Annotated in this window: 50 protein-coding genes, 1 tRNA gene and 1 riboswitch (1 of these 52 running past the window's edge); of the genes, 9 read left to right on the plus strand and 42 right to left on the minus strand. The window is 43.2% G+C overall.

Going from position 1 to position 57,671, the window contains the following annotated elements:
- Nucleotides 1-350: 350 nt before the first annotated feature.
- From BUB92_RS03995 to BUB92_RS04030, 8 genes are all read right to left on the minus strand, one after another.
- Nucleotides 351-428, minus strand: a tRNA-Pro gene (locus tag BUB92_RS03995).
- 45 nt (nucleotides 429-473) lie between these two features.
- Nucleotides 474-1,691, minus strand: coding sequence for an aspartate kinase (locus BUB92_RS04000; protein ID WP_073090413.1), 1,218 nt, complete (start codon nucleotides 1,689-1,691; stop codon nucleotides 474-476).
- A gap of 33 nt (nucleotides 1,692-1,724) precedes the next feature.
- Nucleotides 1,725-2,627, minus strand: a complete 903-nt coding sequence (gene thrB / locus BUB92_RS04005) for a homoserine kinase (RefSeq protein ID WP_073090416.1) — start codon at nucleotides 2,625-2,627, stop codon at nucleotides 1,725-1,727.
- Nucleotides 2,628-2,639: 12 nt separating this feature from the next.
- Entirely contained in the window at nucleotides 2,640-3,929 is a 1,290-nt protein-coding gene (locus tag BUB92_RS04010; protein ID WP_073090419.1) for a homoserine dehydrogenase, read from the minus strand.
- A gap of 15 nt (nucleotides 3,930-3,944) precedes the next feature.
- On the minus strand, nucleotides 3,945-4,397 hold the full coding sequence (locus BUB92_RS04015) for an ACT domain-containing protein (protein ID WP_073090422.1): 453 nt from the start codon (nucleotides 4,395-4,397) through the stop codon (nucleotides 3,945-3,947).
- 297 nt (nucleotides 4,398-4,694) lie between these two features.
- Nucleotides 4,695-6,071 (minus strand): TrpB-like pyridoxal phosphate-dependent enzyme, encoded by a 1,377-nt coding sequence (locus BUB92_RS04020; RefSeq protein ID WP_073090425.1) that lies wholly within the window; start codon nucleotides 6,069-6,071, stop codon nucleotides 4,695-4,697.
- A gap of 115 nt (nucleotides 6,072-6,186) precedes the next feature.
- A complete protein-coding gene (gene vapC / locus BUB92_RS04025; RefSeq protein ID WP_073090428.1) occupies nucleotides 6,187-6,585 on the minus strand; it encodes a type II toxin-antitoxin system VapC family toxin in 399 nt (132 codons plus the stop codon).
- On the minus strand, nucleotides 6,582-6,782 hold the full coding sequence (locus tag BUB92_RS04030; protein ID WP_073090431.1) for a type II toxin-antitoxin system VapB family antitoxin: 201 nt from the start codon (nucleotides 6,780-6,782) through the stop codon (nucleotides 6,582-6,584). The genes vapC and BUB92_RS04030 overlap by 4 nt, the downstream gene beginning before the upstream one ends.
- 115 nt (nucleotides 6,783-6,897) lie before the next feature.
- A riboswitch (TPP riboswitch) is annotated at nucleotides 6,898-7,008 on the plus strand.
- A gap of 60 nt (nucleotides 7,009-7,068) precedes the next feature.
- Between BUB92_RS04030 and BUB92_RS04035 the strand changes: the two genes are divergently transcribed.
- Genes BUB92_RS04035 through BUB92_RS04050 form a run of 4 tightly spaced genes read left to right on the plus strand, consistent with a single transcriptional unit; the run spans nucleotide 7,069 to nucleotide 9,831 of the window.
- Nucleotides 7,069-7,359: a thiamine-binding protein gene (locus tag BUB92_RS04035; protein ID WP_073090434.1), complete on the plus strand. Its 291-nt coding sequence runs from the start codon at nucleotides 7,069-7,071 to the stop codon at nucleotides 7,357-7,359.
- Nucleotides 7,331-8,101, plus strand: a complete 771-nt coding sequence (locus tag BUB92_RS04040) for an ABC transporter permease (protein ID WP_073090437.1) — start codon at nucleotides 7,331-7,333, stop codon at nucleotides 8,099-8,101. Before BUB92_RS04035 ends, BUB92_RS04040 begins: the two co-directional genes overlap by 29 nt.
- A gap of 17 nt (nucleotides 8,102-8,118) precedes the next feature.
- Nucleotides 8,119-9,099: an ABC transporter substrate-binding protein gene (locus BUB92_RS04045; RefSeq protein WP_073090440.1), complete on the plus strand. Its 981-nt coding sequence runs from the start codon at nucleotides 8,119-8,121 to the stop codon at nucleotides 9,097-9,099.
- Nucleotides 9,100-9,114: 15 nt separating this feature from the next.
- Nucleotides 9,115-9,831 carry an ABC transporter ATP-binding protein gene (locus tag BUB92_RS04050; RefSeq protein WP_073090442.1) on the plus strand — a complete coding sequence of 239 codons (717 nt, stop codon included), beginning with the start codon at nucleotides 9,115-9,117 and terminating at the stop codon, nucleotides 9,829-9,831.
- A 20-nt stretch (nucleotides 9,832-9,851) separates the two neighbouring features.
- Here BUB92_RS04050 and BUB92_RS04055 read toward each other — a convergent pair whose 3' ends face one another.
- The 13 genes from BUB92_RS04055 to BUB92_RS04115 all read right to left on the minus strand — a co-directional run bounded on the left by BUB92_RS04055 (nucleotide 9,852) and on the right by BUB92_RS04115 (nucleotide 25,277).
- Nucleotides 9,852-10,847: an acyl-CoA dehydratase activase gene (locus BUB92_RS04055; protein ID WP_073090445.1), complete on the minus strand. Its 996-nt coding sequence runs from the start codon at nucleotides 10,845-10,847 to the stop codon at nucleotides 9,852-9,854.
- A 25-nt stretch (nucleotides 10,848-10,872) separates the two neighbouring features.
- On the minus strand, nucleotides 10,873-11,979 hold the full coding sequence (locus BUB92_RS04060; RefSeq protein WP_073090448.1) for a 2-hydroxyacyl-CoA dehydratase: 1,107 nt from the start codon (nucleotides 11,977-11,979) through the stop codon (nucleotides 10,873-10,875).
- A complete protein-coding gene (locus tag BUB92_RS04065; protein ID WP_084728323.1) occupies nucleotides 11,951-12,937 on the minus strand; it encodes an acyl-CoA dehydratase activase-related protein in 987 nt (328 codons plus the stop codon). Before BUB92_RS04065 ends, BUB92_RS04060 begins: the two co-directional genes overlap by 29 nt.
- A 3-nt stretch (nucleotides 12,938-12,940) precedes the next feature.
- The gene (locus BUB92_RS04070) at nucleotides 12,941-14,440 is read right to left on the minus strand and encodes a spore germination protein (RefSeq protein ID WP_073090454.1); all 1,500 of its coding nucleotides are present in this window, start codon (nucleotides 14,438-14,440) and stop codon (nucleotides 12,941-12,943) included.
- Nucleotides 14,441-14,455: 15 nt separating this feature from the next.
- The gene (gene spoVAE, locus BUB92_RS04075; RefSeq protein WP_073090458.1) at nucleotides 14,456-14,815 is read right to left on the minus strand and encodes a stage V sporulation protein AE; all 360 of its coding nucleotides are present in this window, start codon (nucleotides 14,813-14,815) and stop codon (nucleotides 14,456-14,458) included.
- 15 nt (nucleotides 14,816-14,830) lie between these two features.
- A complete protein-coding gene (gene spoVAD / locus BUB92_RS04080) occupies nucleotides 14,831-15,841 on the minus strand; it encodes a stage V sporulation protein AD (RefSeq protein ID WP_073090461.1) in 1,011 nt (336 codons plus the stop codon).
- Nucleotides 15,842-15,864: 23 nt separating this feature from the next.
- Entirely contained in the window at nucleotides 15,865-16,329 is a 465-nt protein-coding gene (gene spoVAC / locus BUB92_RS04085; protein WP_073090464.1) for a stage V sporulation protein AC, read from the minus strand.
- 202 nt (nucleotides 16,330-16,531) lie between these two features.
- On the minus strand, nucleotides 16,532-17,224 hold the full coding sequence (locus tag BUB92_RS04090; protein ID WP_073090467.1) for a DUF554 domain-containing protein: 693 nt from the start codon (nucleotides 17,222-17,224) through the stop codon (nucleotides 16,532-16,534).
- 38 nt (nucleotides 17,225-17,262) lie between these two features.
- On the minus strand, nucleotides 17,263-19,245 hold the full coding sequence (gene ligA / locus BUB92_RS04095; protein WP_073090470.1) for an NAD-dependent DNA ligase LigA: 1,983 nt from the start codon (nucleotides 19,243-19,245) through the stop codon (nucleotides 17,263-17,265).
- A 22-nt stretch (nucleotides 19,246-19,267) separates the two neighbouring features.
- Nucleotides 19,268-21,361, minus strand: coding sequence for an ATP-dependent helicase (locus BUB92_RS04100; RefSeq protein WP_073090473.1), 2,094 nt, complete (start codon nucleotides 21,359-21,361; stop codon nucleotides 19,268-19,270).
- A gap of 64 nt (nucleotides 21,362-21,425) precedes the next feature.
- On the minus strand, nucleotides 21,426-21,869 hold the full coding sequence (locus tag BUB92_RS04105) for a nucleoside recognition domain-containing protein (RefSeq protein WP_084728324.1): 444 nt from the start codon (nucleotides 21,867-21,869) through the stop codon (nucleotides 21,426-21,428).
- 12 nt (nucleotides 21,870-21,881) lie between these two features.
- Nucleotides 21,882-22,298, minus strand: a complete 417-nt coding sequence (locus BUB92_RS04110) for a nucleoside recognition domain-containing protein (protein WP_073090476.1) — start codon at nucleotides 22,296-22,298, stop codon at nucleotides 21,882-21,884.
- A gap of 174 nt (nucleotides 22,299-22,472) precedes the next feature.
- Nucleotides 22,473-25,277 carry a PAS domain S-box protein gene (locus BUB92_RS04115; RefSeq protein WP_073090479.1) on the minus strand — a complete coding sequence of 935 codons (2,805 nt, stop codon included), beginning with the start codon at nucleotides 25,275-25,277 and terminating at the stop codon, nucleotides 22,473-22,475.
- A 191-nt stretch (nucleotides 25,278-25,468) separates the two neighbouring features.
- On the opposite strand from BUB92_RS04115, the gene BUB92_RS04120 reads away from it, so the two are divergent.
- The 3 genes from BUB92_RS04120 to BUB92_RS11695 are packed head-to-tail and all read left to right on the plus strand — an operon-like array spanning nucleotide 25,469 to nucleotide 26,958.
- A complete protein-coding gene (locus BUB92_RS04120; protein WP_073090482.1) occupies nucleotides 25,469-25,894 on the plus strand; it encodes a Smr/MutS family protein in 426 nt (141 codons plus the stop codon).
- A gap of 28 nt (nucleotides 25,895-25,922) precedes the next feature.
- Nucleotides 25,923-26,801: an MBL fold metallo-hydrolase gene (locus BUB92_RS04125; RefSeq protein WP_073090557.1), complete on the plus strand. Its 879-nt coding sequence runs from the start codon at nucleotides 25,923-25,925 to the stop codon at nucleotides 26,799-26,801.
- A 13-nt stretch (nucleotides 26,802-26,814) separates the two neighbouring features.
- Nucleotides 26,815-26,958, plus strand: coding sequence for a hypothetical protein (locus tag BUB92_RS11695; protein WP_200774199.1), 144 nt, complete (start codon nucleotides 26,815-26,817; stop codon nucleotides 26,956-26,958).
- Here the strand turns inward: BUB92_RS11695 and trpA are convergent.
- The 16 genes from trpA to BUB92_RS04205 all read right to left on the minus strand — a co-directional run bounded on the left by trpA (nucleotide 26,936) and on the right by BUB92_RS04205 (nucleotide 49,018).
- Nucleotides 26,936-27,727, minus strand: coding sequence for a tryptophan synthase subunit alpha (trpA, locus tag BUB92_RS04130; protein ID WP_073090484.1), 792 nt, complete (start codon nucleotides 27,725-27,727; stop codon nucleotides 26,936-26,938). The genes BUB92_RS11695 and trpA overlap by 23 nt on opposite strands.
- A 2-nt stretch (nucleotides 27,728-27,729) precedes the next feature.
- Nucleotides 27,730-28,911 (minus strand): tryptophan synthase subunit beta, encoded by a 1,182-nt coding sequence (gene trpB, locus BUB92_RS04135; protein WP_073090486.1) that lies wholly within the window; start codon nucleotides 28,909-28,911, stop codon nucleotides 27,730-27,732.
- On the minus strand, nucleotides 28,901-29,521 hold the full coding sequence (locus BUB92_RS04140) for a phosphoribosylanthranilate isomerase (RefSeq protein ID WP_073090489.1): 621 nt from the start codon (nucleotides 29,519-29,521) through the stop codon (nucleotides 28,901-28,903). Before BUB92_RS04140 ends, trpB begins: the two co-directional genes overlap by 11 nt.
- 12 nt (nucleotides 29,522-29,533) lie before the next feature.
- Nucleotides 29,534-30,313 (minus strand): indole-3-glycerol phosphate synthase TrpC, encoded by a 780-nt coding sequence (gene trpC, locus BUB92_RS04145; protein ID WP_073090491.1) that lies wholly within the window; start codon nucleotides 30,311-30,313, stop codon nucleotides 29,534-29,536.
- Nucleotides 30,307-31,353 (minus strand): anthranilate phosphoribosyltransferase, encoded by a 1,047-nt coding sequence (gene trpD / locus BUB92_RS04150; protein ID WP_242938999.1) that lies wholly within the window; start codon nucleotides 31,351-31,353, stop codon nucleotides 30,307-30,309. The genes trpC and trpD overlap by 7 nt, the downstream gene beginning before the upstream one ends.
- Before the next feature lie 23 nt (nucleotides 31,354-31,376).
- Nucleotides 31,377-31,964 (minus strand): anthranilate synthase component II, encoded by a 588-nt coding sequence (locus tag BUB92_RS04155; RefSeq protein WP_073090497.1) that lies wholly within the window; start codon nucleotides 31,962-31,964, stop codon nucleotides 31,377-31,379.
- The gene (locus BUB92_RS04160) at nucleotides 31,945-33,483 is read right to left on the minus strand and encodes an anthranilate synthase component I family protein (RefSeq protein ID WP_084728327.1); all 1,539 of its coding nucleotides are present in this window, start codon (nucleotides 33,481-33,483) and stop codon (nucleotides 31,945-31,947) included. Before BUB92_RS04160 ends, BUB92_RS04155 begins: the two co-directional genes overlap by 20 nt.
- Before the next feature lie 83 nt (nucleotides 33,484-33,566).
- A complete protein-coding gene (locus BUB92_RS04165) occupies nucleotides 33,567-35,003 on the minus strand; it encodes an Rne/Rng family ribonuclease (RefSeq protein ID WP_073090500.1) in 1,437 nt (478 codons plus the stop codon).
- Nucleotide 35,004: 1 nt separating this feature from the next.
- The gene (locus BUB92_RS04170) at nucleotides 35,005-35,682 is read right to left on the minus strand and encodes a TIGR03936 family radical SAM-associated protein (RefSeq protein ID WP_073090501.1); all 678 of its coding nucleotides are present in this window, start codon (nucleotides 35,680-35,682) and stop codon (nucleotides 35,005-35,007) included.
- Nucleotides 35,666-37,519: a TIGR03960 family B12-binding radical SAM protein gene (locus tag BUB92_RS04175; RefSeq protein WP_073090503.1), complete on the minus strand. Its 1,854-nt coding sequence runs from the start codon at nucleotides 37,517-37,519 to the stop codon at nucleotides 35,666-35,668. The genes BUB92_RS04170 and BUB92_RS04175 overlap by 17 nt, the downstream gene beginning before the upstream one ends.
- A gap of 126 nt (nucleotides 37,520-37,645) precedes the next feature.
- Nucleotides 37,646-40,267, minus strand: a complete 2,622-nt coding sequence (locus BUB92_RS04180) for an FAD-dependent oxidoreductase (protein ID WP_073090505.1) — start codon at nucleotides 40,265-40,267, stop codon at nucleotides 37,646-37,648.
- Between the two features lie 129 nt (nucleotides 40,268-40,396).
- Nucleotides 40,397-41,302 carry a diaminopimelate dehydrogenase gene (locus BUB92_RS04185; protein WP_073090506.1) on the minus strand — a complete coding sequence of 302 codons (906 nt, stop codon included), beginning with the start codon at nucleotides 41,300-41,302 and terminating at the stop codon, nucleotides 40,397-40,399.
- A 272-nt stretch (nucleotides 41,303-41,574) separates the two neighbouring features.
- A complete protein-coding gene (locus BUB92_RS04190) occupies nucleotides 41,575-43,407 on the minus strand; it encodes an acyl-CoA dehydrogenase family protein (RefSeq protein ID WP_073090509.1) in 1,833 nt (610 codons plus the stop codon).
- Nucleotides 43,408-43,699: 292 nt separating this feature from the next.
- The gene (locus BUB92_RS04195) at nucleotides 43,700-45,589 is read right to left on the minus strand and encodes an acyl-CoA dehydrogenase family protein (protein ID WP_073090512.1); all 1,890 of its coding nucleotides are present in this window, start codon (nucleotides 45,587-45,589) and stop codon (nucleotides 43,700-43,702) included.
- A 362-nt stretch (nucleotides 45,590-45,951) separates the two neighbouring features.
- Complete coding sequence (locus tag BUB92_RS04200) at nucleotides 45,952-47,790, minus strand: acyl-CoA dehydrogenase family protein (RefSeq protein WP_073090515.1); 1,839 nt, start codon at nucleotides 47,788-47,790, stop codon at nucleotides 45,952-45,954.
- A gap of 271 nt (nucleotides 47,791-48,061) precedes the next feature.
- Nucleotides 48,062-49,018: a stalk domain-containing protein gene (locus tag BUB92_RS04205; RefSeq protein ID WP_073090518.1), complete on the minus strand. Its 957-nt coding sequence runs from the start codon at nucleotides 49,016-49,018 to the stop codon at nucleotides 48,062-48,064.
- 319 nt (nucleotides 49,019-49,337) lie between these two features.
- On the opposite strand from BUB92_RS04205, the gene BUB92_RS04210 reads away from it, so the two are divergent.
- Nucleotides 49,338-51,416 (plus strand): response regulator, encoded by a 2,079-nt coding sequence (locus tag BUB92_RS04210; protein ID WP_073090521.1) that lies wholly within the window; start codon nucleotides 49,338-49,340, stop codon nucleotides 51,414-51,416.
- A 136-nt stretch (nucleotides 51,417-51,552) separates the two neighbouring features.
- The gene (locus tag BUB92_RS04215; RefSeq protein ID WP_073090523.1) at nucleotides 51,553-52,383 is read left to right on the plus strand and encodes a DegV family protein; all 831 of its coding nucleotides are present in this window, start codon (nucleotides 51,553-51,555) and stop codon (nucleotides 52,381-52,383) included.
- Nucleotides 52,384-52,426: 43 nt separating this feature from the next.
- On the opposite strand, the gene metF is transcribed toward BUB92_RS04215, so the two are convergent.
- The 5 genes from metF to nifV form a co-directional block, all read right to left on the minus strand.
- Nucleotides 52,427-53,296 (minus strand): methylenetetrahydrofolate reductase [NAD(P)H], encoded by an 870-nt coding sequence (gene metF / locus BUB92_RS04220; protein WP_073090525.1) that lies wholly within the window; start codon nucleotides 53,294-53,296, stop codon nucleotides 52,427-52,429.
- Nucleotides 53,297-53,389: 93 nt separating this feature from the next.
- On the minus strand, nucleotides 53,390-54,655 hold the full coding sequence (icd, locus tag BUB92_RS04225) for an NADP-dependent isocitrate dehydrogenase (protein ID WP_073090528.1): 1,266 nt from the start codon (nucleotides 54,653-54,655) through the stop codon (nucleotides 53,390-53,392).
- Nucleotides 54,656-54,754: 99 nt separating this feature from the next.
- Complete coding sequence (locus BUB92_RS04230) at nucleotides 54,755-55,255, minus strand: 3-isopropylmalate dehydratase small subunit (protein WP_073090530.1); 501 nt, start codon at nucleotides 55,253-55,255, stop codon at nucleotides 54,755-54,757.
- Between the two features lie 19 nt (nucleotides 55,256-55,274).
- The gene (locus BUB92_RS04235) at nucleotides 55,275-56,528 is read right to left on the minus strand and encodes a 3-isopropylmalate dehydratase large subunit (protein ID WP_073090533.1); all 1,254 of its coding nucleotides are present in this window, start codon (nucleotides 56,526-56,528) and stop codon (nucleotides 55,275-55,277) included.
- A gap of 3 nt (nucleotides 56,529-56,531) precedes the next feature.
- Nucleotides 56,532-57,671, minus strand: the 3' portion of a protein-coding gene (nifV, locus tag BUB92_RS04240; protein WP_242939000.1) for a homocitrate synthase. It continues 30 nt past the right edge of the window; the window shows 1,140 of its 1,170 coding nt (coding positions 31-1,170); its start codon lies off the right edge, out of view — the gene reads right to left on this strand; the stop codon is at nucleotides 56,532-56,534.

Genomic DNA, 57,671 nt, shown 5'->3' on the forward strand with positions numbered 1-57,671 from the left:
CGCAATGCTTATGGTTATAGGAATTTTTCCAGATTTCGTAATCGTATACTGCATTGCTGTTCATAAAAAGAATTATGCCTCTACCTATAGAGAGGAAAACCAGCTAATTAAGCCTGGGCTCTGTTTTTAAGTGGGTTAAAGGTTTTATTTTCCTGTTTCAAAACCAGGCCGCAAAAATATAGTATCCATTGCTTACTTTCGGGAAAGCATTTTACAAAGTGTTCACTAATTGTATTTACAACATGGCAGATAGTACAAAAAAGGTAGCAGGTATTTGACCACTAACACCTGCTACCCCAACTATTGACAAAAAACCTAAAAAAGTTAAGGCTTTTAAATATTCATTTACATGGTCGGAGTGACTGGACTTGAACCAGCGGCCTCTTGCACCCCAAGCAAGCGCTCTAGCCAAACTGAGCTACACCCCGACGCAAGGATTATTTTATATCATAAACCTCATTTCGTCAAGGCATTTAAGCCTTATCCAGCTCAAATTTTTTGTGCAGGGCTCTTACTGCCTTTTCCAGCTCTTTTTCATCTATAACACAGGATACTTTTATTTCGGAAGTGCTTATCATGTGAATATTTATATTTTCTTCGGCTAAAGCTTCAAACATAGCTGCAGCTACCCCGGGATTGGTCTGCATGCCTGCTCCTACAATAGAAACTTTGGCTACCTCATCGGTATAGGAATAGCCCGAAGCTGATATTTCCTGGACTACTTTTTCTACTACCGGTATAGCTTTTTTAAGGTCATCCTGTTCGATGGTAAAAGCTATGTCATTGCGGTTATCTCGCATAGCACTCTGAATTATCATATCTACATTTATATTTTCCCTCGCCAGAGCTTTAAATATCTTCATGGCTATGCCGGGAACATCAGGCACATCAAAAAGAGCAAAACGAACACAGTTCTTATCTCCTGCCACTCCACTTACAATTCTCTGTTTTTCCATATTGCTTACCTCCGTTACCAAAGTTCCAGGTTTATTCTCAAAACTGCTTAACACTTCAATATCGACACCATAAAGCATGGCAAACTCAACCGACCTTGACTGCAGCACCCCTGCTCCCAGACTTGCCATTTCCAGCATTTCCTCATAAGAAATCTGGTCAAGTTTACGGGCCTGAGGAACGATCCGGGGGTCAGCCGTATAAACTCCATCTACATCAGTAAAAATAAGACAACGGTCAGCTTGCAAAGCAGCAGCAATGGCTACTGCCGTGGTATCAGATCCTCCCCGGCCTAAAGTAGTTATATCACCTTCCGGGGATATTCCCTGAAAACCTGCCACGACAACTATACGCCCTTTCGCCAGTTCTTCCTTTATCCTGGTCGTATCGATCCCGCTTATCCTTGCTTTGCTGTGTTTGTCATCACTTTTGATACCTGCCTGCCAGCCGGTAAGAGATATCGCATCACAGCCTAAATTCTGAAGGGTTAAAGCTACCAGAGCAGCTGACTGCTGTTCTCCCGTTGCGAGAAGCATATCCATTTCGCGCGGGGATAGATTATCCCCGGTAAGCCTTGCCAGATCAATAAGTTCATCAGTAGTATCTCCCATAGCCGAGACTACCGCCACCACATCGTGGCCCTGATTTTTCATATCTTTAAGCCGCATAGCCACATTTTTTATGCGTTCCAGAGTTCCTACCGAAGTTCCACCAAACTTAGTAACTAATAAGGCCAAAGTTTCCCACTCCTTGTTCGAAGAATATTACTATCAGAAGTTCATGCAGGTTACTCCTCTTTCATGCACCTTGAGATAGAATACATCACTATTAACCCCGTGTAAACCCCAAACCTCTTTAATTTTTTCCCCAATCAGGTATTCATCCCTATCAGCCAGAGCTATTAGCGAAGGCCCGGCTCCACTTAAAGCCACCCCTAAGGCTCCGTTTTTTTTAGCCTCTCTTACCACTTCATCAAAACCGGGTATAAACTTTTTTCGCGCCTCTTGAAAAACCTTATCATTCATAGCTTTATCTAAAAAACGGAAATCACCGGTAGAAAAACTGGCCAGTAAAAAACATGCCCTTTGCAGGCTGCCTATAACCTCCTCTAAATCTATCCGGGAAGGTAAGACCCTTCGCGCCTTAGGGGTAGGAAGGGTAAAATCTGGTACAGCCACAATAACCTTCAACTTATGGGGAAAAGGTAGCTTTTGATAATAAACTTCTCCCTCTTCCAGCATAACTGCAGTCAAACCACCCACCATAGCAGGAACAACATTGTCGGCATGTCCTTCCATGGCCACTGCCATCTTCATCAGTTCTTTCTCATCCAGCCTGTCTTTAAGCAAGGCATTAGCGGTATAAAGTCCAGCTACAATAGCTGCTGCACTGCTACCCAAACCTTTTCCTAAAGGGATATTATTTTCTATATAAACATCAACCGGAGGCATAATTTCTCCTGCTTTCCGGAAAACCTCCTGCATCGCCCTAATAACCAGGTTAGATGCAGGATCTTTTTCCATTTCTAAGGCTCCCCGACCTTTAAAACAAACCTTTCCCTCGCCATCACCAAGCTCAGCCCGCACAACCAGCAGCAAATCTAAAGCCAAACCTAAACTATCAAACCCGGAACCCAGGTTAGCAGTAGTAGCCGGTACTTTTACCTCAATCATAAATCCTCCTTCTTACTCCTTATCTATTCCTTCCAGCCTTATGACATTTCCTATATCTTTTACCGTAGGCAGTTCCTTTATCTCCTGTAAAGATTTGCGCAAATCTTTTTCTTTAACCTCATGGGTGATAAGTATCAGTTCTGCCATCTCTCCTCCTTCTTTCTGGACTACGGCCGCAATACTCACATTATTATTGCCAAATATGCCTGCTATTCCCGCCAAAACACCCGGACGGTCCACTACGGACATACGGATATAAAAACGGGATTTGGTATCTTCGATTTTTAAGACCTTTTTTTCGGTGTAGCAGGTGCAGCCCAGACGCGAATTGCAGCCGGAGCGCATATTGCGCACTATTTCAATTATATCCCCCACCACCGCACTGGCTGTAGGCATTTGTCCTGCTCCCCGCCCGTAATGCATTACATCTCCTACCGCATCGCCTTTTACAAAAACAGCATTAAACACATCATTTACACCTGCTAAAGGATGATCAGCAGGAATAAAAGCAGGATTTACCCTTACCTCCACCTGCCCCTCCTCATCCTCTTTGGCAATAGCTAGAAGTTTTATTACATAACCTAATTCCGCAGCATATTTTATATCGGTAGGAGTAATACGGGTTATGCCTTCTACATAAACATCATCCAGGGTAATCCTGCTGTTAAAAGCAATAGAAGATAAAATAGCAATCTTCCTTGCCGCATCCAGCCCTTCCACATCAGAAGTAGGATCAGCTTCCGCATACCCCAATTCCTGGGCTTCTTTTAAAACCTGTTCATAATTTAAGCCTTCCCGGCTCATCTTGGTAAGCATGTAATTGGTGGTACCATTTAATATGCCTATAACTTCTTTTATGCGGTTGGCAGCCAGTGATTGCTTTAATGGATATATAACAGGAATTCCGCCTCCGACACTGGCTTCATAATAAAAATCAACCCGGTTAGCCTCTGCCGCTTCCAATATTTCCCTTCCCTTTACCGCGATAAGATCCTTATTGGCAGATACCACATGTTTTCCCTGGCTAATAGCTTCCAGTACATAGCTGCACGCAGGCTCTACTCCCCCTATCAGCTCTACTACAATATCTATCTCCTCATCTTTTAATATCTCTTCCACATCCGCGGCAATCTTTGCGGAAGCTATACCTAACCTGCGACATTTTTCTACATCACGGTCTAAAACCTTGTGCAGAACAATTTCTTCTCCAGCCCTTTGAGCAATAATATCCCGGTTTTGTTCCAAAAGCTTTACTACCCCAGAACCTACAGTTCCACAGCCTAAAAGCCCAACTTTAACCATGTCCAAACCTCCTATTCAACTTTTTCCTACTATCTCAGCTCTTATGACCCCTTCTAATTTATTAAGAGCCAGCAAAAATTCATCAACTGATACCGTCATTTCTTCAATACTTAAAGATAAAGTAACATAAGCTACTCCATGTAAAGGAAGACTTTGGTTTATAGTAAGCACATTAGCCTTGAGGGAAGCCACCAGGTTTAATACCCGTGATAATACTCCCGAAACATGATTTAAAAGTAGAGAAACATTTATAATATGCAGATTGGCAGCATCAAAAAAAGGCCAGACTCCGTCTTTATACTTATAATAAGTGCTGCGGGCTAAGCCCAGCTTATTTACCGCTTCTAGTACATTAGAAGCTTCTCCTTTAGCCAATAATTCTTTAACGCGGGCTGTTTTTATAATCGACTCAGGAAGTATATCTTCTCTTACCAGGTAGTAATTATAATTTTTTCTATCCTCTGACATATAAAACCTCACTGTCCATGACATATAGACCTTTTTCTTCTGGAAGCGAACACAAATCATTATAGCATCTATGATATGCAAATACAATAAAAAAGTAAACCCCGATAGAAGAAAGATTTTCAGTATTATTCATCTATATCCCCTGTATCTGTATCCTTCTGCAGACCAAAAGAGATATTTGATGCCGCCAAATGTTTAATATAAAACCTTACCATTCGTAATAGTTTTTAAATTTAGAACCGTCCCCAAATTAAAAAAGCAGCATCTCCTGGATAAAAGATGCTGCTTTTCTTAAGCTTATCTATATTCTTCCGGCACCTGGGGCAGGTCTTTGAGGCTCTCCCTAAGTTCAGCATCGGAAAACTCTATATCTGCTGTCTCTCCTGCCAGGTATTTATCATAAGAATACAGGTCAAGATAACCATGTCCGCTTAAATTAAATACGATACACCGGGAAACCCCTTCTTCCTTCGCCCGCAAAGCTTCATCTACCGCTACCCTTACGGCGTGAGCTGATTCCGGAGCCGGCACGATCCCTTCATGCCGGGCAAAGAGCAAAGCTGCTTCAAATGTCGGGTTCTGTTTCACCGCTACCGCCTCTAAAAGCCCATCATGATAAAGCTGGCTTACTAAAGGTGATTCCCCATGATACCTTAAGCCTCCAGCATGAATGCCAGAAGGAGTAAAGTTATGGCCCAAAGTATACATCTTGGTAACCGGCACCAAACCGGCTGCATCACCATAATCATAAGCAAAAACGCCTTTGGTTAAAGTCGGACAGGCAGCTGGCTCGACTGCTACCAGTCGCACTTTTTTCCCCGCCAGCTTATCCGGTATAAAAGGAAAGGCAATACCGGCAAAATTACTGCCTCCGCCGCAGCATCCGATAACTACATCCGGATATTCGTCTACCATTTCCAGCTGCATCTTAACTTCCTGCCCTATTACTGTCTGATGTAAACATACATGATTTAACACACTGCCCAGCGAATAATTGGTATCATCTCTCTTTAAGGCCTCTTCTACCGCTTCACTTATAGCAATGGCTAAAGTACCAGGACTATCAGGGTTTTTAGCCAGCACATCACGTCCGCTCTGGGTAAGTTCACTCGGGCTTGGCACACACCTGCCGCCGTAAACTTCCATAATCGAACGGCGGTAAGGTTTCTGATAATAGCTTACCTTTACCATATATATCATGGCTTCCAGCCCGAACAATTTACAGGCTAAAGCCAGAGCTGTCCCCCATTGTCCGGCACCGGTTTCGGTAGTTATCCTTTTAATCCCCTGTTTTTTATTGTAATAGACCTGGGCTAAAGCAGAATTAAGCTTATGGCTGCCTACCGGACTTACCCCTTCATACTTGTAGTAAATGCGCGCCGGGGTATCCAGAGCTTTTTCCAAACTTCTTGCCCGGTACAAAGGAGACGGACGGTATTTTTTATAAAGTTCCCTTACTTCTTCCGGAATTTCGATATACCTTTCCGTGGAAACCTCCTGCATGATAAGTTCCCGGGCAAAAATAGGCTCTAGATCAGATGGCGTAAGCGGTTTTAAAGTCTTCGGATTCAATCCGGGGGCTAAAGGATTAGGCATATCAGCCTGCACATTGTACCAGAATTTGGGAAGTTTCTCCTCAGGCAGGATAATCTTGGTGAGCTCTTCTCTACTCATCTTAGCTTCTCTCCTCTCATCAAAATAATATGACATGAGATAGATTAAGTTTAGCATGAAAAGATAAAGTTTTACAACACCTAATATTTTGTTCTTTTGCAGAAGAACAACAAAATCAATACTCCTTTAATCTGCTCTCAATCCCGGCCAGCAGTGAAAAATCCCGGTCATCATGCAACAAATAGAGATTATTTTCCATAGCCGTTTGGGCTATAAGTAAATCTATAGTACTGCGAACAGTAACTCCCTTTTTTCGACACTTCACATATAATAGGGCTGCTTCTTCATAAGATCTTATTCCCTGTTTTAATTCATAAAATCTTTGCGTTTCCAGGTATTTTTTAAGCAGATTAAACTCTTTTTCGGTTTTCGCTCCCTGCAGTATTTCCTGGTAAATAAAGCTGTTAATTCCAAAAGGGATGTTATTTTCTATTATGGCCACCAATTTTTCCACTTTTTCATTTTCTATACCTTTCAAAAAAGCTATTAAAACCGACGTATCTACCAAAATCATCTGCCTTCCCTCATCTTTTTATAATCATATTTTTCAGTAAACTCTATTTTTCCTTTTATTTCCAGTAAATTTTTTCTTTTTCTATTCTCTACCAGCTCTCTTAAAGCTAAATCCACAACATCTTTTTTCGTCTTTAACCCTGTAAGCTCTAAGGCCTCGTTAATAAGGTTTTCATCAATAACGATGTTGGTTCGCATATCATACACCTCCTAATGTGTATTATAATACACACAAATTATCCCGGCAATCATTAATCCCTCAATAAAAATCCCTGTTGACCTTCCCCTTTATAAAAGCTATAATATCCCCAAACTTAATATTAAGGGGAGCTGGACCTTTCCGGCTGAGAGTGGGCGAAAAGGAGCCCTGACCCTGGAACCTGATCTGGGTAATGCCAGCGTAGGGAAAATGGTGCTAGAAGCTGCTTGGTACCCTTTTGGCTGGTAGAAGCAGCTTATTTTATTTTTAAAAGGAGGTGTAAAAATGGCCGAAGCCCATTTAAGCCTTAAAATCCTGCCCGTAGTAGAAGAAAAGAGGCTCTATGAAATGGTAGACAAAGTAATCGAACTTATAATAAACTCGGGTTTAAAATATGTTGTCGGCCCTTCGGAAACCACCATCGAAGGAGACCTTGACACCCTGCTGGAACTGGTCAAAAAAGCTAACCAGGTATGCATAGAAAACGGGGTGCCCCGGGTAGTATCAGTAATAACCATAGACTACAAGCCAGACGGAGTGACAATCGATGAGAAAATCAGCAAATACCGCTCATAAGTTAGCCCCCATCATAACCTTTCTCCTGCTTCTCCTGCTGTGGGAAGCGGGGGTCAGAGTTTATCAGATAAAGCCCTGGATACTCCCAGGACCTCTGGCGGTAGCTAACGCGCTTGTAAAAGAAACCCCTTTACTCCTTACCCATACCGCAGCTACCCTGCTGGAGGCTTTGAGCGGTTTTTTTATAGCGATAGTGCTGGCCTTGCTTCTAGGTATAATTCTTAATTCCAGCCAGCTCCTGCATAAAGCCATATATCCTCTGCTCATAATATCGCAAACTATCCCGCTAATCGTCCTGGCTGTACTCTTTACCATATGGTTTGGCTGGGGAATAACCCCCAAGATAATAATAGTAGTGCTGGTGTGCTTTTTCCCTATTACTATCAACTTAATGGAAGGTATAAACTCGGTAGACCCGGATCAGATAAACCTTTTTCGCTCTATGGGAGCAAGCAATTTTACTATTTTTCGCATGGTAAAGTTTCCTTCTGCCCTCCCTGCCTTTTTCTCCGGCTTAAGGATTGCGGCCACTTACAGTATAATGGCAGCTGTTATCGGCGAATGGCTGGGAGCTCAAAAAGGGCTGGGCTATTTTATGACCTTAAAACAGAAAAGCTTTGCTATAGATGAAGTTCTGGCAGCAGTAATCATCATCTGTCTTTTAAGCTTTCTCCTGGTTAAGATCGTTGACCTGGCAGAATATTTCCTGCTCCCCTGGAACCGCATAGAAGAAATATCCTAAAGCAAGGAGGAATCAAAATGCGCTCTAGAATAGCTTTAATATTAATATTTACGCTCATAATAGGGCTTTTGCCCGGTTGCGGACAAAAAGCGGAAAACAGGGAACTTACCCCGGTTACAGTCATACTGGACTGGTTTCCCAATACCAACCACACCGGCCTCTATGTAGCTAAAGAAAAAGGATTTTATGAAGAAGAAGGCCTGGAGGTAAAAATAGTAAACCCGGGTGAAGGCGGAACTGCTCAGCTTATAGCTGCCGGCAAGGGAGATTTCGGCATAAGCTATCAGGAAGAAGTAACCTATGCGCGTGCCGAAGACATTCCCGTAGTAGCAATTGCTGCAGTTATACAGCATAATACTTCCGGTTTTGCCTCTCCAGCAGACAGAAATATTAAAAACCCTAAAGATTTCGAGGGCAAAACCTACGGGGGCTGGGGTTCACCTATGGAAAATGCCATGCTAAAAGCCCTGATGGACAAATACGGAGCCGACTTTAGTAAAGTGAACATAATAAACATAGGAACTGCCGACTTCTTTACCAGCCTGGAAAAAGACATCGACTTTGCCTGGATATATTACGGCTGGACCGGAATCGAAGCCGAGCTTAAAAATATTCCTTTAAATTTTATAAAGCTCCGTGACGAGCATGAAGCATTAGATTTCTATACCCCGGTTATTATAACCAGTGAAGAAAAAATAAAAAATAACCCGGAACTAGTTAAAAAATTTATGCGGGCAACCGCTAGAGGATACCAGTTCTCTATCGAAAATCCAGAACAAGCAGCTGCTATACTTCTTAAAGCAGCCCCGGAGCTTAATTCGCAATTAGTAAAGAAAAGCCAGCAATACCTGGCCGCAGAATACCAGGCCGACGCCCCCCGCTGGGGAGAGATGAAAAAGGAAGTATGGCAAAAATTTGCCGATTTTATGTATCAAAACGGGCTTATTAAGAAAAACATAGATCCCGCTAAAGCTTTTACCAACGAATTCTTGCCCTAAAAAAGGAGTCCTGACATGACTAAATTAGAAGCCTTAAACATCTGCAAGACCCTGGATGGGCTTTATACACTGGATAATATATCCCTGTATCTTAAAGAACAGGAACTGGTGGTAATTGTAGGTCCCAGCGGCTGCGGCAAAAGCACCCTTTTTCATATCATATCCGGTCTTATAAACCCGGATACAGGAAGGATAATCATTGACGGCAGAGATCACACCGGGCAAACAGGAAGGGTAGGCTACATGCAGCAAAAAGACCTTCTTCTGCCTTTTCGTACTGTCCTGGATAATATCGCCCTTCCTCTGGTATTAAAAGGAGAAAGCTGGCAGGAAGCGCGCAAAAAAGCAAAATCTTATCTTTCCCAGTTCGGGCTGGAGGGGTTCGCCGACTATTATCCCCGTCAGCTTTCCGGGGGTATGAAACAGAGAGCAGCCCTGCTAAGGACTTATCTTTTTGCCAGTGATATTCTGCTCTTGGACGAACCCTTTGCGGCTCTAGACGCCATAACCAGACATAAAATGCAAAAGTGGCTGTTAAGCTTGCGTAACCAGTATAATCCAAGCATCCTTTTCATAACTCATGATATCGAAGAAGCGTTGCTCCTTGCCGACCGCATCTATGTATTTTCTCCTCTCCCCGGTAGGGTAGTCGGGGAATTTGCGGTTAAAAACCTGACTGATGAAGAAAAAAGCCTATGCAAAAAACAGATCATGCAGCTCCTTAATATGTAAAATGCGGATTTTCCCGCATTTTACACCACTTTCAAATTCTCCCGGCTTCCCCTGCCCAGCGAACTTTCCCACCTTAAGCAGCGATCACCCCAGTAAGCTAAAGGAGTATCATCTCTTTTTATACACACTACTTCGCAGAGATTGGCACATCCATTACATGTAAAGCTCTGGGAAACAAAATCCCCGGTAAGGATAAAATCATCACCTTTAAAAAGGCTCCTTCGCCCGTAACCTTCCACATATTCCTTGGCCAGGATAGCTGCTCCTATAGCTCCCATAACATTATAATGTTCAGGTACTATTACCCGGCAGCCCAGAAACTTCTCAAAAGCTTTCCGCAAACCTATATTGGCAGCCACCCCGCCCTGGAAAACAACCGGCTCAGCTATCCTTTTTCCTTTAGCTACATTGTTCATATAGTTTCTAACCAGAGCTTCACAAAGCCCCATCAATATGTCTTCTACCGGATACCCCATCTGCTGTTTATGAATCATATCTGATTCGGCAAACACTCCACAGCGTCCGGCTATACGCACCGGCTGAGAAGAAGCAACCGCTTTCCTGCCAAAATCCTCTATAGGTATATTGAGCCTGGCTGCCTGCTGGTCAAGAAAAGAACCGGTTCCGGCTGCACATACCGTATTCATAGCAAAATCAGTTACAATGCCATTTTCCATTATGATTATCTTGGAATCCTGCCCTCCGATTTCGATTATCGTCCTGACATCAGGATAAAGATAAGAAGCAGCTACGGCATGAGCAGTAATTTCATTTTTTACTATATCGGCTCCTAACAATATACTGGCTAAATGCCGCCCGCTTCCCGTAGTTCCTACCCCTCTTATATCAATCTTACCTTCTATCCCCTCTTTTATCTTCATATAACCTTCCCTTATTGCTTTAACCGGATTACCCTGGGTACGCAGATAAATTTTTTCTCTAACTTTTCCCCTTTGATCTACTAGAACAAAATTGCTGCTCACTGACCCTATATCTACACCTAAATAACAAATCAAAAATACCGCACCCCTTTGCTGTTTTTTAAATTATTCTCTCCTTAACCATTTTTCTTTCCCTCTGTTTTTGCCTTTTCAGCATATCAACAAAAGCTTCCAGCCGGGTAGCTATACCCGCATCGGCAGCATGTTCATCGAAATATAATGTCATACAGGGAATACCCTCCCTGGCTTTTACTTCATGCAAGATAGACTGGGCTACAATTTCCGGCATACAGGTCAAAGGCCCTATCTGAATAACCCCATCATAACCTTTGCGGGCAAAATCTACGGCTGAACCTACTGATTCCTGCCCATGCCCTCCCACCCAGTATTTAAGGTAAGGATAGGCACATTTTATAATATGTTTATGATCAGATTTAAGCAGCATCCCCCCTAAAAGATGGTCATTAACCCAGCTGCTGGCATATATGTTGCGGGTAACCTCAACATTCAGCCTCCCCAGATGGCTTACGATATTATAATTAGAAGCCGGCTCTAAAACCGTATATATTTCCCCTAAAAGCCCTATTTTCAGTATTTCTTCATCATGTCTCTCCAGCCTTTCCAGTTCCGCCATATATTCCGGCCAGGCCTTATCGACTTCTTCCTTATTATTAGCCCGGTCCAGAGCCTCCAAACATCGGGTATAGAGCTTTTCCGCCTCCTCTTTATCTTTAACCCGGGGTAAAAAATATTCCCGCTTCCTTTCCACAATTTCCACCGTTCTCAGCTTATGCCAGGCAAATTTAACCGCCCTTACTGCTTCTATAAACGAAACATTTTCGGCCAGAGCCCTAAGCTGGGAAAAAAGCTCCGACAACTTAAAATCAGGTGCTTCCAGAATAACCATCTTAAAATCATAACCTAAATCTCTTAATATCTCCCTTTCCACCTGGGCATAATAGCCAAAACGGCAAGGTCCCCATCCTCCTGCCATCACAATAGTATCTGCACCCCGGTCAAGGGCTTCTATAAAATTGCCCACATTTATCTTAAGCGGCATACAGGCAAACTCAGGTGCATACTTAACTCCCAGGGCAATTGTATTCCTGGTAATAGGGGGAGGAGGCACCACCTCCAGCTTAAGTCCTTTAAGGAGTGCCTTTATGGCTATACCTGTATTACCCATAGCAGGGTAAGTAACCTTCATCCCTTTTCTTCCTCCTTGCCAGCATATCGCAAAACGCTTCTAAACGCGTAATTATTCCGCCTTCTCCGGTATGCTCATCTAGGGTTAAAAGCATAAAAGGTTTTTTTACCTTGCGTTCAATCACTTCACCGATGAGCGAATCAGGCCCACAACCAAAACATGCCACATATATAATCCCGTCAATATCTGGAGATTTATCCATATATAAAGCACTGCCTACCATTTTGCGTCCTAAAGTCCAGAAAACCCTTTTAGGAAGGGTAGAAGCTTCCTTCTCTATCCCTTCTGTCGGCAGATGCTCAGATAGATAAACCTTCACTCCCATACCCCGCAATTTTTTTATAACTGACATGCTTATAAAATCGTCATATAGAGAATATCCATGTCCCAAAACTCCTATATGAAGGGGAGTATCTAAGGGCAGAGAAATTTCTTCCCCTTGCCACACTTTTATAGCTTCATCCCTGGTGTATCCCTGTCTGGCGATCATGCGATAGGAAAAATATTCCTCAAGCGCATAGTTATAAGCCTTCTTGATCTGACGGTAGTTAACATTTAAAATCTTTCCCAGTCTTGCAAGTTCCTTTTGCCAGCCTTTATCCCCCCGGCTCAGATCAACGGTTATATCAATAACCTCCGGCAAATCTTTTATACCTGCCCTTATCATATCAGGAAGTCCCATGAATTTAGGGCATATATAGCTTTTAGGCTCTATGCTTACCAGCCGGGGTAAAAATATATAATCAACCCCTTTTCCTTTAAGCTCATTTACATGTCCGTAATACACCTTTATAGGAAAACAGGCTTCATCCACAGCCAGAGTTACTCCATCGTCTACTATCTTCTTGTTGGTAGGAGATGACCTGACCACCACTAACCCCAGAAAACGGAAAAAAGCTTCCCATAGAGGATAATAATAGTAATAAAACAAACCTTGCGGAATACCTACCTTTTTCATCATCTACCTCCTTCGTTTAAAAGCAGGTTCAGGCTGCCTGCGCACATCCTTTGTCTTTAAAACTTCCGGCCTTATATCCTGCATGGAAATAGGTGAACGTATCAATATGCTTTTTAAGGCCCGGTAATTAAAAGGTATCAAGGGCCATAAATAGGGAACATTAAAAGACCTGGTCAAAACTAAAAGCAAAAATACTAAACCTGCTGTAACCAGAAGACCCGGCAGTTTAAAAAATCCTACCCCCAAAAGCATAAACAGACGGGCCAGTCGGTTGGCCTGAGCCAGCTCATAGCTGGGGGTAGAAAAAGTTCCTACAGCCACAATAGCCGTATATATAATTACCTCCGGCACCAAAAGCCCAATCTGTACTGCAATATCGCCAATAAGAAGAGCAGCTATTACCCCTAAAGCTGTAGCCAGAGGGGAAGGAGTATGGATAGCCGCCATGCGCATAAGGTCAAGAGCCAGCTCCCCAATAAGAAACTGTATAAATATGGGTATTTCCCCTACTTTTTTGGGGCCTATAAAGTCAAGGGCTTCCGGCAAAAGCTCAGGAGAAAGGGCAAAAAGAAGCCATAAAGGGGTTATAATAACCGAAGCTATTATAGCTAAAAACCTTACCAGCCTTACATAAACACCTATGGCCGGGTTTTGCCTGTATTCCTCCACATGCTGTATATGATGAAAAAAAGTAGCCGGCAAAATCATAACACTGGGTGAAGTATCTACCAAAACCAGGATATGTCCTTCAAAAAGATGAGCAGCCGCCACATCAGGCCTTTCGGTATATCTTACCCTGGGAAACGGGTTCCATACACTTCCCGGAACTATAAGCTCTTCCAAAGCCTTTTCCGCCATAGGGATAGCATCTATCTCAATCTCTTCAATCCTTTTAATAACTTCCTCTACCAATTCAGGATTAGCTACATCTTCCAGATATGATATACATATATCGGTCTTAGACCTGCGCCCCACATTAACCAGTTTATTTCTGAGCCTGGGATCCCTTACCCTCCGCCTTATAAGGGCTGTATTAAAAACAATAGTCTCGGTAAAACCATCCCGGGAACCGCGCACTACCCTCTCAATATCAGGTTCTTCCGGATTTCGCGCCGGGTAAGTCCTGGCATCTATAATCAGGGCTTCTTCCAGCCCATCAACCAGGAGGATAATAGAACCGGAAAGAACCATTAAAAGAAGCTCATCAACTTTATTTTCTTTATCCATTTCAATATAAGGAATATAAGTCTCTATCTTAGCCAAAAAATCATCCTGCCACATTTCCTGTTCATATTCGAGAATGGACAGGCTCTGCATTATCTCGGTCAAGGCTTCATCTTTGACAAAACCGTCAATCGCTATAAAGGCACCCATGCGGCAGGCTATTTTAAAACGGCGGATAATTACATCAAAACTTTCATCTGCTCCCAATTCCTTGCGGAAAAACTCCAGGTTTTTATCCAGATCTTTGCCTATATAAAGATGTTGCTCCTTCTTAAACATAAGCGAACTCCCTTTCTACCCTTTGGGATTAAATATGACAGCAGCAATATAGCCAAAGATAACCGCTGCGGTTATACCCGCCGCTGCCGCTTCTATGCCGCCACTAAAAGCACCTAAAAGGCCTTTTTGCTCCACCGCTTTTAATGTGCCTTGAGTTAAAAGGTGTCCAAAACCCGAAAGAGGTATAGTAGCTCCTGCTCCTCCTATCTCTACCAGCGGCTGATAAAGCCCTAAACCACTTAAAATAGCCCCTGAAGTTATGTACCCTACCAGAATATGTCCCGGCGTAATCTGGGCTTTGGTCAAATCCATAACCAGCTGGCCGATAAGGCATAAAATGCCGCCTACGATAAAAGCACTATACCAGGGTACCATCTTCTCTTACCTCCTCTAATTCATCTCCACCGCTACCGCATGGGCTACACAGGGAATACTTTCTCCCTGAAACATGGAAGTAGGACTCATCAAAGCTCCCGTAGCCACCAGAAGTAATTTCTTTAAACTTCCTTCCTGCATCTTTTTAAGCAGAGGACCGCAGAGCATGCAGGCAGCACAGCCACATCCGCTTCCTCCGGCATTAACATCCTGGTTTTCATCATAGAGCAGTACCCCACAGTCATTATAAAAAGGCTTAGGAACTATTCCCTTTACTACAAAAAGCTCTTCCGCAATAGCTTTCCCTATCTTACCTAAATCACCGGTAAGGATAAGATCATAATAATCCGGGCTTCTTTTAAGATCATCCAGATGTGCCTTTATAGTATCTACAGCTGCAGGCGCCATCGCACTTCCCATATTGGACATGTCCTTCTGCCCCATATCAACAACCTTGCCTACCGTAGCCGCTGTTATACGAGGACCTGAGCCCTCAGATTGCAAAACTACAGCTCCAGCAGCAGTTGCTGTCCACTGCGTAGTAACCGTAGGCTGCACCCCTTGTTCCGTAGGAAAGCGAAACTGCCTTTCTGCCGTATGATGGTGACTGGAAGTAGCTGCCACTACTTTGCTGAAAAAACCGCCATCAACCAGCATAGCACCTAAAAGCAGGGATTCGGCCATAGTTGAACAGGCTCCGTAAAGCCCTAATAAAGGAAGGCTTAAATCGCGAGCCGCATAGTTGGCAGAAATAGTCTGATTTAACAGGTCTCCAGCCAGAATAACCTCTATATCATCTTCCTTAAGGTTAGCCTTATTTATGGCCAGTTTCACCGCTTCCCTCAGCATTTTGCTCTCTGCCTTTTCCCAGGTCTTTTCCCCAAACATATAGTCAGGCAGCACCTGGTCAAAATAGCTGCCAAAAGGGCCTTTCCCTTCATCTGGTCCCACTATGCTGGCAGATGACGTAATAACCGGAGGATTATGAAAAACTACCGTCTGCTTACCTCTTTTCTTGCCTGGCATAAATCTCTCCCTGCCTTTTTAAATTAGCTGTTGATAAAAACCTTGAGCAGTCCTATAAAGAAAGCTACAGCAAAACCAAAAACCAGCGTAGGCCCAGCTACGCTGAAAATCCTGGCTCCTACCCCGAAGATATACCCTTCTCTTTTAAATTCCATCGCTGATGCTACTATGGCATTGGCAAAGCCGGTAATCGGAACAATAGACCCGGCACCTGCCCTTTTCCCCAGTTCATCATATACACCAAGTCCGGTAGCCAGAGCCGCCAGAAAAATCATAATTATGGATGTATAGCTGGCTGCATCCTGCCTGCTCATTCCTAGACCCATAAAATAATTCTGTATAAACTGGGCCAAAGTGCAGATAAGCCCCCCTACCACAAAAGCCCATATACAGTTTTTTAAAACCGGCGGTTTAGGCTTTACCTTATTAACTAAATCGTCATATTCCTTTTGTTCTATATTTTTCAGCTCTAAATTCTGCTCTTCCATTATCTCTCCATTCGCCTCCTTACCAGATTATTATGAACACTAATAAAGCCTATTATTCTTTCCTGCCGGTAAAATCAAAAAAAAAAAAAAGCCGGCCTTCAAGCCAGCTAACTTTTTAATTTGGGGACGGTTCTTTTTTTAAAAACTATTACCATTCGAAAAGTTTTTAATTCAAGCACCTTTTCTAAATCAAAAAATAACCTTAAAAACCTAAAACCTTTACCATTGCCATTAACAAAGGCACTAAAAAAACAGAGGGAAGAAGATTGGCTACTTTAATCTTTTTCAGCCCTACCAGGTTGATGCCTAATCCCATAATCAGAATTCCGCCGGTAGCCGTAATATTATTTATCATGGGATCAGTCAGCAAAGGCTTGATAAAGCTGGCAGCCAGACTTATACTTCCCTGATATATGAAAACAGGAATAGCGGAAAATAATACCCCCATCCCCATACTTGCGGCAAAAAGAAGTGCAAATATGCCGTCCAGCATTGATTTTACAAGCAGTATCTGATAATTTCCGGTAAGCCCGTCTTCCAGAGCCCCGATAATAGCCATGGCTCCTACACAAAACAAAAGGGTAGCCGATACAAATCCTTTGACAAAATCACTCTCCCCTTCACCCGCCAGCCTCTTTTCCAGCTTTCTTCCCAGACCCTCCAGCTTTTCTTCCCATTGCCGCCATTCACCCAATACAGCACCTAAGGCAAGGCTTACACCAATTAAAGCATAATTTTCTCCTTTTAAAGCACATTGAATGCCGATAAGTATTACCAGTATTCCCAAAGCATCCTGCATATTCCGGCTCATGTTGTCCGGTATGCCTCTTTTAAGCAATAATCCTATGAAACCTGCTGCTACAATTGCTCCTGCATTAATCAAAGTCCCTGTCAAGATAAACACCTGCTTTCCCGATCATATAAAAAAACCATCTACTCTATCCCCAAAATCTGCAAAAACTCTTCTTCATCCACTATCCGCACATTAAGTTCCCTTGCCTTCTGATACTTGCTGCCCGGGTTTTCGCCTACCACCACGAGATCTGTCTTGCGGCTTACACTGCCTGAAGCTTTGCCGCCTGCTTTTTCCACCAGCTCTTCGGCTTCTTTGCGGCTCATCCGGCTTAAAGTCCCGGTTATAACTACGGTTTTACCGGCTAGTATCCCGGAAGTTTCTCTTTCTTCTTTTTCTTCCGTATTTACCCCCAGTTCTTTTAAACTCTCGATAGCTGCTATATTTCTGGGCTGACGGAAGAAATCTATTATGCTGTCGGCCATTTTTTCGCCTACTTCCGGAATCTCCATCAACTCCTCCCGGGTAATAGTCTTAAACTGGTCAATGTTCTTTATATACCTGGTCAAGGTTCTGGCTGTTTTCGCTCCTACATGTTTTATGCCCAGTGCAGTTATAAGCCGGTAAAGAGGCCTTTTTTTGCTCTCTTCAATCGCCCTTATCAGGTTAGCAGCCGACTTTTTGCCCATGCGCTCCAGCTTTTCTAAATCCTCCGCTCTTAACCGGTATATATCTTCAATCCCTTTTACCAGCCCCTTGTCCACCAGCTGTTCAATTACTGCCGGCCCCATGCCTTCTATATCCATAGCCTCCCGGGAAGCGAAAAAGATAAGGCTTTCTTTTAAACGCGCCGGACAATTTATATTTTCACAGCGCACCGCTACCTCATCTTCTTTTTTTACTGCTTTGCTTCCGCATACCGGGCAGTATTCCGGCACTTTTATCTCTTTTTCCTTACCTGTTCTTTTTTCCTTGACCGGGAAGATTATCTCCGGAATTATATCTCCTGCCTTATGAACAATTACTGTATCCCCAATACGGATATCCTTTTCCCTTACCAGATCAAAATTGTGCAGGCTGGCCCGGCTTACGACAGTTCCTGCCAGGCTAACCGGCTCCAGGATGGCAGTAGGGGCAATAATGCCCGTTCTCCCCACATTTATTTCCACATCTTTTATAACCGTTTCTTTCTGCTCGGCAGGAAATTTAAAAGCAATTGCCCAGCGGGGACTCTTGGCAGTAGTTCCCAGCAATTCCCGCGGGGCCAGAGGATTAAGCTTTATTACCACCCCATCTATCTCATAAGGAAGTTCATGCCTCTTTTCTCCATAAGCCAGGCAGTAATCATAAACTTCTTCTATATCCCGGCACAGCTTGTAATGAGCATTAACAGGAAATCCCTGTTCTTTAAGAAAAGTTAAAGCCTGTTCCTGATCCCTTATCTCTACTCCTTCTATATAAAGGATGTCATAAACAAAGGCGGAAAGGCTTCTCTTAGCCGTAATTTTAGGGTCCAGCTGGCGCAAGGATCCGGCTGCCGCATTGCGGGGATTGGCAAATATCTTTTCCCCTTTTTCTTCTTTTTCCTGGTTCAGCTTTAGGAAGGCTTCTTTCGGCATATATATTTCCCCGCGCACTTCAACATTTATTTCGTCTTTCAGCTTAAGCGGAATAGCCCTTACGGTACGCACATTGGCAGTAACCTCTTCTCCCGTAAAGCCGTCTCCCCGGGTGGCAGCCGTCTTTAAGACCCCTTTTTCGTAGATCAAGGCAATAGAAAGCCCGTCAATTTTAAGCTCGGCCATATAGGAAGGATGAGGCTCTACTTTCCTTATCCGCCGGTCAAACTCTTTTAAGTCTTCCAGGGAAAAAGCATTATCCAGACTTAAAAGAGGGGTCCTGTGCTGATAAGTCCTGAACCTGTCTAGGCCTTCTCCGCCTACCCTCTGGGTTGGGGAATCCGGGGTTATAAGTTCGGGATATTTGGCCTCCAGCTCTTTTAATTCCTGCATCAGCTTATCATACTGGGCATCACTTATGAGGGGATCATCCAGCACATAGTAATGGTAATCATGTTTGCGGATCTCTTCCCGCAGCTTTTCTATATATTCCTTAATGTCCACCTTTACTGCCTCCTTTGCTCTTCTATCCTATTTTCGTAAGAGGCGCAATATCTAAACGCAGCATTTTCGTTCCTATACCTGGAAATTCAATAATCCCTATCTCTCCCTCATCCATAAAGCCGGTTACAACTCCCACGCCAAACTTGCTGTGGCGCACCTTATCCCCTTCCTGCAGCCGGGAATTTTCCCATCTTCTTTGCTCTTCCGGGGTAAAAATAAGCTCAGGCGGAATCTCCTTTAAGAACCGGGAAGGAGGATTACTTCTTTCATATCCATAGAGAAGCCGGCTTACCGCATTTGTAAGATAGAGCTTCTCCATCGCCCTGGTTATGCCTACATAGCAAATCCTTCTCTCTTCTTCTATTTCTTCCGGGGTTTCACTGCGGTAGGAAGGAAATACCCCTTCCTCCATGCCGGTCATAAAAACAACCGGAAATTCAAGGCCTTTAGCGCCATGGAAAGTCATGAGAAAAACCGTATCTTTATAATCCATTTCATCCGTATCCTGTATTAAGGCTACCCTGGCCAGGAAATCTTCCAGCCTTCCTCCTTCTTCCCTGGCAAACTCAACCGCTAATGACCTGAGTTCCTTTAAATTTTCAATCCTGGCTTCGGCCTCTTTAGGATCGCTTTTCTGCAGATCTTCCACATAGCCGGTCAGGGTAAGAACATTATCGATTATTTCTACCAGAGAAGCCCCGGAATTATTAAGGTCGGCAAAAAATTTAACCATACCGAAAAACTCTTCCAGCACCCCGGCCATTTTCTTGCTTATGCCAGGGATAGAAGAGGCACAGGCTAAAGCCTCCAGTATCGGCAGGTTATTCTCCCTAGCATAATTTTCAATCTTCTCCAGGGTTTTTTCGCCAATCCCCCGGCGCGGCGCATTTATTATCCGCCGAAAGCTTATGACATCACTGGGATTACAGGCCAGCTTCAGATAAGCTATGATATCTTTTATCTCTTTACGCTGATAAAACTTATAGGCCCCTATGATATGATAAGGTATGCCTTTAGCCAAAAGCGCCTCTTCCAAAAGCCGGGACTGGGCATGGGTGCGGTAAAGAACGGCAAAATCGCTGTATCTTCTATTTTCCTTTACTATCAGTTCCGCAATAGTATCAGCAATAAAGCGGGCTTCCTGATAGCTGTCCCGGGCGCAAAAATGGATAATCTTCTCCCCTTCTTTTCCCCGGGTATAAAGATTTTTTTCCTCCCGGTCCCGGTTATTCCTTATCACCGCATTGGCTGCTTCCAGTATATAGCGGGTAGAGCGGTAATTTTCTTCCAGTTTTATCATCACCGCTTCCGGATAATCCTTTAAAAACCTTTTTATATTATAAGGTTCGGCTCCCCGCCAGCTGTATATCGACTGGTCAGGGTCCCCCACCACAAATATATTGCGGCGTAAAGAGGCTAAAAGGTTGGCCCATACATACTGGGAATAGTTGGTATCCTGATATTCATCAATCATTATATAGTGGAAATAGTTCTGGTATTTCTCCAGAATAGCCGGATGTTCCTTAAAAAGCTTTATGCAAAGAAGGATAAGGTCATCAAAGTCTAAGGCATTAAGCTCTTTTAAACGCGCATTATACAGCCGGTAAAGGCGGTAACATTTTTCCTTCTCCTTTTGCGGAGCTGCCAGGTTTTTAAAATATTCTTCCGGGGAAATAAGCTTATTTTTTATCTGCTTAAAATGGTAGAGGATACTTTCTGCTGCGGTTTCATAATCCTTTTCCCCTTTTAAAAGCTCCTTTACCAGGGACCTGGCTTCTCCTTCATCTATAATGGAAAAACTGCGGTCATAGCCTAAAGCTTCGATATCCATTTTTAAAATCTTATAACAGGCAGCATGAAAAGTTTGCACCCACTGCCCGCTGTAATCGGGAATCATGGCCGCAATACGGTTTCTCATCTCCTGAGCCGCTTTGTTGGTAAAAGTTATGGCCAGAATAGAGTTCGGATGCACCCCGTTATCAATAAGGTTGGCTATCCGGCAGGTGAGCACCCGGGTTTTGCCACTGCCGGCACCGGCCAGGACTATACAGGGTCCGTCCCTATGCATTACCGCCTTTTTCTGCTGTTCATTAAGATTTTCCATTATATCAAGCATCTGCTTTAACCACCTTTGCCAATTTTAGTAAAGCTATATTTTCTATTCTATAATAATAACATAATTAATCCTGGATAAGGACAAACTTTGCGACCAGATAACATATTATTACCGCCAGCACTATACGGGCAAACAGAATAGGCACCCACTTAGCCCCAATGGCGGCAAAAAGCAGGGTATCCTCAAAAACAGAATGGCATATGACCAGAAACAGATTGATGATATATATTTCCCGGTAAGTAAGCTTCCCTTCCCGGGCACTGTTTATAATGAGTCCTCCCCCGTAGCTTATGCCAAAAACAAGCCCTGCCATAATTGGCAGATTGGCTTCCCGGGAAAGTCCCAGGCATCTAGTTACCGGATCAGCAATAACAGTAACCTTTTCTAAAAGCTTAAATTCTTTAAAAATCTCAATACATATCATGAGCGGAATGACAATAAGAGCAATCTGGGCTATGCTTTTTAAGCTCCCTACCAGAGCCGAATTTATAATCTCCCCGATTTCCAAAGTATATACCTCCTACATAACCAGATTGAAGAAAGCTCCCAGAATAAAAGCCAATATTATACGGGCTAAAACTAAAAAAGAAACCTTAACCCCGGTCATTTTTGAGATAGCTGTCTCCATCGGCAAACTGTGGGCCATAAGCAGCATAGCTGCTATAATAGTTATCTCTTTAATGCTCAGATTAAGAGGCAGCACCGCACCGATAGCTGCATATATGTTAAGAAAAAACCCTAAAACCAGCGGCAGGGAAGCCTCTCCCGGCAGCCCCACCAGTTTCATAAGCGGCGACATAAAGTCGGATACCACATGCAAAAGAGGAGTATGGCTCAGAAAAGTTATTATAAAATATACCGGTATCACTACTCTGGCTAACTGATACGTTGTGGCAAGGCCGTTATTAAAACCACGTTTAAGTGTTTCAATCATCATAGCTATATCCCCATTCTCTACTTTTTCTGTGAACGATAATAAAACATATCTTTTAGAATAATAATTAAGCCTAAAATTATCAAGACAATAAAAAATAATCTATGTCTTTTCACAGATAAAGTCATAGATTATATTAAAATATTCGCTGCTTATCAAATTAAGCAAGCCAGTATTTTATTTATAACCTTTTTTCTTCAGAACAAATACAAACTCCTCCACCAGATAGGGATCGAATTGAATACCTGCACAGCGCCGGAGTTCAGCTATCGCTTCTTCAGGAGACAAAGCTCGGCGGTAAGGCCGATCATTAGTCATGGCATCATAAGCATCAGCAATACTTAAAATTCGGCATTCCAGCGGAATCTGATTGCCCCTGAGGCCCAGGGGATAACCTTTTCCATTCCACCATTCATGGTGTTTCAGTATCCAGTCGGCAATGAAAACCAGCTCCGGAGCGGCCAGAGCTATGCGGTAGCCGATCTCACTATGCCCTTTCATAATCTGGTATTCTTCTGCGGTTAAAGGCCCAGGTTTAAAAAGGATGGCATCAGGTATGCCTACTTTGCCTATATCATGAAATTGGGCAAAAATTCTCAGGTCATTTATAGTATTTTCCGGAAGCCCTAACTCCTCGGCTACGGCCACTACCAGATCCTGCATCCTTTCTCCATGTCCTTCAGTTATAAAATCCCTGGCTTCCAGGGCTTTAGTCAATGTCTGCACAATCGAGTTTCTTACGCTCTGCCCGCTGTGCAGTTTTTCCCGGTACATGGCATTGTCAGCCTGGCGGAACAGCTCCTGCATACTCGTATTCTCCGCCTCCCTGGCTGCATAGCCTATGGAAAGGCTTATAAGCATCCCGCTGTTTTTTTCATTATAATCTCTGATATTACTCCGGAGCCGGTTCACCGCTTTTTCTAACGCCTTGCGGTCAGTACCCGGCAAGAGAACAGCAAATTCGTCTCCTCCTACCCGGGCAATAGTATCCTCCCGACGGAAAGAATTGGTCAGCACCTCAGCTACAGATTTCAAAAGGCTGTCTCCCTTATCATGGCCTAAAGTATCATTTATAATTTTCAAACCATCCACATCACACATTATCAATCCTACCGGCATACTGCCGCTTTTCTCTACCCGCTGCATCTGTTCTTCAAAATAAAAGCGGTTATAAAGCCCGGTTAAGGCATCATGGCAGCTTAAAAACTGCAGCCTTTCTTCCGTTTTTTTCCACTCAGTAATATCGCGCCCTACTGATTGATAGCCGAGAAGTTTCCCCCAGCGGTCAAATATAGCCCGGTGAGTCCATTGCTGCCAGCGCACTTCTCCATCCGGCATTCTAACCCGGCTTTCAATATTACATACCGATTTCATAAGGTTAAGGGTCTGTAAAGCATTTTCCGTATATTCGCGATCTTTTTCATATACCAGGTCAATAAACTTCACCCGGGTTATTTTATCCCGGCTCATCCGGTAATAGCGGCAGAAGGCTTCATTGACAAAATCAATATTCCCTTTATCATCCAGACGCATGATAAGCTCTGTCTGGTCTTCCACAATCGCCCGGTACTTGGCTTCACTTATTTCCAGTTCTTTTAAGGCTTTTTTCTTTTCTGTTATGTCTTCAGCCAGAACCATGCCCCCGGTAATATTGCCTTCTTCATCAATTATAGGAGCAGCATTCATTTTTAAAATTATTTCCCTTCCCTCTTTATGGATAAGAGCCACCTCATAACTGCTGTCTTTACCCTGTTTCAGGCATTTATCGATTTCAACCGCTGCTTTGATATAGTCATCCGGAGCCACCAGTTCCAGCATATACCTCCCCAGCACTTCATCAAAGGCATAGCCTATAACCTCCAGGGAACGCTTATTGACAAAAGAAATGCGTCCGTCTTTATCATAAGTCAAAAAAAGCTCATTCATATTATCGATAAGGGTATTAAGATATTTAACCTGTTTTTGTAAATTCCTCTCACTCTTGCGCAAAGCCTCTTCCGCCTTCTTGCGCTCCGTAACATTGCGCACTATGCCGCGAAAACCTGTGATTTTTCCTCCTTCTATTATTGGCAGTACCGTACTTTCCACATAAAGAGAGCTCCCATCTTTTCTTCTGACTTCCCAGCTAAGTTCCCGCAATCCTTTGCCGGTACGGTAAACCTGGTTAAAAGCCTTGAAAACCAGGTTGCCGTTTTCTTCATCCATCAGCTTGCGAAAATTCAGCCCCTGAAATTCCATGCGGGTATAACCTATGTTTCCTATAAGGAAGTTATTGAAATATGTAAAATTCCCCTTTACATCTACTTCAAAGTATCCATCCTCTATATTCTCCACAATATAGCGGAATTTTTCTTCACTTTCCCTTAATATCTTTTCGGCCCTCTTCTGCTCGGTTATATCGCGTATAGTCTGGATAGCTCCTACCACATGATTTTTATAGTCTAAAAGGGGGGCTGCTTTACAGGAAAGACAGGCTCCCCCTGCTTTAAGCTGGGGAGAAAAAATTTCTTCATGCATAACCTCTATATGGGGCTTACCCGTAAAGCTTCCATTATCCACATTATACCTTCCCTTATGCAAAGCACGATCTATCAACATAGGCTGCCTTCGGCCATAAAAAGGAACCGCATAGGCATAATCCCCTTTTCCTACCATTTCCCTTGCTTTTATGCCAGTTAAATCTTCCATAGCCCGATTCCACATAGTAACTATTCCTTCACTATCGATGACAAAAGTGGGATCAGGCAAAAAATCAAGTATCATTTCTAATCTGTGATTAGCGTTAGCTAAGGCTTCTCTTGTCCTTTCCGCTTCCTCCAGCTGTTTCCTTAATTCTTCTTCCACTGCCAGTAGCTGTTCATTGGCTGCGATTAACTCCTGCTGTACCTGGGTAAATAAAATATAATTTTCGGAAGAAAATACCCCATCGGCAAATAATTTATACCATTCAGATACTTCTTTATCCTTATCGTGCCGAGGCAACTTATTTGCACCTCCACATACTTCCTGTTTTCAATCTATGCAGCAGATTTTCTTTTATGTTTTTTCGCTGTTAAATAGTTGATTCCTGCATTTTCCATGAATTTAAATATTTTTATCTACCTTGAGTATTGATAAACAGATGTTTATACTAAATCTAGATTTCCAATTCTAAAAAAGGAATGATTTGCGTAATGAGGGTAGAAAAGGTAGATCTGCACGGTTTAAGCTTGGCCGAAGCCCTGGAAAAAGTAGAAAAAAACCTTAACTGGTGTATAAAGCACGGAGTTGCTGTGATTGATATAGTTCACGGTAAAGGATATCACAGCAGCCGCAACTTTTCGGTTATAAAAAAAGAAGTTCGCAAAAGCCTGAAAGAAAACGAACTTATAAAGAACAGCGGCTATACCGTAATATACGGCGAATCTGATCTGCCCATTGCTTTAACTTTTGATGAAGGCCATACTTTAATAGTAGCCCGGGGGCTGGAAAACGAATATATCGGGGGGCGCAAACAAATAGAAAAAAACCTGGCCATATACTCTAAAGAAGGTAAAAAGCAAAGGAAGATGGCTAAAGAGATAAATGCCCAGAGGAAAAATTCCCGCAAACCAAGATAAGCTTAAAGAAGCCGAGGGGGAATTAGAAGTGATAGAACACATAACTGACGGGATATATCTTATTTCACCTGGAAAAAATACTATCTTTCCCTATTCTTTCTTTTTCTATATAGATGATGAAATCAAAACCTTGATCGATACTCCGCTTATACCCCAGCTTTTACAAAGCCTGGAGGGTAAAAAGGTAGACCGCATAATAAACACCCATTTTCACCGCGACCACTGCGGCTCCAATTATCTTTTTCCCGAAGTAGAAGTTTATGTTCATGAAGCTGACAGCCCGGCCATGCAGTCAGTAGAGACTTTTTCTCTCTATTACGGGTTTGATAAACACGGGGGTAGTGAGATAGCAAGAAAACTTCTTCCTTCATTTAATTACCAGCCTTCCCGTATCGACGGGAAATTAGTTCCTGGCGAAAAGGTGAAACTGGGGAAAATAGAGCTTGAGGTTATCCATACCCCGGGCCATACTCCGGGACACTGCGTACTTTTCTGGGAAGAAAAAGGTCTGCTTTTTGCCGGCGACATTGACCTTACCAGCTTCGGCCCCTGGTATGGAAATGAAGTAAGCGATGTTGATCAGACAATACAATCAATTGAAAAAATAATCGCTTTAAAGCCGGAAACCATATTATCCGGCCACCGGGGACTTATCAAAAAGGATACAGCAAAAGAGCTTAAAAAATATCGGGATAAGGTATATGCCAAGGAAGAAAAGCTTCTTAAAGCCTTAAAAACCCCGCAGACCATAGAAGAACTGGTAAATTTAAAAATAGTATACGGCCGTTTCCGTCCCCCGGAAGAACTCTATGCCTTTTTCGAAAAAGTATCCCTGCTTAAACATCTAGAAAGGCTCATGCGCCTGGGCATAGTAGAATATGACGGCAGGTATTATTATAAAAAATAAGGGAGGTTTTATTATGCGCTGTGCAAACTGTCCGATAAGAAAAAAAGCAGAGAAAAATCCGCATTCTCTGCTTTACCGCATATGGAAATGGCATACTACCTGGTGTCCCGGCTATCGTTCCTATCAGGCAAAGCTCAGCAGGAAACAGCCTTCTTGAACTTTCTTATCATGCTTTCTATTTCCTGAGGAAGCCTTCCCGGCTGGCTCATGTACTCTTCAATAACCGAAGCCAGCAGGCTTCCTACTACTAACGCATCTGTATAATCCTTAAACACCCTGGCCTGTTCTGGTGAAGAAATACCGAATCCTAAAGCCAGGGGAGAGATGCTGTTATTTCTAACCCGCAAGAGATAATCTTTTATTTCTTCTTCCGGCAGCTCTTGCATACCGGTGATCCCTCTTACCGACACACAATAGATAAAAGGGGGATTAAGACTATCTGCCTTTTTTATTCTTGCCTCCGGAGTGCTGGGAGCTACTAGAGGTATAACTTCAATATCTTTTGCCGTCAAACGCTCAAGCTCTTCTAAAGGCATATCAGGCACTATAACCCCTTCAGCTCCGATTTCGCAAATCCTGGTGCGAAAATTCTCTATACCCATCTGATAAACCGGGTTAAAATAGGTAAATATAACCAGAGGCATATGGATAATTTCTTTGACTTTAAAAGCAAACTCCAAACCTTTATCCAGGTTAAGCCCTTTTTCTACTCCCCGGTGGTGAAATTTTTCTATCATCTCCCCATCGGCCAGAGGATCAGAAAAAGGTATCCCCAGTTCCAATACATCACAGCCGCCCTGTTCTAAAGCTTTTATACAGTCCAGACATGTCTTTTCATCCGGCAAAAGCGACATAATAAAGGCAACTATCCCGGTAGTTCCTGTTGCTTTAAAATAGCGAAATCTTTCGCGCAGCCCTTTTATCATCCCTAAACCTCCTTAATCCCTGCCACCTGTTCTACATCCTTATCTCCCCGCCCGGAAAGATTTACTACTATCGACTGATCCGGACGCAGGCGAGGAGCCAGTTTACAAGCATAAGCTAAGGCATGGGCACTTTCCAGGGCAGGTATTATGCCTTCCAGACGGCTTAATTCATAAAAAGCTTTTAAGGCTTCTTCATCTCTTATATATACATACTCTGCCCTTCCTGTTTCCTTTAAAAAAGCATGTTCCGGCCCTACGCCCGGGTAATCAAGTCCCGCGGAAAGCGAATGCGTAGGTGCTACCTGTCCGTGTTCATCCTGTAAAAGCAGGCTCAAAGCCCCATGCAAAACCCCTTCCCTGCCCTGGGCTAAAGTAGCGCCATGGCAGCCGGGAAGAAGCCCTTTTCCCCCAGCTTCCACCCCTACAAGCTTAACCTCCGGCAGAGAAAGAAAAGGGTAAAATATCCCCATGGCATTGCTGCCTCCCCCTACACAGGCCACTATATAGTCAGGCATTTTGCCTTCCTTCTGGACAAACTGTTCTTTAAGCTCTTCTCCGATCACGGACTGAAAATCCCTGACCAGCATAGGATAGGGGTGAGGTCCTACCACCGAACCTATCACCATATGGGAATACTCAAAACTCCTTATAAAATCGCGGAAAGCTTCGTTGGAAGCATCTTTTAAGGTCTGGCTTCCTTTAGCTACCTTTACCACCTCGGCCCCCAGCATCTGCATACGAAAAACATTAAGCTTCTGCCTTTCCGCATCTTTAGCCCCCATATATACAGTACAGGCCATTCCCAGCACCGCAGCTGCCGTAGCTGTTGCCACCCCGTGCTGGCCGGCTCCCGTTTCCGCAATAAGCCTTTTTTTGCCCATATACCTGGCCAATAGCGCCTGACCCAGGGTATTGTTTATCTTGTGGGAGCCGGTATGGTTCAAATCCTCCCGCTTTAAAAATATTCTGGCTCCCCCCAGTTTTTCACTCAAACGGGACGCAAAATAAAGGGGAGATGGACGTCCGGCATAATCCTTCAGCATTGCCGCCAGCTGAGATTTAAACCTATCATCTTCCTGCAACTTACGATAACTCTTTTCTATCTCATCCAGGGCCGGAATCAGGGTTTCCGGCACAAACCTTCCTCCATAGCGTCCAAAATAACCTCTTGCATCAGGATACATACCTATCTGCCTCCTTAACTTTTTCCATAAAAAGCTTTATCTTTGCGGCATCTTTTTCTCCTGCCTGCTCAACCCCGCTTGATACATCTACCGCCAGCGGCTTTACCCTTTTTATCGCTTCCCCTACATTGGCCGCATTAAGCCCCCCTGCAAGGATAATATCTCTGCTCCCATAAAAGTCCCGGATCAAATTCCAGTCAAAGGTCCTGCCGCTTCCCCCTTTAAGACCATAAGCGGCTGTATCAAAAAGATAAGCCCATACCTTGAATTTTCGCACATCTTCCCGGCACAGCCTTTTTTCCACCCGCCAAGCTTTAATAACCGGATAATGAAGCTCTTCTACATATTCCGGGCTTTCATTTCCATGCAGTTGAACCAGATCAAGCTTACAGGTACGGGCAATATATGCGACCTCTTCTACTTTTTCATCCACAAAAACCCCTACTTTAACTATACGGTCTCCCAGATAACGGTTGATGCGGGCCGCATCTTCTACCTCTATCCGGCGCCGGGAAGGGGCAAAAACTTCCCCTATCGCCCAGGCTCCGTAGTTTAAAGCCGCTAAAGCATCCTTAAGGGTTTTTATGCCACATATTTTAACCAGGGTCATTTTTCCCCCTCCCTATGTCAAAAGCTCTCTCAATTTTTCCCCGGGGCAGGGAGAGGTAACCAGTCTTTCTCCTACCAGTACCGCATGATAGCCGCAGGCAGCAAGCCTTCTTACATCCTCCCTCCCCTTTATACCGCTGGCACTTATGCGTATAGTCGAAGGAGGAAGAAAATCAGCCAGTTTAATGCTGTTTCCTATATCCACCTTAAAAGTCTTTAAGTCGCGATTATTTACCGCTACCAGCCTGGCCGGCAAATCCTTAAGCCACCTTGCTTCCTCCCGGCTGTATACTTCTACTACCGGCTCTAATCCCAGATCTAACGCTTTCTCCGTCAGGGATAGAAGCTTTTCATAACCTAAAACAGCTCCGATAAGAAGGACCATATCGGCTCCTAAAACTGCTGTTTCATAAAGCTGTACTTCATGGATAATAAAATCTTTGCGCAAAACAGGAATACTGATTCTGCTTTTTATTTCCGGGATTAAACTCCTATCCCCCTTAAAAAAAACTTCTTCCGTAAGCACGGAAACAGCAGCAGCCCCGTTCTTTTCATAAACCAGAGCTGTTTTCACCGGATCAAGATCCCGGTTTAAATCCCCTTTAGCGGGAGAAGCCTTTTTTATCTCAGCTATAACCTGTACCTTGCCGGAGGGATGCTGCAGAAAAGAGGTAGGATTTAGCCTTTCTCTCCGGTTCCTATCCTTCTTTTCTATCTGGTATTCTCCTCTTTCATACCACGGCAAAAGTTTTTCTAATTCCCTTTTTTTCTCCTCTATTATCTTTTCTAACACACAACCACCCCATCCCGGCTGTAGCTTATCATCTGCCTCAGCTTTTCCCGGGCTTTGCCGCTGTCAATCGCTTCATAGGCCATTTTTATGCCTTCATTTATATCCCTGGCCCGTCCGGCTACTTTAAGGGCAGCACCTGCGTTTATGACTACTGCCTGTCTGGCCGGTATCCTTCTTCCTTCCAGCACGCCCAGGAAAATATCCCTATTGCGTTTTAAATCTCCTCCTTTTAACATATCCAGAGTTATATGGTGAAATCCCATTTCAACAGCATCCAGTTTGTAGGCATATATAACCTCTTCCCCCACTTCCAGGATATCCGTTCTTCCCTGGGGACTTATCTCATCCATGCCGTTTTCCCCGTGCACCACCATGGCCCGCTTCAAACCCATCTCCCTCAAGACTTCAGCTATCTTTCCCGTCATAGAAGCATCAGCTACTCCCATCACCTGATAGCTAAGGGAGCAGGGGTTTAAAAGCGGCCCCAAAAAATTGAATATAGTAGGAAAGCCTAAAGCCTTCCTTAGAGGAGCCACCTCCTTCAAAATCGGATGGTAATGAGGAGCAAACAGGAAGGTTATTCCTATCTCTTCCAGCATAAAAGCTGCCTTATCCGGGGAAATATTTATATTCACCCCCAGATTCTCAAGTATATCAGCACTTCCCACCTTGCCGGTTACCGCGCGGTTTCCATGCTTGGCAACCGGCACTCCGCAGGCAGCTACTACCAGAGCCGTAAGGGTAGAAATATTGAAAGTATTAAGCCCATCTCCCCCTGTTCCACAGGTATCCATGACTTCCATATCCACCTTGACCTTTACTGCTTCTTCATAGATCGCATCCACAAATCCTAAAATTTCATGGCTGCTCTCCTTGCGTGTCCGCATGGCTGCCAGCAGAGATGCTGCCTTAATTTCAGGAACTTCTCCCTTTAACAGCATTTTGGCTCCTTTGTAAGCCTCGTCATAAGTTAGAAATTCTCCGCTCACCACTTTTTTTACATACCTGTCGATCATATATCTCCTCTCCTCTCTTCTCATCTCATCTCTTCCTGCCAGATAGCTTATCTTTTAACCAGCTTACACCGGGTAAGCTTTATAAAATTGCCGATAATTTTTCTTCCCTCCTCGGTCATTATTGATTCAGGGTGAAACTGTACCCCCTCTACCGGAAAAATACGGTGTCTTATCCCCATTATTTCCCCTTCCCGGGTGCGGGAAGTTATCAAGAGTTCTGCCGGCAAAGCCTCCTCTTTTACCACCAGGGAGTGATAACGGGTAGCATAAAAAGGGTTTTTAAGTCCCTCATAGACCCCCTTGCCATCATGGTAGATAGGAGAAACCTTGCCATGCATAAGCCGCCAGTTTCTCTCCACTTTTCCCCCATAGGCACAGGCAATAGCCTGATGTCCCAAACATACCCCCAGTATCGGTATCCTGTCTCCCAGTTTTTCTATAACTTCGATACATATGCCGGCTTCTTCAGGAGTGCCGGGACCGGGGGAAATTATTATCCCTTCGGGAGAAAGGCTTTCAATATCTCTTATTTCAAGGAGGTCATTTTTATAAACTGCCACCTCTTTTCCCGTTTCCCTTACATACTGCACCAGATTGTAGGTAAAAGAATCATAATTATCTATAATAAGGATCATCTATTCTCTCCTCCTCCGCCTGCTTTATAGCCAGAACCAGGGCCTTAGCTTTATTCACCGTTTCGGCAAACTCTTTTTCCGGCACCGAATCAGCTACAATCCCCGCTCCGCTCTGCAGGTAGTAAACCCCATCCTTCTTCCACACTGCCCTTATCGTTATACAGGAATCAAGATAACCGTCAAAATTTATATAGCCTACCGCCCCTCCATAAAAACCGCGCGGCTCTTTTTCCAGCTCGGCTATAATCTCCATCGCCCTCCGCTTGGGAGCCCCGGTTAAAGTTCCGGCGGGGAAACAGGAAGCAAAAGCATCCAGCGCATCTTTGCCTTCTTCCAGTATCCCTTTAACGGTTGAGACTATATGCATAACATGGGAATAGCGCTCCAGCTTAAAAAATTCTTCGACTTCCACCGTTCCCACCCGGCTCACCTTTCCTATATCATTACGCCCCAGGTCAACCAGCATAAGGTGTTCGGCCCTTTCTTTTTCATCCCTGAGCAGCTTCTCCCCCTCTTCTTTCCGGGGTCCCTTCTCCTTTATCCTGCAGGTTCCGGCAATCGGCCTGGTTTTAATTACCCTCTTATCCACCTTTACCATCATCTCCGGCGAAGCTCCCATTAACACCTCATGGGGAAGGGATAGGAAAAACATGTAGGGAGAAGGGTTTATCCTGCGCAAACAGCGGTAAACCTTTTTTTCATCTGCTGAGCTTTTCTTCCACAGGCGGCGGGAGAGCACCACCTGAAATATATCTCCTTTTCCTATATACTCCTTCGCCCGGTTTACCATACGGCAAAAAGCTTCTTTATCAACATTCTCCTCAAAAGAGGCAAGAAAAAGGTCATCTTTTTCCCCCGCATAATCTAACCTTTCTTCCTCCCGCAGACTTTCCCGGGCCTTTTGCAAAAGAAGGTCAAGTTCATCATAAGCCGTCTTAACAGCAGGAAGGTTATTTTCTTCTTTAGTCAGCCATACAAAGCCGTAAAGCTTTTTCTCCTGCCGGTCATAAACTACTACTTTACGGGGCAGGAAAAAATAACAGCTCCTCGCATCCGGTTCCGGGACCGCAAGCCCCTCAAAAACCAGCCCGGCTTCATAGTTAAAAAAACCTATAAGTCCACCATAGAAAAAAGGAAGATTCAGCCTGTAGGCTTTAACCCGGTGTAAAAATTCTTTAATTTTATTTATACTTTCATCGTGTAAAGGGGAAACTAACACCTTTAAGGCATGAAAAGCCAATATTGAATAGCGGTTGTTCTCCCTCCCGCTTAAACTCTCCAGGACACAGGCAGGAGAAGGAGGTTTTACCTTTTCATAGCAGGCAAAAAGATCCAGGTCATCTGCCGTAAGACAGGCATAAAGAGGCACATAATCATAAAAGAAAAGCAAATCCTTTACTTCCTCCGGAGAAAAAAATACCTTTCCCCCGGATAAAGGCAAACAAAAACCAGCATGAACCGACATGCTGGCAGGAAAATACCCATACCGGCTCATCTCATCCTGCTCCTCTCTTCTCATCTCAACTCAACTCATCTCTTCGCAAATCTAGTATTTAATTAGTATTTATTAAAAACAAAAAATATACCTTTGTCAAGCATTTTTTATTCATTTTTTTCACTGCTGGCATATATCCTGTATTCATAAAGAGGTAAATCACTATTGGCAACCAGCTTTATCTTTTTGCCGCTTTTCTTTTCGATATAGGCTAAATTGGACTCATCATTAGCTACAAACTGCAAAAGCTCGGGATGGGCTTCACATACTATAAAGGGGCTTTCTAAATAACCCATATGGGTAAGCTTGCGTTTTATTTCACAGGCCAGGGCAAAGTTATTTATTCTCCTTCCTCTCCCCCCACAGGCATGGCAATCCTGGGTAAAAAACTCGGAAATGCCATAGCGCGATTTTTTGCGGGTCATTTCCAAAAAGCCCAGGCCGGTCATGCCTATTATGCGGGTATGAGCCTTATCCTTGGCCAGTTCTGATCGTAAAACCTCCAATACCTCCTTTTCGTGTTTTTTATCTTCCATATCTACAAAATCTATTAAAATTATTCCTCCTATGCTCCTTAACCTTAACTGCCGTGGTATTTCCTGAGCTGCTTCCAGATTAAGTTTGAAAATAGTCTCATAAAAATTGTCTTTACCCGTATATTTGCCGCTGTTTACATCTATTACAGTCATAGCTTCAGTTTCATCAATTATAAGATACCCTCCGCTTTTCAGCCAAACTTTCCTTTTCAAGGCTTTGCGGATATCTTTATCCAGCCCGTATTTGGCAAAAAGATCCCCTTCTTCATACTGCACCAGTATGTTTACATGCGCTTTCTTGCTTATAAAATCAGCTACCTTTTCCTTTAGTTTAGGGTTATTTATAACTACCCTCCTGGTGCTGCCATCCAGATAATCCCTTAAAGTGCGATCCAGAACATCTATATCTTCATAGATAAGACAGGGAGCTTTCGCTCTCTCATATCTTTTTCTTATATCATCCCATACTCCATAAAGGCTTTCTAGCTCGCTTTTTATGTCTCCCTCCTCAGCCTCCCGGCAGGCAGTCCGCACTATAACCCCCATATTCTGAGGATTATTTTCTTCTACTATGGCTTTTAACCTTTTACGCACCTCGTCATCAGTTATTTTGCGGGAAATAGATATACCGCTTTGAAAAGGCAGGAGTACCAGCAAATGCCCGGGCAGACTTATATCACAGGTAACCCGGGCTCCTTTCTCGGAAAAAGCTTCTTTTTTCACCTGCACCATTACTTCCTGACCGGTTTTTATGATCTGGAAAACATTAAGGCCGGCTTTTTTCCCCTCTACTACTATATCCCCGGCATACAAAAAAGCATTTTTGCTAAGGCCGATGTCGACAAAAACACAGGACAGGCCAGGTAATACATCTTTTACCTTTCCTTTGTAAATATTGCCCACATTTTCCTCTTCATTAGCCCAAAAAACTTCTACCAGCCGGCCATCTTCAACTACCCCTACCCGCGATTCCCAGGGGTATATCTCCACAAAAATCTCTCGGTTCATCTTAAATCACCTTTTCTAAAGGAGTGTAGAAAAAGTCTCCTTCTTTGATATAATTTCCGCTGCGATAAACATCAATTATATCGCGGGCGGCAATACCGGTAATCGTCAATAAATCATGCAGTTCATCATACCTTACATTGACCGGATCCCCGGTAGCTACCCATATGTTTAAGAAAGCAAGCTCATTTTCCAAACTGGTTTCTATTTTAAAAATCCCTGCTCTTAAATCTTTTTCGGCATCTTTTTTCTTTCCCCTGCTTTTTACCGGCAGCCTTTCGGCCTGCCAGATTCTTTCCTGCCATTCTTGCCAATCATAACCGCTGCGCAGCACAAAGGTATAGGAAGCGGAATTGATTATCTTCATAAGGGAAGGAGCTTCTTCCGGGATTATCCGGGCTTTATTTATCCTAACCCCTTCTGGTAAAACCTCATTCATCCTCTCCTTAAAATACTCTTCCCCAATATTTTCGGCCATCTCTACATCCATATATTCTCTCATCCCCCACAAGCCTACAGGCAAAACGGTTCCCAGGGAAAGTTTGATATGGGGATTAAAACCTTCGGTTAAGGCATAAGGGAGAGAAGATCTGCGCAAAGCCCGTTCCATAAGTCTCATCATCTCCAGGTTGGAAAGAAAGCGCAAATCAGGCCCCAAACGGTACTCAGCTCTTAGGCGCAATTTCTCTTCCCTCCTTTATATCTACTTTAACCTCCAAACGGGGGCATATCCCGCAGCCGCTGCATTTATCATGCCGGCAATCGAGGGTAAGCTCTCCTCTAGCCGCCTTCTCATTCTCCTTGCGGAGAAAAGCCTTGGTCACCCCTATATCAATAAAATCCCAGGGAAATACCTCATCATAAGAAGGCCGGCGCCGCGTATAAAAATCAGGATCAATACCTGCCTCATAGAATGCTTCTTGCCAGAGATCAAAACGGAAATATTCACTCCAGCCATCAAACTTGCAGCCTTTTTGGTAAGCCAGATAAATAGCCCGGGACAATTTGCGGTTGCCGCGGGAGAATACTCCTTCCAGATAGCTGGTCTGGCTGTCATGGAAACTTAATTTTATGCCTTTCTTTTTCTCCCTTAGCATGTACCTCTTTTTGGTTTCCAGTTCTTCAATGCTGGCCTGAGACTGCCACTGAAACGGGGTATGGGCTTTAGGAACAAAACAGGAAAGGCTTCCCCTCACCTCTACTGCTCTGCGGGCATATTTTCTTCCTACATCCCGCACCTTTTCCATAAGTTCAATTATGCCATCTAAATCCTCCTCCGTCTCATAAGGAAGTCCTATCATGAAATAAAGCTTAACTGCATTCCATCCTGACTGGAAGGCAGCTTCCACGGCATCTAGAAGCTGTTCTTCGGTAACATTTTTGTTTATGATATTGCGCATCCTCTGGCTTCCTGCTTCCGGCGCTAGGGTTAAAGTCGTCTTTCTTACCTTTTGTATCTCATTGGCCAGGTCAACAGAAAACGCATCTACCCGCAGAGAAGGCAGGGATATGCCTATGCCTTTCTTGCCATACTGAGCCACCAGTTCCCGGGCCAGCCTTTCTATCCCTGAATAATCAAGACTGCTCAAAGAGGTGAGGGAAATCTCCTCATAACCGGTATTTTTAATCTGGTTTTCCGCCTGCTTTTTAAGGGTAACAATACTCCTTTCCCGGGAAGGCCGGTATACTATACCAGCATGGCAAAAGCGGCATCCCCGCTGACATCCCCGCATAACCTCTAAAACCGCCCGATCATGAACTATACTCATATAAGGCAGTACAGGTTTTTCCGGAAAATAGGCTTTATCCAGGTCTTTCACTACTCTCTTCCTGACCTTTTCCGGCACCCCTGGCTTTTGCGGATACATCCTTTTCAGGGTGCCATCAGGGTTATATTCCACCTGATAAAAAGCCGGCACATATACCCCTTCTATTTTAGCCAGCCTTAACAATCTCTCCTCTTTTTTTAAGCCGCGCGTGGCATAAACTTCATCCAGGAATTCAGGCAGGAGTTCCTCCCCGTCTCCTATCAGGAATACATCGATAAAATCCGCATAAGGTTCCGGGTTAAATACTACCGGGCCTCCGGCTACGATGAGAGGATACCTTTCATCCCTTTCCTCGGCCCACAGAGGAATGCCTGCCAGATCGAGCATATTTAAAATATTGGTTATCGCCAGCTCATACTGCATGGTAAATCCTACCACCTCAAAATCCTTAAGGGGCCGATAAGACTCCAAGGTGTAAAGGTGAATGTTTTCCGCACGCATAAGTTCTTCCATATCTGGCCAGGGAGCAAAAGCCCTTTCCAGGAGATGATCCGTAGTTTCATTTATCAAACCATAAAGTATCTTTCCTCCTATATGCGACATACCTACTTCATAAACATCAGGAAAGCAAAAAGCCATCTTAACCTTAGCTTTATCCCAGTCTTTACGGATTATATTCATCTCATTGCCCATATAGCGTACAGGTTTGGAAACCCGGGGCAATATATCCTTAAAAAGCTTTTCCTTCATAATCAGCCTCCATTTTGCCGGCAATATTTAAATAGCTTACACCATTATATCTTACCACAAATCAGAGCTTTTTAAGCTTTTACCTGCCCATAAAAAAAAGCCAGCCTTGCAGCTGGCCTCATTTTTTTATTCTTCTACCGGATCAAACATATCTTTAGGGGCTCCGCATAACGGGCACTCATCAGGCGGCTCCGGCCCTTCATGGATATATCCGCATACCCGGCATTCCCACTTGTTATACCTCTTGGCCCCGCTTTCATCTCTTCCCAGTCGGTTTACAGTATGAGTCGTATCTACCTTGCCGGCTATTACTATTTCCCCTACCAGGACTCCGTCTTTGATAAAGCTCTTCTTGTAATAATCATTTACGGGATCTTTTACTTCCACTATCTTGCATTCCTCCGGCGGAAGATTGACTTCGCCCACAGAGAAGATTTCTTTGCCAAAAGCCATAAGCATGGTAGATATGAGAGGCTGCTTATATTCTGCCCAGTCCTCGCCGGCAGCTACGGCTCCTGCAACCCGCCCCATTTCCATGGCTACCGGCCACAGACCTATAACCCGGCCGTTAAATTGTGCCACATCCCCGACAGCATAAACATCAGGAGCACTGGTCCTCATTTTTTCATCTACAACAACACCCTGTTCCACCACTATGCCCGCCTCTTTAGCCAGGGAAATATTGGGACGCACTCCGGTGGAAAGAAGCACTATATCTGCAGGAATTTCAGTTCCGTCCTTTAACTTAACCTTTTCTACCTTATCAGACCCGGTTATGGCTTCTACCCCGGCTCCCAGATAAAGCTCTACCCCGTATCCTCTTATAAGCTCTTCCAATTTATGCGAGGCATCAAGGTCAAGCTGGCGCGGCATTATACGGTCAAACCCCTCAATAACTGACACTTTAAGGCCCAGGTTTACCATCTCCCATACCGCTTCTAGGCCTAGAACTCCTCCGCCTATAACTACAGCGTTTTTCGCTTCTTTTAAAGCTGCTTTTATCCGCAAAGCATCATCAAGGCTACGCAGGGCATAAACTCCATTAAGATGGGCTCCGGGAATAGGAGGTATATTGCTGCTGGCTCCGGTAGCAATCACCAGCTTATCATAGGCAAACTCCTGCCCATCAGCAGCTATAACTTTTCTGGCCGTAACATCGATTTTTTCTACCCTGGTAGCCAGCTTTACCTGAATATTCTTTTCCGCATACCAGGCTTCATCGTGTATGTAAAGCCTTTCATCAGGTAGGTCTTCACTCAGGAAGTCAGACAAAACCGGGCGGTAATAAGGAAGGTATTTTTCTTCCGTAAGCATAATTATGCTGGCAGTATTATCCCTTTTTCTTATATTCTCCGCTGCACTCAAAGCTCCAATCCCGCTGCCGATGATAACAAATCTTCTTCCGGTATTGTTGACAAATTCATCTTCTGGATTAACGGGAACAAAGTTTTCTTTGCCTACCCCGCAGGCCGGGCACACATCGGGAGGCTCTGCCCCTTCATGCTCATAACCGCATATCACACAGCGCCACTTCATCTTCGCCCCATCCTGCTTCTGAGCTATCACTGCCTTGCCAAACTCCATGCCCATAGTAAATGCCAGCTCCTCCTCCCGCATAGAAGGCTTAAAGTTTACCTTAAGCCCCGGTAAAACCTTCATTCGCAAAGCCTTAAGCCTGGCCTCAATACTGGGAACAGCTTCTCCGCTCCAGCCGTAAGAGCCAAAAGCAGCCGCTACCTTGCCCCCATGTATAACCGGGGAAAGCCTGATAAGAAGCTCCCAGACTGGAGGCAGAACATCTCCTACTATCGTGGGAGAGCCGATAAGAATGCCGTCAGCCAGTTCTATATCTTTTAAAACTTCTTCTTTATCCGCATAGACCAGGTCATATTTCTTGATTGCAAAATCTCCTACCATTTCTATGCCGTCAGCAATATGGTTAGCCAGGGTTTCCGTATAGCCATAGGCGCTTACATAAGCGATAACGATAAGCGGCTTATCGCTCTCCCGCTTAACCGGCTCCGACCACTGCCGGTATAGATCTATATAATAGTCTAGATTAGTCCTTAAAACTGGCCCGTGTCCCGGACATATAATATCTATATCCAGTTCTTTTATCTTTTCCAAAGCCTCACGCACATAAGATTTAAAAGGACCCATTATAACATCAAAATAATACTTATAGGCATCATAAAAATCCCCCGCGATAAGGTCATTGAAAACCTTGTCATCAGCATAATGGCAGCCGAAAGAATCACAGGTAAACAAAATCCTGTCTTCTTTTAGATAAGTATAACCGGAATCAGGCCAGTGCAGGAAAGGAGCATTTATAAATTTAAGCGTCTTTCCGCCCAGGTCGATTTCTTCACCATCGGCCAGAGAACGTCCGGGGAAATTAGTGTTGGTAATGCCTTTTAGAAAAGTTAAAGCGGTAGAACTTCCCAGAATAGTCAGATTAGGTATTTTTTCCAGGAGCTTTTCCACAGAGCCGGCATGATCAGGTTCGGTGTGATTCATGATGAGATAATCTATGCTGGATAAATCCACAACTTCCTGCAGGTTTTTAAGATATTCATCCCAGAATTTCACTTTTACGGTTTCAATAAGGGCTGTTTTCTGACTTCCTTTTATCAGATAGGCATTGTAGCTGGTTCCATATTCAGTGTACATAACTACATCAAAAACGCGCAGATCCGGATCCTGTACCCCTACATAGTAAACTCCATCACTTATGGGTAAAACTGGCATTTAACCCCTCCTTTTTTCAAGTTATCTATATATTAACGCAAAAAGTTTTACAAAACAATAATTTATAATTTTCATAAAATAAAATCCCCTGATACCTTTTAAAATACCAGGGGAAATACATCTTCCATTTTATACAAGCTGGCGGATAATTTCGTCAGGATCTCCATACATATAGTCTATTATCGGTATCTGAATCATAGTATAAGCACCAGGTTTCTGTTTTACACTGGCTCTGGCCGAAGCTACCATTATCTGAGCAGTTAAAGCCGGATTGTTTATGCGCATGGAAAAACTTAACAACTGATTGTGGGTACCGCCAGATACTCCTTTTCTTTCCATCAATACTCCATGTCCCATATCGATAAGGGCATCAACATCTTCTACCTGGATGACATGAGTTTCATCTTTTACAAAATAGGGATCAGTTTTTACTGCCTTTTCTACCTGGGCAAAATCAGCTCCCGGTTCTAATTCCACATAAACCATGCGCCGATGCACACCGGTGCCTAAAGGTATAGTCATAGAAAGGGCATTTTTAACCCCTTTAACCGCCTTTACGGCTACCGAGTGCCCCATGCTCATGCCGGGGCCAAAATTGGTGTAGGTTATACCTTTGGGAGCCATAAATTCAAACATACAGCGCACCATGGAATCAGTTCCCGGATCCCAGCCGGCTGATATCACCGCTACTGCATTATGTTCCTTGGCAACTTTATCTAATTCCAATCGTAAATCAGCTAACTGGCCATGAATATCATAACTGTCAACCGTATTAATGCCAAGAGCTAAAATCTCTCTGGCATACTCCGGTACTGAACGGGTAGGGGTACATAAAAGGGCTACCTTTACCCCTGTAAGTTCCTTAATAGACCCTACTACCGGCACATCAGCCAGTTCTGCCGGCTTATCCCCCAGAGATGAAGACCTGCGAACTACCCCGGCTAATTCCATATCAGGAGCTGCCTTTATAGCATCTAAAGCATATCTTCCTATATTGCCATAACCCACAATAGCTACTCTTATCTTTTCGCCCATAAAACCCCTCCAAACTCCTTCCTTATAATTTTTTCTTTCTTAATACTTAAATAAGTATATAATACGGGCAAAACTTTAAACAATATTTTACTCCCTAAAGTACAGTATACATGCTTAATCAGCTTTCTATACCGCCAAGGTAATCCTTAAACTGTTTTGCTTGCTTAACCTTGCTAGGGTAATATTCTACCCCATTTTTTAAGCACAACAAAAAACAGCAGCCTTGTAGTGAGACAAGGCTGCTGTAATTCATTTTATATCCTCATCTAGTATTAATAATCAAAGATTTCTACCGGAGCATCCATTACAGAAGTATCACCGGACTTCATAATTTCAGCTAAAGTCCATACATAAGGTACCGTATTCATGAGATAATACCTGGCAGCAGCAACTTTTCCGGCATAGAACTTGTAATCATAATGATCAGTGCCTAATTCTTTAATCTTGGCATCAGCCAGCAGGGCCTGATCCAAAATCAGCATTCCGCAATAGAGATAAGAAGTAGCCGTTAAAATCCTGCGGGCAAAGGTAGGAACAACGCCAAACTGCTTGTTGGCAAAAGCCTGTCCTACAGCCATCTGGATTTCGCCATAAGCGTTGAGGGCTTTTTCCAGGTTGGCAAATTCTTTTTCAAAACCAGGGGTATTCTTTTTGGCTTCGACAAAGTCCCTTATCTGCTGGATGAAGCGGGCAAAAGCCTGTCCTTTCTTCATCATCCATTTTCTTCCTATAAGGTCCATGGACTGGATATAGTTAGTTCCTTCCCATATGGAATATATCTTGACATCACGGGCAGCTTGAGCTACCGGATATTCTTCAATATATCCATATCCGCCGTAAGTCTGGATACATTCCGCAATTACCGGCCAGGCTTCATCAGAAGCATGGGCTTTTACCAGCGGAGTTAAGATATCAACCATTTCCTGAGCCCGTTCTCTTTCTGCCGGATCAGGATCATGTTCTTTAACATCAACATAATAGAAAGCCTTGAATATCATAGCTCTTATAGCTTCAATATGAGCCTTAGCATAAAGCAGCATCCTCTTAACATCTTCATGTTCAATTATCCTTACCCGGTCACCATTAGGATTGGTAAGCGGACGACCCTGAATCCTTTCTTTAGCATACTGAGCTGCATTATAGTAAGCATTAGCCATTACCGCCAGAGCTGCATGACCAGTTCCCAGACGCTCTTCATTCATCATCTTGAACATCTGGGCCATACCTTCACCTTTGCCCTCGTTTTCTAAAGGATTAATGCCTAAAAGCCAGCCGCGGCATTTGCCGTTTTCGCCAAAACTCAAAGTAGCTGTACCTGTTCCGTGCTGCCCCATCTTGTGCTCTATTCCTACACACTGTACATCATTGTCTTCCAGCGTCCCGTCTTCATTTACCCAGTATTTGGGAACCACAAACAGAGAAATCCCCTTCGTTCCCGGTACTGCACCTTCTACCCGGGCCAGGAACAGATGCACGATATTTTCGGTCATATTCTGTTCGCCGCCGGTTATGAATATCTTGCTGCCTTTGATCTTAAAAATACGCGGATGCTCAGTCGGATAAGCTTTGGATAAAATATCACCTACGTCCGATCCTGCTGTAGGTTCGGTTAAGCACATCGTACCCGACCATTCACCGGAAAACATCTTGGGCAGGAACATTTTCTTCACATTTTCGTCGCCAAAAGCCTGGATAAGCCCTGCAGCACCAGTTGTCAGAGCGATATAGGGAGCAAACGCAGGATTAGCAGATGCTATCATTTCCTGAAGAGCAGCATAAACTACATAGGGAATAGTCCCTTCCGCTTCCTCATCGATGTTAGAAGTTCCATAGCCATTTTCCTGAATATACTTGAAGTTTTTGGCAAAAGATTCGGGCACATATACCTTGCCATTCTCAAAACGAGCCGGATTCTTTTCCCCATCATCATTACTCGGAGCAATCATATCCCGACAGATTTTGAAGACAGGATCCAGAATCATGTCTACATCATCTTTGCTGTAATAATCCTTGAACTTGTCATAAGCAAAAATTCTGTCGGTATCCATCCATTCTTTCAGGATGAACATAAAATCCCTGGTGTGATACGCCCAGTTAAATGCCATCATAAACCCTCCCCGGTTAATTTTTTATTATATAATGGTATATTTTCGCAAATATTATCATAAATCCTTTTTCTACTCAAAATTTAAATTTTCTAAATCTTTAAGGAGAATCAACAATTTTAAAACTTCCCGCACTGGAAAAAACAGACACAAATAAATTTATAAATTTTCGCTGATTTTATGGTCAAAAATAATCTATAAATGCCTCTTGAATTAGATTAATGCGGTTTTAAAACTCTTTTAAATAGAATAGAGCCCCCGGTAAGGGGACTCTGTTGTTTTAATATATCCCTTAATATTCAAAAGCCTGCAGCGGTATATCAAGAGCCGAGGTATCTCCTTCTTCTATTATTTCTGCCGTCAGCCAGACATTAGGCACTACATTGCGCAGATAATACTTGGCCGACATGACTTTCCCTACATAGAAACTGTAATCATAATGTTCAGGCCCGACTTCCATAGCTTTTTTCGCAGCTACTAAAGCCTGATCCAGTATGCACCTTCCGGCATAAAGCTGAGATGTAGCCGTAAGTATCCTGCGCGCATACAGAGGAAGCATGGATATTTTACCCTCGCCTACATACTTGCCAATAGCTGCCTGTATCCTGCCATAAGCATCTAAAGCTTTACCCAAAATGGCAAATTCTCTATCCAGGCTCAAATCTATTCCGCCATTATTTTCTTTAGCGGCAGCAATCTCTTTTACTACCTGACTCTCTTTATTAGCTTCATAGAAATCGCGCATTTCCTGCATAAAGCGGGCAAATGCCTGGCCTTTTTTGAGCATCCACTTGCGTCCTACCAGGTCCATAGACTGGATATAGTTAGTCCCTTCCCATATAGAATAAATCTTTACATCACGCGCTATTTGAGCTACCGGATACTCTTCACAATAGCCATATCCGCCATAACACTGGATTGCCTCCCCAATCAGCCACCAGGCTTCATCTGAAGGATAAGCCTTTAACAGCGGAGTTGTTATTTCAATAAGCTCACTGGCTCTTTCCCGCTTTTCGGGATCCGGATCATGGTGTTTGACATCAAGGGCAAAATAGGTTCGGTACATCATAGCCCGCATAGCTTCCATATGAGCTTTGCCCATCAACAATGCCCGGCGTATATCTTCATGATTAATTATCGTTACGCGATCACCTTTCGGATTAGTTATAGGTCTTCCCTGTACCCTTTCTTTACAGTAATCTCTCGCATTATAGAAAGCATTGGCAATACATGCTAAAGCTGCATGGCCAGTTTCCAGACGGGCTTCATTCATCATCTGGAACATCTGGGCCATTCCTTCCCCCAGGCCATTATTATTAAGGGGGTTAGCACCTATAAGCCAGCCCCGGCAATTGCCGTTTTCGCCAAAACTTAAAGCAGCAGTACAGGAACCGTGCTGCCCCATTTTATGCTCGACACCGGTAGTCTGCACATCATTATCTTCCAGGCTGCCATCAGGATTTACCCAGTATTTGGGAACTATGAAAAGAGAAATGCCTTTGGTGCCAGGTACCGCTCCTTCTACCCGGGCCAGAACCATATGCACTATATTCTCGGTAAAATCATTATCCCCACCGGTTATAAATATCTTGTTCCCCTTGATCTTGAAAATGCGCGGATCATCCGTAGGATAAGCTTTAGAAAGGATATCTCCAACATCAGATCCTGCCGTAGGCTCGGTAAGACACATGGTTCCTGCCCAGGTCCCATCCATCATCTTGGGAAGGAAGATTTTCTTTAAATCCTCATCGGCAAACTTCTGAATAAGCCTGGCCGCACCGGTAGTAAGGGCTATATAAGGCATAAAAGCAGGATTGGCTGCCCAGAACATCTCCCAAACCATAGCCTGCAGCAGATGAGGCAAAACCATAGCTTCTTCCGATTCATCCACATTGCTGGTACCCCATCCTTCTGACTGCAGTTTCTTAAAAAGCGGGCCAAACGACTTGGGCAGAATAACCTTTCCGTTTTCAAATTTTACCGGATTTTTATCCCCGTCTTCATTAGTAGGTTCAATAAGTTCTTTGGCCATCTTTAAGCAAGGATCTAAAACAGAATCAACATCTTCTTTAGAATAGTAATCTTTGTACCGTTCATAGGAAAATATTTCTTCAGTAGGAAGCCATTCTTTAGCAATAAATTTCATGTCTCGTAAATTACCGTACGCAAAATTAGCTGCCATATTTTACACCCCTCTCCCTTATTTGCCAACTATCCCTTAAGCCAAAATCATCTCTTAAATACTAGACTTCCAATTTACTTACCTATTCCCCCCTTTATTTTGTTAAATTTAAATTTTAAATATATATTTTGGTATATAATGAATGATATTCTTTTTTTATCTCTTTTTTCCTTCTGTCAAAATGCTCAATGTAATTTTTTATGATATTTCGCTATATATGCGAATTATCCCTCTTTTGTGAATAAAATCTCAATTATAACTTTTTCGCCATTATTTATTAAAAAATCATATTACCATAACAAAAAAGGATAGGCTTAGAGCGCCTATCCCTTGTAGATTATATACAGTTGTCTAGGTTAACCTTATTTGTAAGTCAGAAAAGCTTCTTCTTCAATTTCTAATACCGACTTATCTCCATCTTTGATTATATCCCTTATCATAAACAGGTGAGGCAGGATGTTGTGGACAAAATATTTAGCAGCCATCACTTTACCTTGATAGAAAGCATAATCATAATGATCTTTACCGTATTCTTCTATCTTTTTAAGAGCCACCCGGGCCTGATCAAGTATTACATGAGCACAAGCCAGATCTCCGGTAGCCCTCAAGATGCGGGTAGCATACAGCGGGAGCATTCTGATATTGCCTTCACTTACATATTTGCCGATAGTAGCCTGTATTTCACGATAAGCCCCTACCGCATCTTTCAGGATAGCTATTTCGGTTTCCAAACCAGGAATATTGGCATTTTCCTGGGCAAAGTTTTCAATATCAGCCAGCCAGTTAGCAAAAACCTTGCCTTTACCCAGCATCCACTTACGTCCTACCAGGTCCATAGACTGGATATAGTTAGTTCCTTCCCAGATAGAATAAATCTTGACATCACGGCAAAGCTCAGCAATAGGATATTCTTCCGAATAACCATTCCCTCCGAATACCTGCATAGCTTCGGCACAGAGTTCCCAGGCCCGGTCAGAACAATAAGCTTTGATAATGGGAGTCGCGACATCAATAAATCCCTGCAGTTTCTTCTTTTCTTCTTCATCCTGCGTATGATGAGCAATATCCATAAAATAATAAGTCCTGAATATCAAAGCCCGCATAGCTTCTACATAGGCTTTAAGGTCTAAAAGCATTCTTCTTACATCTTCATGTTTTATAATAGGAACCCGCTCCGAGTTGGGGTTGGTTATGGGACGTCCCTGAATCCTCTGGGTAGCATAGTCAGCTGCATTATGATAAGCTACAGCGGTTTCGGAAAGAGCGGCATGTCCAGTTTCCATACGGGCTCCATTCATCATCTGGAACATCTGCGCCATTCCCTCGGCATTTCCTTCGGCATCAGGCGGATTACCTAAAAGCCAGCCGCGGCATTCATTGTTTTCACCAAAAGACATTACACAGGTAGCCGAACCTTTAATACCCATCTTATGTTCAATACCCAAGCACTGCACATCATTGGGACCTACTATGTTGCCATCATCATCTACCCACATCTTGGGAACAGCAAACAGGGATATTCCCTTGGTACCTTTCTTCGCCCCTTCTATACGGGCTAAAACCAGGTGTACGATATTTTCAGTAATATCCTGTTCCCCACCGGTGATAAAGCATTTGGTACCTTTTATCTTATAAACTCCTTCTTGTTCGGTAGGAATAGCTTTGGTCAAAAGATCGCCCACATCAGAACCAGCATTAGGTTCAGTCAGACACATAGTCCCGGCCCATTCTCCGGTAAACATCTTTTCCGCAAACAGTTTTTTAACTTTTTCGCTGCCAAAACTCTGAATAAGCTTGGCGGCTCCGGCAGTAGCCAGAACATAAGGCATCAATGCGGCATTAGCACCAGCAAAATATTCGCCACATGCCCGGAATAACGGTTCCGGCAATCTTCCTTCATATTCTTCCCATTCATTGGTGGCACCCCAGCCATTCTTCTGCAGGAACCAGTAAGCATCCTTAAAGGACTGGGGAACTGTTACTTTGCCGTCGCTGAATACAGCCTGTACCCTGTCATTGTCATCCCGGCTGGGAGCTACAACTTCTCTGGCTACCTTTAAGGCCTGTTCCAAAATCATGTCAATATCGTCTATGCTGTAGTAATCCTTATAAGCATCAAAAGATAAGACCTTTTCCATATCAAGCCATTCTTTTAATATAAACTTGTGATCCCTGGTTGAATAAAGAAAATTAGAAGCCACCTTTTATACCCCCTCCAAAAATTAGAAAAAATCAGAAATATTAAACGGTTTAAAATCACAACAGCCTTTAATTCATCACCCCCACCTAGCTGTTCCCCTGTCGATTATGCAATGTTGATACCAAATTCCCCAATAAATCGCTAAAAACTATATACTTATTTTATTATATTAATTTTTTTCGTAATTTTAAACCCTAGAGGTTATAGTTTAAAAATTTTTACAACTTTAATAAAATAGAAAAGCAGGCCTAAAGCCTGCCCCTAAAGCATGTCTATTTGCTTTTGGTTTCCAATTCTCTTTTTAAGCGAACAATCTCTGCTTTAAGCAGCTCATTTTCTATCTGCAGAGCTCGTATTTTGTCATCTGTATAACCTGTCCCACTATTTCCGATAGCTAAAGCCTTACGGTAATAATCATTTAAAATGCTTTCTCCATAACCATTGCCGGGTACTGCCCACCTGCCATTTAAATCTGTCCAATATTTAGCTACCCCTCTTTTTACCAGGGTAAAACGGGGATCAACCAGCTTTTTGCCGGGAGGTAGTGGAGCATCAGTAGCATAAGCATAAAGATGCTGAATATGAGCCTCTACCCCTACCGCAGGAGTAGCAAAAAAAGCTCCATGTTTTCCTGCCTCATACCATACCAGATTAGGATCTGCTCCCCTTAGATCTTCTTCTCCCGTAGCAGCTCTTCCCGTAGCTCCCAATCCGCAATAATTATTCTGCTCCGGTCTCACCAGTCCGCCATACCGCCACCAGCCGGTCTCCTTAGCTGCCTGGCAAAATGCTATATCTCCTCTTACTCCATATTCCCTTCCTATTTGTAAATACAAATCTACCAGATCAGGAGCATTAGGATTATTCTGCCTGAGCAATTTGCGCAGCTGTTCAGCAGTAGCTACAGGTTCCCCCATTATAGGTATGTTCATATCAATAGCCGGCAAATCATAGCTGCCGCCAGCCCCACTCGTTATATAAACCTTGTATTCTCTTTCATCCCACTCTACTCTAAAACCTAAAGCTTCAGCTACCGCACGTACGGGTAACATGGTACGGCCGCCAATTATCTGGGCAGGTACATCAGATTCTATTTTTTGCCCATTTACATATACCTGCAAAGCTGTCCTGGCCTCAACTGGATAAGATATGTAAAAAAAAGCACTGATAAAAAGGATAACAGCTATAACTATCCCTGCTCCTACTAGACTATGTCTATACTTTGCCAAAACCAGCACCTCCACTTATTTTTTACTTATTTAATTCACCATCACCTGCCTCATCCCTTCTTTATAAAAACATTTTAATTTTAATATCACGTCATTATTTATATGCACTCTCCTTAACATTCCTTGCAGTAAATATTCGCCTTATTTTTAAATGATAACTGCAAAAACAGCCGCTAAAACCTTAAATTCAACATAATTATGCAAAAATTTTCCATAGTTTATGGCAAGAGAAGACATGTTTTGCAAGACTTTTATTGTATCTTATATTTGCTAGCCATTTTAGAGCTTTAATTCTTCTTTTTCGAGGAGGAGCGAAAAAGTGTCAAAAAAAGTATCCTATCATTTTTACGCTTACGGGATTTTATTTTTTATACTGAGTGGAATCATTTTTTCTATTTTAATAAATAAATACAGTTTAGCATACTATGAAGATTTTATAAAAATAGCGGAAATGATAGTTATAATAACGGCTATTTATTTGCTTCTGTTATTAATCCTGCATATATTGTTTTTTACCTTAAAGCTCAGCCCAAATAATTTTTACATCAAACTTAAGACTCGTTTTATGCCCATAAGATACCAGGCTCATATCCTGGAAAATGTACAGGAAAGCATAGTAGCTATAGCCTTAACCCCAAATAATGACATATTTTATATGAACGAACAGGCTAAAAAATTATATGGAGATCTAAGAAAGGGCAACCTGGAGCTGTTAAGCACTAAACTCTCCCTATCCCCTGAGGAAATAGAAGAAATAAAAAAACATATAAAGTCTGGTCAAGCGTATAAAATACAAAAAACCCTAACGGTAGAAGGGGAAAAAAAATTATTTCTGCATAAAATAACGCCCCTACATAACCATTACTATCTAGAAGGACTGCTTATAATATCCAGTGATATAACCGAACTGGTAAAACAAAAAATAGAAGCCGAAACAGCTAATATAAGTAAAAGCCTGTTTCTAGCCAACATGAGCCATGAAATCCGCACTCCCCTTATAGGAATTTTAGGAGCAGTTGACCTGCTGGAAAAAAGCGACCTTAACCCCAAACAGCTCGAAAATACATCTATCATTCGCCGCTGCAGTGAAGAAGTATTGGATATAATAACCCAAATATTAGATGTATCTAAAATAGAAATCGGACTGCTTAAAGTTGTCCCCCAGCCCTGTGATCTATATGAAGTTTTTCAAAATCTAATTACCATTATCGAACCTTTAATCAGGGAAAAAAGCCTCAAACTGGAAGTTAATCTGGATTTTACCCCTTGGGCCCAGGTACTGGTTGATCCTATAAAACTGCGCCAAATATTGTCGCAGATCCTTTTTAATGCCGTAAAGTTTACCCATAAAGGCAAAGTAACTATTAAGGGAAAAACCATTTGCCAGGACAACAACGCCTTTTTATGCGTAGATATAGCAGACACCGGTATCGGCATTCCGGAAAATGAGCTGAAAAATATTTTTGACCCCTTCACTCAGGTAGATAATTCAGCTTCCCGCAGCTATGGAGGTACAGGTATAGGGCTCTATATTTGCCATAAGCTGGTGCAAGCTATGGAAGGAACTATAGATATAAAAAGCAGAATAGGACAGGGTACAACGGTAAGTTTAAAAATCCCCCTGATGATTACTGACAATAGTGGGAAAGTCCAAGAAACAAACAATAAGCCAACTAGAAACGATATATATCAGCATGTAATTGATAATCAAATAGTATTTTTTCCTCGCAGTGTCCTTTTAGTCGAGGATAATAAATTAAACCAAAAAATTATAGCAGAAATCCTTATCAATTACGGCTTTGAGGTAGCAACCGCCGACAATGGTTTAGAATGCCTCAGTATGCTGCAAAAAAGCTATTTTGATATAATACTCATGGATATGCAAATGCCGGTAATGGATGGTTATGAAGCTACCCGCCTTATCAGGCAGGATGAAAAGCTGAAAGATATTCCTATTATAGCTATAACTGCTCATGCTGTAACCGGAGACAAGGAAAAATGCCTAGCCTGTGGATGCAGTTCATATCTGGCTAAACCCTTTAAAGCAGAAGAATTGATCGAAGAAATTAAGAAATATTTAAGCAGACAGGTTAAACCAGTAAAGATATCCCCTCTAACCCCTAATCTTTTCATAAAAGAATTTATTCCGGAATTTTTAGATACTCTGGGAAACATGCTGGAGGAGCTGGATATAATTATCGCTAATCGAGATATTGATAATATCTGCAGCATAAGCCATGATATAAAAGGCATGGCTGGCATGTACGGCTTTCATGAAATTTCCGAAACAGCAGCACAAATGGAAAAAGCTGCTAAATTAGGTGCCTGGGAAACTATACATATAATGCAGCAAAAGCTGTATGCCCTGTATCAAAATGCCGAAAGCCAGGTTTCCTAATTTTAGGCTGGACATACCTCCCCCGTAAATTGTAAACTTAATAAGGAATTAAGTTTTAATTACTACGCATATATCATTAAATGGCGAATTAGAGCATAATAGATAACAGAAAATCAATACTGTAAGGTGATAAAATATGCGGCTAATAATAACCGACAGCACGGTAAGCCTTCCGGCAGGATTTGCCGAATCTAACAATATAACCATAGTTCCTCTTAAAGTTAATATCGACGGAAAATCTTATCGCGACGGTATCGATATATCAAACCGGGAATACTATAAACTTTTGCGCAGCAAACCGGTTTTTCCCCAAACCTCCCAGCCTTCATCCGGCGACTTTCTTAAAGTATTTAAAACCTTAAAGCCGGGAGATGAAGCCCTGGTTATCCTTATATCTTCGCAAATCTCCGGGACAGTACAGGCAGCCCAAATCGCCAAAAATATGCTTAACAATGATAAAATCCGTATTGAAATTATAGATTCTCTCTCTACCGTAATAGGCCTTGGATTTCAGGTAATGAAAGCATGTGAGCTTAATAATGAAGGAAAAAGCCTGGAGGAAATAATACAGGAATTAAAACAGGTGCAGGAAAAGAGCAAAATATTATTTGTCGTAGATAATCTGGAATATCTGCACCGGGGAGGAAGAATAAGCCATACGGCCAAAACTATCGGCAATCTTCTTCAGCTTAAACCTATACTCTCCATTATCGGCAACGGACGTATAGAAGTATATGACAAAGTCCGCACCAAAGGAAAAGCGGTAAAAAAGATAATCGAAGAATTAAAAAGCGAAGCGGCTAAGGCTAAGCTGGTATCGGTAGCTCATGTCGATGCCCCTTCCGAAGCAGAAGCTATTTATAAACAGGTTAAAGAATTTTATAAAGGTCCTATCATTATAACTGAAGCCGGTCCGGTAATAGGCTCCCATGTAGGCCCGGGTTCTGTAGGTCTGGCCTGGTACTAAATAAAAGCTGAGTACCTGCTCTTCAGGCACTCAGCTTCTATTATTAAGCTAAGCCTACATTTTTTACAATCCTTTCTATTTGCCGCGACTTATTCATGGTATAGAGGTGTACCCCTTTTACCTTCTCATCTAAAAGATCACTTATCTGCTCACTGGCATAATCTATCCCGGCTTTTTCCATTTCCTCCGGCTTGTGTCCGTATTTCTCAACCAGATCCAATAATTTGGAAGGAATAGAAGCTCCTCCTGATAGATATATCATGCGCCTTACCTGCCTAGGATTCAAAACCGGCATTATGCCGGGGATAATAGGACAGTTAATACCCATAGCGACTGCTTTGTCCACAAAATCATAATAAAAGCGATTGTCAAAAAACATCTGGGTAATAAGGAAATCTACACCTTCATCTACCTTCTGTTTCAGATACTTTAAATCTTCACTCAATCTCTTACATTCCCGATGCCCTTCCGGATAGGCAGCAGCCGCAATGCCAAAATCATATACCTTTTTGGCATCTCTTATGAGTTCATAAGCATAATGATACTCCTGCTTGCTGAAGTCGAAATGGGGATCATCTTCCGGCGGATCCCCTCTTAAGGCCAGTATATTATCAATCCCTTCCCTAACTAGCTGTTCCAAGATTTCCTTTACCTCTCGGCGGGTATGGCTTACACAGGTAAGATGAGCTAAAGACTCAATTCCGTAATCTTTCTTAATACGTGAGGCAATCTCTACTGTTCTTCCCCGGCTGCTTCCCCCTGCACCATAGGTTACACTTATAAACTTAGGATTTAAGCTTAAGAGCTCCTCAATAGTCTGGAATACTGTCTCTAGCGGATAATCCCTTTTTGGCGGAAAAATCTCTAAAGAAAGTACTGGTATATCTCCTTTATAAAACTCGCATATTTTCATCTTCCCCACCCCGTTCCTTACTGGTTACCTGGCTCGTAAATTTATATTAATTTTAGCACCTTCTATATATACATATACCCTTTTACAACTATCCTACATGTTGGCAATTAAAGCATCAGCGAATTGTGAGCACTTGACTTCCGTAGCCCCCTCCATAAGACGTGCAAAATCATAGGTCACTATCTTCTGCGCAATAGTCTTTTCCATAGCCGAAATGATAAGGTCAGCAGCTTCATTCCAGCCCAGATGGCGGAACATCATTTCCCCGGACAGGATAACGGAAGAAGGATTTACTTTATCTAAACCGGCATATTTGGGAGCTGTCCCGTGGGTAGCTTCAAAAACCGCATGGCCGGTCATATAATTTATGTTGGCTCCCGGAGCAATCCCTATGCCTCCTACCTGGGCAGCCAGAGCATCAGATATATAATCCCCATTAAGGTTCATAGTAGCCACGACATCAAATTCGCGGGGGCGGGTTAAAACCTGCTGCAGGAATATATCAGCAATAGTATCTTTTATGATGATTTTTCCATCCGCTTCCGCCTGCTTCTGGGCCTCATCAGCTGCTTTATCTCCTTTTTCCTCTTTTATCCGGTCATACTGCTCCCAGGTAAAAACTTTATCCGCATATTCCCTTTCTGCCAGCTCATATCCCCAGTTGCGAAAAGCGCCTTCGGTAAATTTCATTATATTGCCTTTGTGCACCAGGGTGACGCTTTTGCGCTTGTTTTTTATCGCATATTCAATAGCTGCTCTAACCAGCCTTTCGGTTCCTTCCCTGGATATGGGTTTTATTCCCAGGCCGGAGGTTTCGGGAAAGCGTATTTTCTTTACTCCCAGTTCTTCCTGCAAAAATTTGATAAGTTTTTTAACTTCTTCTGAACCCATAGGATACTCTATGCCGGCATAAATATCTTCCGTATTTTCGCGGAAAATGACCATATCTACATCCTCCGGCCGTTTTACCGGTGAAGGAACTCCTTTAAAATAGCGCACAGGCCTTAAACATACATAAAGATCAAGTTCCTGCCTTAAAGCAACATTTAAAGACCTTATTCCTCCCCCGACGGGCGTAGTAAGCGGCCCTTTAATGGCAATTATATATTCCTTTATAATCTCTAAAGTTTCCTGAGGCAACCACTCTCCGGTGGTGTTAAAGGCTTTTTCCCCGGCTAAAACCTCTTTCCATACTATCTTTTTCTTTCCTCCATAAGCCTTCTCTACCGCAGCATCAAAAACCCTGGAAGCTGCAGCCCAAATATCCGGACCGGTTCCATCCCCTTCGATAAATGGGATTATGGGATAATCAGGTACATTTAAAACTCCATTATTAACCGTAATTTTTTCGCCCTGCATAAATTTACAATACCTCCTTTTTTCCTCCCGCTACCTCGCTTTAATGCATACAATGTGCAAAACCCCTTTAATGCAAACAAGGGGGTAAGTTGCCCCCTTTTAGTCAAAATTAAAAGTCCCGTATTTTTTGAAATGTTCTACTAATCCCCCATCGGAAAGAATCTTGAGCATAACCTTCGGCAGAGGAGTAATCTTTAAGTCTATCCCTTTAGTCAGATTATGCAATACTCCTTTTTCTAAATCAATAGCCAATTCATCACCAGGATCAATTTGATCAGTATCGCATTCAATTACCGGCAAACCGGTGTTTATACAGTTGCGGTAGAATATGCGGGCAAAGGATTTGGCTACTACCGCACTGATGCCGGCATGTATAATAGCCAGAGGTGCCTGTTCCCGTGAGGAGCCACAGCCAAAATTGCGGCCTGCCACTATGAAATCACCCGGGGTAATCTTGGAATAAAAATCGGGATCCAGATCTTCCATTACATGCCGGGCCAGCTCTTTCATATCCAGAGTTTTAAATTTATATCTCCCTGATATTATATAGTCAGTATTTACATCATCGCCAAATTTATGAGCCTTACCTCTTAATTCCATATTTCGCCTTTATCCTCCTTTATAAAAATTCCCGCGGGTCGGTAATTTTACCGGTTAAAACGGAAGCGGCTACGGTAGCAGGTGATGCCAGATAGATAAACGCTTTGTTATTTCCCATTCTTCCCTTGAAATTGCGGTTGGCGGTAGATATTACATTTTCCCCGTCAGAAGGTATACCATTGTGGGTTCCCACACAAGGTCCACATCCGGGAGTTACTACGGCTGCCCCTGCCTCAATGAATATCTCCAGAATTCCTTCCCTTATAGCCTGCAGCATTACCTGGCGGGAAGCAGGAGCTACTACCAGCCGCGTATCCTTATGAATTTTCTTACCCTTAAGGATTTTCGCTGCAATCCTTAAATCTTCCATTCTACCATTGGTGCAGGTACCGATAACTCCCTGCTGAATAGGAGTTCCTGCCACTTCCCTTACCGGACATACATTATCCACGGTATGAGGTTTGGCTACCTGGGGCTCTAAATTAGATACATCATATTCTTTTACCTTAGCATAAACCGCATCCGGATCAGGACTTACCGGCTCAAAAGGCTTATCCGTATGCTGTTTTACCCATTCAATGACTTTATCATCTGCTTCCATAAGGCCGCACTTGGCACCCATTTCAATAGCCATATTGCTTATGGTAAAGCGGGCTTCCACCGATAAATCCCTTATCGCTTCCCCGGTATATTCGGCAGCCATGTAGGTAGCACCATCAGCTGTAACATCGCCGATAAGATAAAGAATAAGGTCTTTGGAAAATACTCCATGGGGCAGCTTGCCATTAAGCACAAATTTAAAGGTTTCCGGAACTTTAAACCAGAGCTTGCCTGATATGAGACCGGCAGCCAGGTCAGTAGATCCTACCCCGGTCGAAAAAACATTTATCGCTCCATAAGTACAGGTATGAGAATCAGCACCGATAACCAGATTGCCGGGAACTACATGTCCCTGTTCCGGAAGCAGCTGATGACACACCCCATCTCCTATATCATAGAGGTAAATTCCCTGTTCTCTGGCAAATTCCCGCATCTGATGATGCAGTTCCGATACCCCCTGCAAAGGGCTGGGGGCACTATGGTCAATAACCATGGCTATTTTCCGGGGATCAAAAACCTTCTTGGCCATCATTTCTCGGAAAGCGCGGATAGCCAGGGGTGAAGTCCCATCCTGTCCCATAACAAAATCGAGATCAGCTATTACTATATCATTGGCTCTGGCATCCTGTCCGCTCTTCATCGACAAAATCTTTTCGGCAATAGTCTTACCCAAAATTTATCCCCTCTCTTTCTTGTATTCTTCATATATTACCCGCAGCTCTTTATCAAATAAAGGCCGCTTAAGTTCTATAGATTTTTCCCTTACCCGGGACAGTATATCGCGGGCTTCTTCTTCGGTAATTTCAATATCATACTCCATAAACTTGGCCTTGAGGGCTGCCGTACCGGAATGTTTGCCTATCACTATCTGCCTTTCCAGACCTACCTCTTCCGGGCTGAAAACTTCATAAGTAAGCGGGTTTTTCAAAACCCCATCCCCGTGAATTCCCGACTCATGGGCAAAAATATTGGTTCCTACAATCGGTTTGCTTACCGGCAAAGGTCTTCCGGAAGCCCTAGCCACAAACTCGGCCACTTCCCTAAACAGCCTGGTATCCTGGGGCATATCTATACGCATAAGGTATTTAAGTCCCATTATAACTTCCTGCAAACACGCATTTCCTGCCCTTTCTCCCAGACCGTTGACAGTTACTCCCACATAATTAGCACCGGCATAAACTCCTGCCAGAGCATTGGCCGTTGCCATACCGAAATCATTGTGGGTATGCATTTCAATATCAATACCTACCGCTTCCTTCAGCGTGCTTATATACCTGTAAGTTGATAAAGGAGTAAGTATGCCTACCGTATCACAGAAACGCAGACGGTCAGCTCCTGCATGTTTGGCTACCAGAGCAAATTCGGTAAGAAAATCGATATCTGAACGGGAAGCATCCTCAGCATTTACGGAAACATAAACCCCGTTATCTTTGGCAAACTTCACCGCATCTGACATGCGTTTTAAAACATCCTGCCGGGTAGTCCTGAGTTTATACTCAATATGGATATCAGAAGTAGAAATGGAAATAGCTACTGCATCTACCCCGCAAGAGAGAGATTCCTTTATATCATCGATTACTGCCCGGTTCCAGGCCATAATACTGGCTTTTAAACCCAGACCTACTATTTCCTTTATACAATCTTTTTCAAAACCACCCATCACGGGTATACCGGCCTCTATCTGGTCTACCCCAATCTGGTCAAGGTATTTGGCAATCTGTATCTTCTCTTCATTGGAAAATACTACTCCAGCTGTCTGTTCTCCATCTCTTAAAGTCGTATCTACTATATAAACCTTGGCTCCTTCCTGATTAAA

It is taken from the genome of Thermosyntropha lipolytica DSM 11003, assembly GCF_900129805.1.
GTDB classification, from domain to species: Bacteria; Bacillota; Syntrophomonadia; order Syntrophomonadales; family Syntrophomonadaceae; genus Thermosyntropha; species Thermosyntropha lipolytica.

Bases quoted from the DNA above. Each gene is read 5' to 3' on its own strand.
- thrB (WP_073090416.1), bottom strand. From the start codon at position 2,627: ATGATTGAGGTAAAAGTACCGGCTACTACTGCTAACCTGGGTTCCGGG.
- BUB92_RS04010 (WP_073090419.1), bottom strand. From the start codon at position 3,929: ATGGTTAAAGTTGGGCTTTTAGGCTGTGGAACTGTAGGTTCTGGGGTA.
- BUB92_RS04015 (WP_073090422.1), bottom strand. From the start codon at position 4,397: ATGTCAGAGGATAGAAAAAATTATAATTACTACCTGGTAAGAGAAGAT.
- BUB92_RS04020 (WP_073090425.1), bottom strand. From the start codon at position 6,071: ATGAGTAGAGAAGAGCTCACCAAGATTATCCTGCCTGAGGAGAAACTT.
- vapC (WP_073090428.1), bottom strand. From the start codon at position 6,585: ATGATTTTGGTAGATACGTCGGTTTTAATAGCTTTTTTGAAAGGTATA.
- BUB92_RS04030 (WP_073090431.1), bottom strand. From the start codon at position 6,782: ATGCGAACCAACATCGTTATTGATGAAAACCTTATTAACGAGGCCTTA.
- BUB92_RS04035 (WP_073090434.1), top strand. From the start codon at position 7,069: ATGGCCGAAGCCCATTTAAGCCTTAAAATCCTGCCCGTAGTAGAAGAA.
- BUB92_RS04040 (WP_073090437.1), top strand. From the start codon at position 7,331: ATGAGAAAATCAGCAAATACCGCTCATAAGTTAGCCCCCATCATAACC.
- BUB92_RS04045 (WP_073090440.1), top strand. From the start codon at position 8,119: ATGCGCTCTAGAATAGCTTTAATATTAATATTTACGCTCATAATAGGG.
- BUB92_RS04050 (WP_073090442.1), top strand. From the start codon at position 9,115: ATGACTAAATTAGAAGCCTTAAACATCTGCAAGACCCTGGATGGGCTT.
- BUB92_RS04060 (WP_073090448.1), bottom strand. From the start codon at position 11,979: ATGAAGGTTACTTACCCTGCTATGGGTAATACAGGTATAGCCATAAAG.
- BUB92_RS04065 (WP_084728323.1), bottom strand. From the start codon at position 12,937: ATGAAAAAGGTAGGTATTCCGCAAGGTTTGTTTTATTACTATTATTAT.
- BUB92_RS04070 (WP_073090454.1), bottom strand. From the start codon at position 14,440: ATGTTTAAGAAGGAGCAACATCTTTATATAGGCAAAGATCTGGATAAA.
- spoVAE (WP_073090458.1), bottom strand. From the start codon at position 14,815: ATGGTACCCTGGTATAGTGCTTTTATCGTAGGCGGCATTTTATGCCTT.
- spoVAD (WP_073090461.1), bottom strand. From the start codon at position 15,841: ATGCCAGGCAAGAAAAGAGGTAAGCAGACGGTAGTTTTTCATAATCCT.
- spoVAC (WP_073090464.1), bottom strand. From the start codon at position 16,329: ATGGAAGAGCAGAATTTAGAGCTGAAAAATATAGAACAAAAGGAATAT.
- BUB92_RS04100 (WP_073090473.1), bottom strand. From the start codon at position 21,361: ATGCTTGATATAATGGAAAATCTTAATGAACAGCAGAAAAAGGCGGTA.
- BUB92_RS04110 (WP_073090476.1), bottom strand. From the start codon at position 22,298: ATGATGATTGAAACACTTAAACGTGGTTTTAATAACGGCCTTGCCACA.
- BUB92_RS04120 (WP_073090482.1), top strand. From the start codon at position 25,469: ATGAGGGTAGAAAAGGTAGATCTGCACGGTTTAAGCTTGGCCGAAGCC.
- BUB92_RS11695 (WP_200774199.1), top strand. From the start codon at position 26,815: ATGCGCTGTGCAAACTGTCCGATAAGAAAAAAAGCAGAGAAAAATCCG.
- trpA (WP_073090484.1), bottom strand. From the start codon at position 27,727: ATGATAAAAGGGCTGCGCGAAAGATTTCGCTATTTTAAAGCAACAGGA.
- trpB (WP_073090486.1), bottom strand. From the start codon at position 28,911: ATGTATCCTGATGCAAGAGGTTATTTTGGACGCTATGGAGGAAGGTTT.
- BUB92_RS04140 (WP_073090489.1), bottom strand. From the start codon at position 29,521: ATGACCCTGGTTAAAATATGTGGCATAAAAACCCTTAAGGATGCTTTA.
- trpD (WP_242938999.1), bottom strand. From the start codon at position 31,353: ATGAGAAGAGAGGAGAGGAGATATATGATCGACAGGTATGTAAAAAAA.
- BUB92_RS04155 (WP_073090497.1), bottom strand. From the start codon at position 31,964: ATGATCCTTATTATAGATAATTATGATTCTTTTACCTACAATCTGGTG.
- BUB92_RS04160 (WP_084728327.1), bottom strand. From the start codon at position 33,483: ATGAGAAGAGAGGAGCAGGATGAGATGAGCCGGTATGGGTATTTTCCT.
- BUB92_RS04165 (WP_073090500.1), bottom strand. From the start codon at position 35,003: ATGAACCGAGAGATTTTTGTGGAGATATACCCCTGGGAATCGCGGGTA.
- BUB92_RS04175 (WP_073090503.1), bottom strand. From the start codon at position 37,519: ATGAAGGAAAAGCTTTTTAAGGATATATTGCCCCGGGTTTCCAAACCT.
- BUB92_RS04180 (WP_073090505.1), bottom strand. From the start codon at position 40,267: ATGCCAGTTTTACCCATAAGTGATGGAGTTTACTATGTAGGGGTACAG.
- BUB92_RS04185 (WP_073090506.1), bottom strand. From the start codon at position 41,302: ATGGGCGAAAAGATAAGAGTAGCTATTGTGGGTTATGGCAATATAGGA.
- BUB92_RS04190 (WP_073090509.1), bottom strand. From the start codon at position 43,407: ATGGCATTTAACTGGGCGTATCACACCAGGGATTTTATGTTCATCCTG.
- BUB92_RS04195 (WP_073090512.1), bottom strand. From the start codon at position 45,589: ATGGCAGCTAATTTTGCGTACGGTAATTTACGAGACATGAAATTTATT.
- BUB92_RS04215 (WP_073090523.1), top strand. From the start codon at position 51,553: ATGCGGCTAATAATAACCGACAGCACGGTAAGCCTTCCGGCAGGATTT.
- metF (WP_073090525.1), bottom strand. From the start codon at position 53,296: ATGAAAATATGCGAGTTTTATAAAGGAGATATACCAGTACTTTCTTTA.
- icd (WP_073090528.1), bottom strand. From the start codon at position 54,655: ATGCAGGGCGAAAAAATTACGGTTAATAATGGAGTTTTAAATGTACCT.
- BUB92_RS04230 (WP_073090530.1), bottom strand. From the start codon at position 55,255: ATGGAATTAAGAGGTAAGGCTCATAAATTTGGCGATGATGTAAATACT.